The organism is Lactobacillus sp. B4015, from assembly GCF_026536055.1.
Taxonomy (GTDB): Bacteria; Bacillota; Bacilli; order Lactobacillales; family Lactobacillaceae; genus Lactobacillus; species Lactobacillus panisapium.
The window spans coordinates 1-57,671 of record NZ_JAFNOY010000004.1; the positions used below are offsets into that span (position 1 = coordinate 1).

Annotated in this window: 56 protein-coding genes, 1 tRNA gene and 1 riboswitch (1 of these 58 running past the window's edge); of the genes, 37 read left to right on the forward strand and 20 right to left on the reverse strand. The window is 35.9% G+C overall.

What is annotated here, in order from left to right; translation table 11 throughout:
• Positions 1-104 precede the first annotated feature (104 nt).
• The 4 genes from J3U71_RS04695 to J3U71_RS04710 all read right to left on the reverse strand — a co-directional run bounded on the left by J3U71_RS04695 (position 105) and on the right by J3U71_RS04710 (position 3,612).
• Positions 105-725, reverse strand: coding sequence for a TetR/AcrR family transcriptional regulator (locus tag J3U71_RS04695; protein ID WP_267393012.1), 621 nt, complete (start codon positions 723-725; stop codon positions 105-107).
• A gap of 19 nt (positions 726-744) precedes the next feature.
• Entirely contained in the window at positions 745-1,884 is a 1,140-nt protein-coding gene (locus J3U71_RS04700) for an ABC transporter permease (RefSeq protein WP_267393010.1), read from the reverse strand.
• On the reverse strand, positions 1,881-2,609 hold the full coding sequence (locus J3U71_RS04705; RefSeq protein ID WP_267393008.1) for an ABC transporter ATP-binding protein: 729 nt from the start codon (positions 2,607-2,609) through the stop codon (positions 1,881-1,883). Before J3U71_RS04705 ends, J3U71_RS04700 begins: the two co-directional genes overlap by 4 nt.
• A 262-nt stretch (positions 2,610-2,871) precedes the next feature.
• Complete coding sequence (locus J3U71_RS04710) at positions 2,872-3,612, reverse strand: CPBP family intramembrane glutamic endopeptidase (protein ID WP_267393006.1); 741 nt, start codon at positions 3,610-3,612, stop codon at positions 2,872-2,874.
• Between the two features lie 219 nt (positions 3,613-3,831).
• On the opposite strand from J3U71_RS04710, the gene J3U71_RS04715 reads away from it, so the two are divergent.
• Positions 3,832-4,680, forward strand: coding sequence for an aldo/keto reductase (locus tag J3U71_RS04715; RefSeq protein WP_267393025.1), 849 nt, complete (start codon positions 3,832-3,834; stop codon positions 4,678-4,680).
• Positions 4,681-4,735: 55 nt separating this feature from the next.
• On the opposite strand, the gene J3U71_RS04720 is transcribed toward J3U71_RS04715, so the two are convergent.
• Positions 4,736-5,395, reverse strand: a complete 660-nt coding sequence (locus J3U71_RS04720; protein ID WP_267393004.1) for a CPBP family intramembrane glutamic endopeptidase — start codon at positions 5,393-5,395, stop codon at positions 4,736-4,738.
• Positions 5,396-5,634: 239 nt separating this feature from the next.
• Here J3U71_RS04720 and J3U71_RS04725 point away from each other — a divergent pair, with 239 nt between their 5' ends.
• The 17 genes from J3U71_RS04725 (at position 5,635) to J3U71_RS04805 (ending at position 24,212) form a co-directional block, all read left to right on the forward strand.
• Entirely contained in the window at positions 5,635-6,777 is a 1,143-nt protein-coding gene (locus J3U71_RS04725; protein WP_267393002.1) for a CDP-glycerol glycerophosphotransferase family protein, read from the forward strand.
• A gap of 10 nt (positions 6,778-6,787) precedes the next feature.
• Positions 6,788-8,218, forward strand: a complete 1,431-nt coding sequence (locus J3U71_RS04730) for an oligosaccharide flippase family protein (protein ID WP_103752007.1) — start codon at positions 6,788-6,790, stop codon at positions 8,216-8,218.
• 2 nt (positions 8,219-8,220) lie between these two features.
• Positions 8,221-8,919: a glycosyltransferase family 32 protein gene (locus J3U71_RS04735; protein WP_267392996.1), complete on the forward strand. Its 699-nt coding sequence runs from the start codon at positions 8,221-8,223 to the stop codon at positions 8,917-8,919.
• Positions 8,919-9,377 (forward strand): SprT family protein, encoded by a 459-nt coding sequence (locus J3U71_RS04740; protein WP_267392994.1) that lies wholly within the window; start codon positions 8,919-8,921, stop codon positions 9,375-9,377. Before J3U71_RS04735 ends, J3U71_RS04740 begins: the two co-directional genes overlap by 1 nt.
• A 116-nt stretch (positions 9,378-9,493) precedes the next feature.
• Complete coding sequence (locus J3U71_RS04745; RefSeq protein WP_267392992.1) at positions 9,494-10,186, forward strand: MarR family winged helix-turn-helix transcriptional regulator; 693 nt, start codon at positions 9,494-9,496, stop codon at positions 10,184-10,186.
• A 75-nt stretch (positions 10,187-10,261) separates the two neighbouring features.
• Positions 10,262-12,013, forward strand: a complete 1,752-nt coding sequence (locus tag J3U71_RS04750; RefSeq protein WP_267392990.1) for an ABC transporter ATP-binding protein — start codon at positions 10,262-10,264, stop codon at positions 12,011-12,013.
• Between the two features lie 599 nt (positions 12,014-12,612).
• Positions 12,613-12,699, forward strand: a tRNA-Leu gene (locus tag J3U71_RS04755).
• Positions 12,700-12,860: 161 nt separating this feature from the next.
• Entirely contained in the window at positions 12,861-13,508 is a 648-nt protein-coding gene (locus J3U71_RS04760) for a glycoside hydrolase family 73 protein (protein ID WP_103752014.1), read from the forward strand.
• Between the two features lie 80 nt (positions 13,509-13,588).
• Positions 13,589-15,832, forward strand: coding sequence for a DNA helicase PcrA (gene pcrA / locus J3U71_RS04765; RefSeq protein WP_267392988.1), 2,244 nt, complete (start codon positions 13,589-13,591; stop codon positions 15,830-15,832).
• Between the two features lie 47 nt (positions 15,833-15,879).
• On the forward strand, positions 15,880-17,892 hold the full coding sequence (ligA, locus tag J3U71_RS04770; protein WP_267392986.1) for an NAD-dependent DNA ligase LigA: 2,013 nt from the start codon (positions 15,880-15,882) through the stop codon (positions 17,890-17,892).
• 14 nt (positions 17,893-17,906) lie between these two features.
• The gene (locus J3U71_RS04775) at positions 17,907-19,046 is read left to right on the forward strand and encodes a CamS family sex pheromone protein (RefSeq protein WP_267392984.1); all 1,140 of its coding nucleotides are present in this window, start codon (positions 17,907-17,909) and stop codon (positions 19,044-19,046) included.
• A 12-nt stretch (positions 19,047-19,058) separates the two neighbouring features.
• Entirely contained in the window at positions 19,059-19,361 is a 303-nt protein-coding gene (gene gatC / locus J3U71_RS04780) for an Asp-tRNA(Asn)/Glu-tRNA(Gln) amidotransferase subunit GatC (protein WP_103752018.1), read from the forward strand.
• The gene (gatA, locus tag J3U71_RS04785; protein WP_267392982.1) at positions 19,361-20,800 is read left to right on the forward strand and encodes an Asp-tRNA(Asn)/Glu-tRNA(Gln) amidotransferase subunit GatA; all 1,440 of its coding nucleotides are present in this window, start codon (positions 19,361-19,363) and stop codon (positions 20,798-20,800) included. Before gatC ends, gatA begins: the two co-directional genes overlap by 1 nt.
• A gap of 3 nt (positions 20,801-20,803) precedes the next feature.
• A complete protein-coding gene (gene gatB / locus J3U71_RS04790) occupies positions 20,804-22,234 on the forward strand; it encodes an Asp-tRNA(Asn)/Glu-tRNA(Gln) amidotransferase subunit GatB (protein ID WP_103752020.1) in 1,431 nt (476 codons plus the stop codon).
• 31 nt (positions 22,235-22,265) lie between these two features.
• On the forward strand, positions 22,266-23,186 hold the full coding sequence (locus J3U71_RS04795; RefSeq protein WP_267392980.1) for a diacylglycerol kinase family lipid kinase: 921 nt from the start codon (positions 22,266-22,268) through the stop codon (positions 23,184-23,186).
• A 283-nt stretch (positions 23,187-23,469) separates the two neighbouring features.
• Positions 23,470-23,850 (forward strand): YbgA family protein, encoded by a 381-nt coding sequence (locus tag J3U71_RS04800; protein ID WP_267392978.1) that lies wholly within the window; start codon positions 23,470-23,472, stop codon positions 23,848-23,850.
• A complete protein-coding gene (locus J3U71_RS04805; RefSeq protein ID WP_220235228.1) occupies positions 23,847-24,212 on the forward strand; it encodes a TIGR02328 family protein in 366 nt (121 codons plus the stop codon). Before J3U71_RS04800 ends, J3U71_RS04805 begins: the two co-directional genes overlap by 4 nt.
• Positions 24,213-24,417: 205 nt before the next feature.
• Here J3U71_RS04805 and J3U71_RS04810 read toward each other — a convergent pair whose 3' ends face one another.
• Entirely contained in the window at positions 24,418-25,416 is a 999-nt protein-coding gene (locus tag J3U71_RS04810; protein WP_220220881.1) for a choloylglycine hydrolase family protein, read from the reverse strand.
• Between the two features lie 263 nt (positions 25,417-25,679).
• A complete protein-coding gene (locus J3U71_RS04815) occupies positions 25,680-26,390 on the reverse strand; it encodes a Bax inhibitor-1 family protein (protein ID WP_220269300.1) in 711 nt (236 codons plus the stop codon).
• A 175-nt stretch (positions 26,391-26,565) separates the two neighbouring features.
• Between J3U71_RS04815 and rlmD the strand changes: the two genes are divergently transcribed.
• Complete coding sequence (gene rlmD, locus J3U71_RS04820; protein ID WP_267392973.1) at positions 26,566-27,918, forward strand: 23S rRNA (uracil(1939)-C(5))-methyltransferase RlmD; 1,353 nt, start codon at positions 26,566-26,568, stop codon at positions 27,916-27,918.
• Between the two features lie 113 nt (positions 27,919-28,031).
• On the opposite strand, the gene J3U71_RS04825 is transcribed toward rlmD, so the two are convergent.
• The 6 genes from J3U71_RS04825 to J3U71_RS04850 all read right to left on the reverse strand — a co-directional run bounded on the left by J3U71_RS04825 (position 28,032) and on the right by J3U71_RS04850 (position 31,496).
• A complete protein-coding gene (locus J3U71_RS04825; protein ID WP_267392971.1) occupies positions 28,032-28,649 on the reverse strand; it encodes a DDE-type integrase/transposase/recombinase in 618 nt (205 codons plus the stop codon).
• A 98-nt stretch (positions 28,650-28,747) separates the two neighbouring features.
• On the reverse strand, positions 28,748-29,026 hold the full coding sequence (locus J3U71_RS04830; RefSeq protein WP_220269303.1) for a type II toxin-antitoxin system RelE family toxin: 279 nt from the start codon (positions 29,024-29,026) through the stop codon (positions 28,748-28,750).
• A gap of 2 nt (positions 29,027-29,028) precedes the next feature.
• Entirely contained in the window at positions 29,029-29,256 is a 228-nt protein-coding gene (gene relB, locus J3U71_RS04835) for a type II toxin-antitoxin system RelB family antitoxin (RefSeq protein ID WP_220269304.1), read from the reverse strand.
• A gap of 602 nt (positions 29,257-29,858) precedes the next feature.
• Complete coding sequence (locus J3U71_RS04840) at positions 29,859-30,806, reverse strand: alpha/beta hydrolase (RefSeq protein WP_416381423.1); 948 nt, start codon at positions 30,804-30,806, stop codon at positions 29,859-29,861.
• A gap of 167 nt (positions 30,807-30,973) precedes the next feature.
• Positions 30,974-31,222 carry a hypothetical protein gene (locus tag J3U71_RS04845; RefSeq protein ID WP_267392965.1) on the reverse strand — a complete coding sequence of 83 codons (249 nt, stop codon included), beginning with the start codon at positions 31,220-31,222 and terminating at the stop codon, positions 30,974-30,976.
• 85 nt (positions 31,223-31,307) lie between these two features.
• A complete protein-coding gene (locus J3U71_RS04850) occupies positions 31,308-31,496 on the reverse strand; it encodes a hypothetical protein (RefSeq protein WP_267392963.1) in 189 nt (62 codons plus the stop codon).
• A 309-nt stretch (positions 31,497-31,805) separates the two neighbouring features.
• Between J3U71_RS04850 and J3U71_RS04855 the strand changes: the two genes are divergently transcribed.
• Both J3U71_RS04855 and J3U71_RS04860 read left to right on the forward strand, forming a co-directional pair.
• Positions 31,806-32,084, forward strand: a complete 279-nt coding sequence (locus J3U71_RS04855) for a type II toxin-antitoxin system Phd/YefM family antitoxin (protein WP_220220888.1) — start codon at positions 31,806-31,808, stop codon at positions 32,082-32,084.
• On the forward strand, positions 32,084-32,431 hold the full coding sequence (locus tag J3U71_RS04860) for a type II toxin-antitoxin system YafQ family toxin (protein WP_220220889.1): 348 nt from the start codon (positions 32,084-32,086) through the stop codon (positions 32,429-32,431). Before J3U71_RS04855 ends, J3U71_RS04860 begins: the two co-directional genes overlap by 1 nt.
• A gap of 41 nt (positions 32,432-32,472) precedes the next feature.
• Here the strand turns inward: J3U71_RS04860 and J3U71_RS11625 are convergent, their stop codons facing one another.
• From J3U71_RS11625 to J3U71_RS04885, 6 genes are all read right to left on the reverse strand, one after another.
• Positions 32,473-32,655, reverse strand: coding sequence for an IS3 family transposase (locus J3U71_RS11625; protein WP_416381418.1), 183 nt, complete (start codon positions 32,653-32,655; stop codon positions 32,473-32,475).
• A gap of 11 nt (positions 32,656-32,666) precedes the next feature.
• Positions 32,667-32,897 carry a DDE-type integrase/transposase/recombinase gene (locus J3U71_RS11630; RefSeq protein ID WP_416381419.1) on the reverse strand — a complete coding sequence of 77 codons (231 nt, stop codon included), beginning with the start codon at positions 32,895-32,897 and terminating at the stop codon, positions 32,667-32,669.
• Positions 32,898-33,136: 239 nt separating this feature from the next.
• Positions 33,137-33,538: a type II toxin-antitoxin system death-on-curing family toxin gene (locus tag J3U71_RS04870; protein ID WP_103752029.1), complete on the reverse strand. Its 402-nt coding sequence runs from the start codon at positions 33,536-33,538 to the stop codon at positions 33,137-33,139.
• On the reverse strand, positions 33,535-33,780 hold the full coding sequence (locus J3U71_RS04875) for a hypothetical protein (protein WP_267392958.1): 246 nt from the start codon (positions 33,778-33,780) through the stop codon (positions 33,535-33,537). Before J3U71_RS04875 ends, J3U71_RS04870 begins: the two co-directional genes overlap by 4 nt.
• A gap of 76 nt (positions 33,781-33,856) precedes the next feature.
• Positions 33,857-34,078 (reverse strand): hypothetical protein, encoded by a 222-nt coding sequence (locus tag J3U71_RS04880; protein WP_267392956.1) that lies wholly within the window; start codon positions 34,076-34,078, stop codon positions 33,857-33,859.
• A gap of 431 nt (positions 34,079-34,509) precedes the next feature.
• On the reverse strand, positions 34,510-34,800 hold the full coding sequence (locus J3U71_RS04885) for a LytTR family DNA-binding domain-containing protein (RefSeq protein ID WP_323848336.1): 291 nt from the start codon (positions 34,798-34,800) through the stop codon (positions 34,510-34,512).
• 489 nt (positions 34,801-35,289) lie between these two features.
• Between J3U71_RS04885 and J3U71_RS04890 the strand changes: the two genes are divergently transcribed.
• From J3U71_RS04890 to J3U71_RS04905, 5 genes are all read left to right on the forward strand, one after another.
• Entirely contained in the window at positions 35,290-38,064 is a 2,775-nt protein-coding gene (locus J3U71_RS04890) for a TrlF family AAA-like ATPase (RefSeq protein ID WP_267392954.1), read from the forward strand.
• Positions 38,065-38,434: 370 nt separating this feature from the next.
• Entirely contained in the window at positions 38,435-42,832 is a 4,398-nt protein-coding gene (locus J3U71_RS04895; protein ID WP_267392952.1) for an Eco57I restriction-modification methylase domain-containing protein, read from the forward strand.
• Entirely contained in the window at positions 42,832-43,542 is a 711-nt protein-coding gene (locus J3U71_RS04900; RefSeq protein WP_267392950.1) for an N-6 DNA methylase, read from the forward strand. The genes J3U71_RS04895 and J3U71_RS04900 overlap by 1 nt, the downstream gene beginning before the upstream one ends.
• Positions 43,543-43,868: 326 nt before the next feature.
• Positions 43,869-44,036: a hypothetical protein gene (locus tag J3U71_RS11635; RefSeq protein ID WP_416381420.1), complete on the forward strand. Its 168-nt coding sequence runs from the start codon at positions 43,869-43,871 to the stop codon at positions 44,034-44,036.
• Complete coding sequence (locus tag J3U71_RS04905; protein ID WP_416381421.1) at positions 44,033-44,719, forward strand: restriction endonuclease; 687 nt, start codon at positions 44,033-44,035, stop codon at positions 44,717-44,719. The genes J3U71_RS11635 and J3U71_RS04905 overlap by 4 nt, the downstream gene beginning before the upstream one ends.
• Before the next feature lie 109 nt (positions 44,720-44,828).
• On the opposite strand, the gene J3U71_RS04910 is transcribed toward J3U71_RS04905, so the two are convergent.
• On the reverse strand, positions 44,829-45,971 hold the full coding sequence (locus J3U71_RS04910; RefSeq protein WP_267392948.1) for an SLAP domain-containing protein: 1,143 nt from the start codon (positions 45,969-45,971) through the stop codon (positions 44,829-44,831).
• A 795-nt stretch (positions 45,972-46,766) separates the two neighbouring features.
• Here J3U71_RS04910 and J3U71_RS04915 point away from each other — a divergent pair.
• The 11 genes from J3U71_RS04915 to J3U71_RS04965 form a co-directional block, all read left to right on the forward strand.
• Positions 46,767-48,818, forward strand: a complete 2,052-nt coding sequence (locus J3U71_RS04915) for a BglG family transcription antiterminator (RefSeq protein ID WP_267392946.1) — start codon at positions 46,767-46,769, stop codon at positions 48,816-48,818.
• The gene (locus tag J3U71_RS04920; RefSeq protein ID WP_267392944.1) at positions 48,808-49,425 is read left to right on the forward strand and encodes a bifunctional 4-hydroxy-2-oxoglutarate aldolase/2-dehydro-3-deoxy-phosphogluconate aldolase; all 618 of its coding nucleotides are present in this window, start codon (positions 48,808-48,810) and stop codon (positions 49,423-49,425) included. Before J3U71_RS04915 ends, J3U71_RS04920 begins: the two co-directional genes overlap by 11 nt.
• 4 nt (positions 49,426-49,429) lie before the next feature.
• Positions 49,430-49,897, forward strand: a complete 468-nt coding sequence (locus J3U71_RS04925) for a PTS sugar transporter subunit IIA (RefSeq protein WP_267395704.1) — start codon at positions 49,430-49,432, stop codon at positions 49,895-49,897.
• A 1-nt stretch (position 49,898) separates the two neighbouring features.
• Complete coding sequence (locus J3U71_RS04930; RefSeq protein ID WP_220269320.1) at positions 49,899-50,198, forward strand: PTS lactose transporter subunit IIB; 300 nt, start codon at positions 49,899-49,901, stop codon at positions 50,196-50,198.
• A 20-nt stretch (positions 50,199-50,218) separates the two neighbouring features.
• The gene (locus J3U71_RS04935; RefSeq protein WP_267392940.1) at positions 50,219-51,493 is read left to right on the forward strand and encodes a PTS galactitol transporter subunit IIC; all 1,275 of its coding nucleotides are present in this window, start codon (positions 50,219-50,221) and stop codon (positions 51,491-51,493) included.
• Between the two features lie 15 nt (positions 51,494-51,508).
• On the forward strand, positions 51,509-52,654 hold the full coding sequence (dgoD, locus tag J3U71_RS04940) for a galactonate dehydratase (RefSeq protein ID WP_267392938.1): 1,146 nt from the start codon (positions 51,509-51,511) through the stop codon (positions 52,652-52,654).
• Between the two features lie 5 nt (positions 52,655-52,659).
• A complete protein-coding gene (locus tag J3U71_RS04945; RefSeq protein ID WP_267392936.1) occupies positions 52,660-53,565 on the forward strand; it encodes a phosphotriesterase family protein in 906 nt (301 codons plus the stop codon).
• 296 nt (positions 53,566-53,861) lie between these two features.
• Positions 53,862-55,070, forward strand: coding sequence for an MFS transporter (locus J3U71_RS04950; protein WP_267392935.1), 1,209 nt, complete (start codon positions 53,862-53,864; stop codon positions 55,068-55,070).
• The gene (locus J3U71_RS04955; RefSeq protein ID WP_267392933.1) at positions 55,063-55,557 is read left to right on the forward strand and encodes a prolyl-tRNA synthetase associated domain-containing protein; all 495 of its coding nucleotides are present in this window, start codon (positions 55,063-55,065) and stop codon (positions 55,555-55,557) included. Before J3U71_RS04950 ends, J3U71_RS04955 begins: the two co-directional genes overlap by 8 nt.
• A 475-nt stretch (positions 55,558-56,032) precedes the next feature.
• A riboswitch (purine riboswitch) is annotated at positions 56,033-56,131 on the forward strand.
• Between the two features lie 86 nt (positions 56,132-56,217).
• Positions 56,218-57,606, forward strand: a complete 1,389-nt coding sequence (locus J3U71_RS04960) for a glycoside hydrolase family 1 protein (RefSeq protein WP_267392931.1) — start codon at positions 56,218-56,220, stop codon at positions 57,604-57,606.
• 12 nt (positions 57,607-57,618) lie between these two features.
• A protein-coding gene (locus J3U71_RS04965) for a PTS sugar transporter subunit IIC (protein ID WP_267392929.1) crosses the window boundary here: on the forward strand, positions 57,619-57,671 show its start. The gene runs 1,243 nt beyond the window's last position; only the first 53 of its 1,296 coding nucleotides appear in the window; the start codon lies at positions 57,619-57,621; the stop codon falls past the right edge of the window.

Genomic DNA, 57,671 nt, shown 5'->3' on the forward strand with positions numbered 1-57,671 from the left:
GCTTCTAATTTTGTTTTTAGTATATATTTAGACATAAGAAAACCCCCGAATTGGAATCTTTGTCCAATTCCGGGGGTTAACTTCACTTGCCAGCGGTTTTTAAGTTACGCAGTTAATCCGAGATAAATTTGTTTTTTGATTAAAGCTAAGTCGGCAGTTGGGTCGCTAGGAACAATACCAAATACTTTGACTTGAACGACATACGTAAAAATGGGGCTAATAAAAATTCGTAAGAGTTGAGCAGACGTCAATTCTTGGTTAATTTCGTTAAAACGCTCTTTCAGGTCGTCAAAATGAGCAAAAACACCATTCTTACCCATAATTTTAGTTTTAATCAGGTCAACAATCTGATTGTTTATTAATAATTCTTGGATAAATAGCTTTAGAAAATCAAAATTAATTAGCCAGAATTGCATCCGATCCTCCACTAAAAATGAAATTAACTTTTTAAGATCATGATAATCATCCAGTTGTACAAAAAAATTATCTTTAATTTCGGTCAGCATGGGACTCAATAAGTTAGCCAGTAAATCGTCTTTAGATTTAAAGTATTTGTAAATCGTACCTTCGCTGACGCCAGCTTCGTGAGCTATTTCTGCCGTTGTAGTCGCATGGAAGCCTTTTTTTGAAAATAATTTTAATCCCGCTAATAATACTTTCTTTTTACCAGAAGGAATCTCTTGGTTTGCAATTTCTTCTTGATAACTTGCCAAAACTTTAACCATATCTTATCTCCAAAGTAAGTTATACTTTACGATATCTCTTTAAACCTACTACATTCAGGTATATCAATATTACCAGAAAAATGAGTAAAGCCAAAATATCACCAGTTGTGCTGCTTAAGCCTTTACCATAGAGCATGATTTTGGTTAGGGCATCGCCCGTGTAAGTTAATGGTAGAACTTTGCCGATATATTGAACCCAATACGCCATTGTATCTAACGGAATTAATCCGGAAAAGAAAACCTGCGGCACGATGACAATAGGAATCAGTTGCTGCATTTGAAATTCAGACTCTGCCAAAGTGGATAGTAAAAGACCGAAAGTCAAAGCCACAAGGGCAAGTAAAAAGCTGATTAAAATAACATTAAAAATATTGCCAACTACTTCAATATTTAAAAGCCAAATTGTTGCCAAAACAATGACGGTAGCTTGAGCTATCGAAATTATGCCGTAACCAAACATGTAACCAAAAACAATCTCGCTTCGTCTGACTGGAGTTGCCAGCAAGCGATCGAGTGTGCCACTGGTTCGCTCTTTTAATAAAGCCATTCCTGAAATGAGAAAAACAAATAGGAAAACGAAGAAGCCTAGTAAAATTGGGACCATTTTGGCAAAAAAGCCAGTATCCTTATTGCCGTATTGGTAATGATTGACAATTTTAACATTACTCGTCTTTTTGTTCTTAGGTGCTCGAGGCAATGTTTTGGCAAGTAAGGGATTAGCTTTAATAAGTTTCGCTTGCATTTTTTGAGTCTTTTTAAGTTTAGAAGTCAAAATTTGAAAACTATCCTTAGTCAATGCAGCGTTTAGTGCCTGTTTAGTCAGAACTGTTTTGCCAGAATCCGTATTTGCATGCGTAACGTCATATTTGTTGTCATGATAGTAGATAACGGCATCAACTTTATGACTTTTCAGTTCTTTAGCAGCAACTTTTTGATCTTGGTACTTAACCGTATCAATGCCATCAATTTTTCTTAATTTCCGTGTGATTGACTGGTTAACATCTACCGTGGCAATTGTCGCTTCGGATTTAGAGTTAGCTGAAAACATTACGTTCATCAGCCACATTACTAAAATTGGTGCAAGAAACATTAACGCCAATGATCTTTTGTCACGGAATAATTCTATTAGAACCTTTTTGGTAATTGCTAAAGTTCTCATTCTGCTGCTTCCTCACTTTCTGCCTTTAAGAAGACGTCTTCAATTGAGTCAACCTGATACTGTTCTTCTAATTTCTTTGGTTCCGCAAAAGCAATGATTTTACCATTTAAAAGTAGGGCTACGCGATCGGTCAACTCCGCTTCGTCCATTACGTGCGTCGTAATTAGCACGCTTCGACCTTGGTCACGGATTAACTTAAGTTCGTGCCAAATTTTGCGGCGCAACGATGGGTCAATTCCGACCGTCGGTTCATCAAGCACTAGTAATTCTGGTTGGCCTAAAAGGGCGATAGCGAGTGATAACCGCCGCTTCATACCGCCAGAATAATTGGCTACTCGTTTATTTAAATCAGCGGTTAATTCAACCACATCTGCTGTATAGGCAATTTCTTGTTCCAATTCAGTCCCCGACACGCCTTTCATCTTGCCAAAAAATTGAAGGTTTTCTTTAGCGCTTAGAGTTTCGTACAGGGCATCAGATTGTGCCATATAGCCAATTTGACTTAAAATCTGGCGGTTAGGCATTTGTGTACCTAACACAAGCGTTTCACCACTGTCGACTTTTTCCATCCCAAGCATGGTCTTAATCGTAGTTGACTTTCCCGCTCCAGAAGGGCCGATTAGACCAACGATTTCTTTCGGCATGACATTGAGGTTAATATCATGTAAAACGGTTTGCTTACCATAGGATTTTTGTAAATGAGTTAAATTAATAAGATAAGCCATAATTTCCTCCTTTAATAAGTGAGTGTTCACTCACCGATAGATAGTATTGTAGTGAGTACTTACTCACTTGTCAACTAAAAGTGTTAATTTTGTTCTTTATTTAGTAAGATTGAATAAAATATAAGTAGGGAAATGACTAACTAAACCTTACTGACTACTTGTCGTATACTATGAATTGCTTTATTAAGCCAAAATAAATGCTTCTCTTGATCAATCAGGAGAAGCATTTTTGCACGTTAATGTTTAATAATAAAAGAATGCCCTACTTAGTTGCCAATAACAGAACTAAAAAGGCAAGCGTATCGAATAAGAAGTGAACCAGAAAACTAACCCACATATTGTGCGTTTTGATAAAGGCTAGGTTTAACACGATGCGGGTAAAAGCCAGCCCTAAAATGACGTAGCCCAGATTATAGTCGTATGTAGACAAATGAAGTAGGGCAAATACAAGTGCTGAGCCAATGTTACCCCACCAGATAGGGGCAGGTAAATGCAGACCAGTTGCCAGTTGCGTAAGAGCTAGCAAGGGCATGATTGCTAAAAATTCTTCGCCCATAATTTGGATAGCACTGCTAAAGCGCTGGTAAAAGAAGATTGTCCAAACATGCGGAGACTTTAGGGTTAATCCGGCAGCAGCGTTTCCTGAAACGGAACCAAAAATATTCTGTGAGATTATTCCAGTTACTACTGAAGTTACGTAAGCAACAATAAAGAAAGCAGCAATCAATAACCATTCTTTAGCGTGAGGAAAATGAAATAGTTGCCGCCACCTGTTGTTGGTAGCGATTTGAGCACCAATAATTTGGATAGCAAGAAAAACAGTAACGACAATTAGTTGGAAAATAGCTGCCACGATACTAGGGTGGTTTTCATCAAAGGCTAAAAAGTCTGGTATTTGAATCCCGGGCATGATTAAACAACAATATGCAAACAAGTTGGAAAAGATAATAATTAACCATTGTTTACCTGATAATTTAAATGAATTTGTAAATGATTCTTCCATTAAAGTAGCCCTCCTATATTGTTTATTGTAGAGTGGTGCCAACCAAATAACAATTTTGGGGCTCACTGGGGCAATGATTTTGCTATTACAGTTTTTATCATATTATTGGCAAGATTATAAACTGCTGTTGTGCTAAATTGCCCTTTTAGCTAATGATATAGTATGCTTAAGTTAGCCAGATAATATTGAAAATATATTCTAATAGAAAGGAACTTAATGATGAAAACAGTGACGATTAATCAGCAAAAATTGCCGGCCTTAGGTATTGGTACATGGGAAATGGGTAATTCGGCTGCGGTAGAAAAAGAAGAGATTAAGGCAATTCAAGCTGGTCTTGATGCTGGTTTACGCGTGATTGACACGGCAGAAATGTATGGCAATGGCCGCTCGGAAAGTTTAGTTGGACAGGCTATCAAGCCATATCAAAGATCAGATTTATTTTTAATTTCTAAAGTTTTACCTCAAAATGCCTCTGCTGCTAAAATGCAACAAAGTGTTGAGAATAGTTTAAAGCGTCTGCAAACAGATTACCTTGACTTATATTTATATCATTGGCGAGGAATGGTTCCACTTGAAGAAACGGTTGCTACACTCCAAAGCTTGCAAGAAAAAGGCTATTTTCGGGCTTGGGGCGTTTCCAATTTTGATATCGCTGATATGGAAGAATTATGGCAATTGCCTAGTGGAAAAAATGTGGCTGCCAATGAGGATCTATATAACCTAGAGACACGTGGAATTGAATACAGTCTCTTGCCTTGGCAAAGAAAGCATCATCTTCCTTTAATTGCCTATAGTCCACTGGGAAGAGGACCAAAAATGGGCAGTACGATGACCCAAGATCCAGCTGTGATGGCCGTTGCTCAAAATCATGGTGCTACTCCTTTTCAAATTCTACTAGCTTGGGTAATGCAACAACCTGATGTTCTTGCTATTCCAAAAAGCAGCAGATCCAAGCATTTACTCTCGAATTTAAAGGCATTAGAAATCGACCTGACTCCCGATGACTTAGCAATTTTGGCAAAAGCATACCCGAAACCAACTAAAAAAGAACCATTAGCAATTTATTAACTAATGGTTCATAACTGATTTGATGTGATTAATTTTAAGAGTGGGAATTAAGTGATTAAAGCAAGAAAACGGTTAAGATTAAATCCCAGAACATATGAAAGATGATGGGCACAAAAATATTTTTGCTTTTGATAAATAGTAGACCAAACAAAATTCCCAGAATGATTACCGTAAATTCAGCTCCAGAAGCGAAGTTGCTTAAAAAAGTTCCGGTTCGATACCAGATTGGAAAATGAATAACCAAAAATAAAATACTATCGATTAACAGAGCAACCCATGTTTTAAATTTGGGTAATAGTGTATTTAAAATCCAGCCACGAAAAACTAGTTCTTCAGTAATGCCAACAATTAAAAAGCTGCCAATTAAATCTGTTGGGTGCCAACTAGGATTTATCCGGATTGTTCCACTAGTAAAATAAACGGTAGCAAACAGGTAAATAAGCATAAGGATAAATAATCCTAGGTATGGCCAGAAGCGAAAATGATTTTTAAACATAGTGGAATACCCAATTGCCAGCCGATCAGAATATTTTTTGATTAAGAAATAGGCCGGTATACTCCAAGTGGCAAATTTTACTAAAGCACTGATTGATTCTTGCAAAAGCGGGATACTAGAATATTGCCAGTTGCATATTTCTTCTACCGCCCACCATAAATAAAAAATAAATAGGTAAGTGATCAGAAGTTTGTTAGAAACAGTTTGCTTATTTGCCATTATTTTTCCTCAAGTATTCTACAATTTTAATCATAAATGAACTAAATTTAGTCTAGCAAGAAGCCAATTTCTGTGCAAGCTGGCAATTATCAACAACTTTAGAATGCAATTGCGCAAGCGCTGTCTACTGGCAAAAGCGGTGTAAATAGTTAAAAAACTAAAAAATAAAGCAAAAAAGCTTGAGTTTGCTCAAGCTTTTTCTGTACCCTTATACTAAGTAAGAAATGGGAAGTTAAAGAATGAAAAATTGGTTATTTCGAATTTACATGTGCCTGATGAAGATTGGTGCACGATTTACGAAAATTAGGGAAAACAAAATAGTAGTTTTAAATGGGGCCGGCAGATCGGGATCAAACGGTTATCTTTTTGCTAAATATATGAGGAAAAATCATCCTGAATATGAAATCACTATGGTTGAGCCGTGGCCCTCGTCACACTTGCCGCTAGCGACTTGGCGCGAAATTGGAGCTGCCAAGTTTATTTTAACCACGCATCAACCATTTAAAATTCACGCTAAGCAGGTTAACATTCAATTTTGGCATGGCATTCCACTTAAGCGAATGGGAATTATGGCTAATAATACTAAGCGCAAAACCGACATGCGCAATGCTAAACTTTGGCAAAAAAATGCGGATGTAGTGTGTTCGAGCTCAGATTTGTATGAAACACTTATGAGTGCTTGCTGCGCCATTGAGACTACCAAATACCAAAAAGTGGGCTTTCCGCGCTTGGATGCATTAAAGCATCCTGCATTGTCAAAGGCGCAGCTATTGACCGCTTTATTTAAGGTTCAAGATGAGCAAGCTCAAATTGCGATCTATATGCCGACATTTCGCTATGAAATGGAAGACGAACAAATCATGGCCCAGATTAAGGCCGGCAACTTTTTTGCCTTGCCGGATTTTGATGCTGAATCGTTAAATGAGGCTTTAAAAGCAAAACACCAGTACTTAATTGTTAAACTGCACCCATACGAAATGCAGCTTTTAGGAACGCAGACCAGTCACTATTCTAATATTGCTTACCTTAATAATGACTATTTATTTGCACATGATTATGATTTATATGAGCTCTTGGGTAATACCGATATGCTTATTACTGACTATTCATCAATTTATTTTGATTACTTAACTTTAGACAAGCCAATTATTTTTGTAACTAATTACCTAAGGCAGTATGAGCAAAAACGGGGGCTTTTGCTTGGTCCTTATGAAGAAGTAGTTCCTGGTATTTGCGTTAAAACACAAGCAGAATTGCTTGCTGGGCTTAGTGCACCTGACCGAAAACAACAGAAACGGCAATATTGGCTGCACCTAACTAATCAATTGCAACATGAATCAGCGTGTGCGGCGATTTATACCTTAATGGCAAATCAGTATTAGAGGAAAAATTGTGAAGAAAACATTTTTAAATATTTTATATAATGCGGTTTATCAAATTTTTCTCGTTTTGGTACCGTTAATTACGGTACCGTATCTGTCCCGCATCTTGGGACCAAAAACTTACGGTATCTATAGTAATGTCAACAATATTGTGCAATTCCTGATGATTTTTTGTACTTTGTCAGTTTCTTACATTGGGATGAGAACCATTTCGCAAACGCGTGCTTTCGGTAATCAGCAAGAATTAACGGATGCTTTTTGGGGATTATGGTATTTTCAAGCGTTAGCTGGTCTGGTTACGATTATTTTGGTGGTTGCTGTCACCAGTTTTTGTCATCTTAAATACGGCAATTATCTATTATTGATGGTGCCATACTTAATCTCGGCACAAGTTGATATTTCCTGGTTTTTCCAAGGGTTGGCAGCCTTTGGCCGAGTGGTTTTAAAAAATACGGCAGTAAAGCTTGTTTCAGTTGTGCTAATTTTATTATGGGTTAAACAGCCAGGGGATTTATGGAAATACATGTTAATCATGTCAGTTTCCACAATGCTAGGTTCATTTGTTTTTTGGTTTGATATTCACCGCTATGTCGGTGGACCAGTTAAGCACTTTTATAAGTACCAAACAACAATTAAAGCAATCATCACACTGCTTATTCCCCAAATTGCGACCCAAATCTATACGTCGCTTGATAAGCCAATTTTAGGGCTTTTTCAAAATTCCACTCAGGTGGCCTATTACGATAATTCACAGCGAATTTCGAATATGGTGCTGGGAATTGTGACTAGTATTTCACTTGTAATTATGCCCAAAATGGCTGGTGAGGGTAAAAAGGAACAACGAGTTATTTTAAAAAAATCACTTGAAGCAACGGTGATGCTGGGAACGATGTTTGCCGTGATTATCATGGCAAATACGAAAGAATTTGTCCCGTTTTTCTTTGGTCATAAATTTATTCCAATGACACCATTGATGTTCTTTTTTGCACTAACAATTGTCATGATTCCAACCGGTGGCGTTTTTGCCAACCAATTTGCCTTAGCCAATCACCGCGACCGTGATTATGCATTACCAGTAATTATTGGTGCCTTTCTTGAAGTGATCTTGAGTTACTTTCTTGACCGCCTTTATGGTGCAACCGGGGCGATGGTAGCAATCTTAATAACCGAATTTATTGTTTTGCTTTTGCGCTTGTGGATTGTGCGTGACGGCTATGACTTTAAGTATTCCTTTAAAGAAATTCCCAAGTACCTGCTTATTTCCGTTATTGTCCTGGCAGTGGGGATGATTTTGCCACCAATAGTTTCATCAGCCTTTTTCAATATGGTAATAAAGTCAATAATTATGTTCCTTCTATATGTAGGATTAATGTTTTTGATGAAACTTGATTTTAACCAAGATATTATTATGTTACTAAAACGATTTTTTACACGAGGATAGAAATGATTCCTAAAATTATTCATTATGTTTGGGTCGGGGGTAATCCTAAACCTAAAAATATTAAGCGGTGCATGAAAACATGGCAAAAGCACTTGCAGGACTACCAGATTATCGAATGGAACGAAGATAATTTTGATATTCATGAAAATAAGTACGTTGAACAGGCCTATAAGGCTAAAAAATGGGCGTTTGTTTCGGATTACATTCGTGCCAAAGCTGTGTACGAAATAGGCGGAATCTATTTGGATACGGATGTCTTGGTGTTAGATAACCTTGAATCCCTTCTTAATAATCGTGCCTTTGTTGGTTTTGAAAATCCGGCTAACCCGTTTACCGCCGTTTTTGGTGCTGAGAAGCATCATCCACTGCTGAAGGATATGCTGGCCTATTATGATGACCGTAACTTTTCATTTGATCATAATGATCAATTGGCGGGAGTTAATACGGTCTCAGTTTCCGATATTTTAAAAACCAAGTATCAAGCGCAGCCGAATAATAAGGAGCAAGTGTTGAGTAGTGGAATTCATGTTTATCCCGACGGTATTTTATGCAATCCATCGCCAAAGTCAAAAACCATTCACGTTTTTACCGGCACTTGGATGGAAGGCGCTAAACCACTAAAACGCAAATTAGTAACTGCTCTAAAGGTGCGCATTAAGACCCAAAAAGAAGCTGCACTTTACGCTAAGATTTTTCGCTAATGACGCAAGAAGAACTGCAAAAGCTGGTGGAAGAGATTTCGCTGAAGTATTTTGGTAAGCCTTTTTGTCATGATGTCAAAATTAATTCCCGTATGACAACAACAGGGGGACGCTACCACTTAGCCGATCATCACCTCGAAATTAACGCTCATTTTTTAGCACCGCAGTACCGAGACGCCTTAATTGGCATCATAAAACACGAATTGGTGCATTATCATTTGCATCTTGCTAGCAAAGGTTATCGGCACCGTGATGCTGACTTTAAAGTATTATTAGCAAAGGTGGGCGGCAGTCGTTATGCCCCTGATATCGGGTTAAAACGCAGCCGCAGAGTTAACTACATTTACCGCTGTCAAAGATGCGGTCAAACCTACCACCGCGTGAGCCGGATTAACGCTCGCCGGTATGCTTGCGGCAAGTGTGGTGGAAAGCTGCGACTTGATGGGACGACGCGCTAATAACATAAAAATTAATCAATTTTGTTTGACAATTGATTAGGTACCAAATTATAATTTAAGTATAAATATTAGGTGCCTAACTAAAATCAGAAAATAAATATTAAGGAGATTTAATCATGAGTCAAACAAGTGATAATTTAATGAAGCAATTACATTTCATTATGCGTGCAAGCCGTTATTTCATGTTTGAAAATAAACTGCCGATTTCGGGTCAAAAACGGGTTTTGGCGGTACTTAAGCTTGAAGATGGTCTAACACAAAACTATTTAGCAGAAATTTTAGCCTTAAAGCCTGGTTCACTAGCAGAATTGTTAAAAAAGATGGAAGCTAAGGGGATCATTAGACGTGAAACTGATGAAAAAGATAAACGAGTAAAACGGGTCTACTTGACTGAAGAAGGTCGAAAAGAGGCTAATAAGCTAGACGCACTGAAAAAGAAGCAAGACACCACTGCCTTTTTTGCCGGATTAAGTGAAGATGAACAGACCAATTTTAGTCATTACTTGGAGAAGATCGCTGACGGCTGGAATGATGACTTTAAACACGAAGCACAAAAGTTTGTTGATCCCGCTTTTCGGATGCAGGCATACTCAAAATGGCACAAGTATGCTGAAAGCCACGACTTTTCTAAAGAAGAAATGCGCCAAATGTGTCACCGGATGCATAATCGGAACCATTACCATGATGAATACTGCCGCGATTTCAAACGACCAGATTTTAAGCATAAATATTGTGATTTTGATAAAAAATGGGAGTATGACCGCGACTTTTGGCGAAAATTTTGGCATAATGAAGATGAAGAAATATAATTAGAATAAAGTAAAAAAGTTTTTCAGTTAATGAAAAACTTTTTGTTTAGACAAATTTAGAAAGCCGGTATTTTAATGGCGTTCAAGTCACGTAAAGGTAAGACTAAGCAAATTAAGCTAAGCGATTTCTTTCATTTATTAAATCAATTGGACTTAAAGAAATCTTTGTTTGTTATGGGCTTAACTTTTAGTCTAGTTACTAGCGCGGCTAATCTAGTTTTACCACTATTAACTCGTGATCTAGTTGATACAAGTAAATGGGACAAGTTTAACTATCATAGTATGGTAATTATTATTGTTATTTTCGTTGTTCAACTGGTGTTAGGAACTCTGGGCGGCTACATTTTACGCTACTTCGGTGAAAGTGTGGTTAAGAGTTTGAGAGAGAAGTTATGGAACCACTTATTATCATTGCCAATTTCTTATTTTGACGAAAATAAAGCCGGTGAAAGCAGTTCGCGGCTGGTTAATGATACGGGAGTCATTAAAGACTTAATTGCTTCGCAATTTCCCAACTTTATTACTGGGGCGATCCAACTCTTCTTTTCGCTGATTATCCTGTTTGTGATGGATTGGCAGATGGCTTTATTAATGTTCACGATTGTCCCAATTGTGGTACTCGTCTTATTACCTGTTGGTCGAATCATGGCCAGACTGGGACGAAAATTGCAGAGCGCCACAGCAGAATTTAACGGTGACGTTAGTGAAAAGCTGTCTGAAGTGCGGCTAATTAAGGCCAGCAATGGTGAAAAGTTTGAACAAAAGCACGGGCAGCGAATGATTCAAAAAATATTTAAGATTGGTGTAGTGGATGCCCGCGTGGAAGCTATTTTGCAACCAATCATGACTACTTTAATGATGGCCGCCTTTGCCGGCATCTTAGCTTTTGGCTTAATTCGTGTTGGCCAAGGCAGTTTATCTAGTGGTTCCCTAGTTGCTTTTCTACTTTATTTATTTAATGTAATTGCTCCAGTGGCCAATTTTGCAACTTTCTTTTCTCAAATTCAAAAAGCGCTGGGATCGACTGAACGGATTCAAGCGATTTTAGCAATCAAACCAGAGAAGGACAAAACTAGTCCGAAGACGGATTTAGCTAATAAGACGTTAACGGCTGAAAATTTAAGTTTCAGTTATGAACCAGGGGAGCCAGTTTTGGAATCGGTTTCATTCACCTCCAAACCTAATTCGGTAATCGCCTTTGCTGGCCCAAGTGGTGGCGGGAAATCAACCATTTTTGCCCTAATTGAACGTTTTTACCAACCTGATAGCGGCAAAATTATGATCGATGAGCAAAATATTGCTGAGATTGATTTGGAAAATTGGCGCTCGCAGATCGGCTATGTTTCGCAAAATAGTGCCATTTTTTCTGGTACGATTCGTGACAATCTGACTTACGGCTTGACTGGCAGTTTATCTGATACTGAACTGTGGCGCGGATTGGCGCTTGCTTATGCGGACAAATTTGTCAAAGATTTTCCTAAACAAATGGACACTGAGATTGGTGAACGCGGAATTAAGCTTTCTGGCGGACAAAAGCAGCGCCTGGCAATTGCACGTGCCTTTTTACGCGATCCTAAAATTTTGATGCTTGATGAAGCGACGGCTAGTTTAGATTCTGAATCTGAAAGCAAAGTACAACAAGCATTAGATAAGTTAATGGTGAACCGAACCACTTTGGTCATTGCTCACCGACTCGCCACGATTGTTAACGCTGACCAAATTTACTTTATTGAGCATGGTCAAGTAACTGGTCACGGTACACATCACGAATTAATGAAAACCCATCCGCTGTATGCACGTTATGTTAATGAACAGATGGTAGACTAACATTATTAGCAGATAGTGGCAGTTTTGATTTAAAAATTTAACAGTACAGTTTATAATCATCCATTATTGATCTATTGGTCAAAATTGGATGATTTTTTACTAAAGAGTAGATCTAGCTTAATAGAAAAAGTAATAAGTGTAGCTATTATATAAGCTTATTATAAAGAAAAAGACAATGAAATTTAATTACGAACAAGAAACGAATTTAATTACAGCAGGTATTGGCAATATTAGTTAATATCGACAATTGGTTTGTACGGAAAGAAGATATAGGAAGGGTTACTTTGGATAGGGATTTTGCTTAGGGCACTAAAAGACAGATGAAGTTAACAGGTCAGCTGTAATAAATTTTATTTTTCAATCAGTTACTGAAAGGGTGGAATTTACGGATCGGCCACCAATTCCGACCATAACAGGCATAGTCCATCTCTGTATTTGGGAAAAGGCATTAAGATTATTATAAAATAAGATAACTAATTGCAAATTTTCATTTTATGACAGCATCTTTGCTTTTTTGTCGTAAAGAGCTAGCTAAAGCAATTTATTTTTAAAAAGCTCTTGTACTAGAATTAATTTTGGGTTATAGTATTGTATGTGTTGCGGGCATGGCGGAATTGGCAGACGCGCAAGACTAAGGATCTTGTGATCGCTTTTAGATCGTGGAAGTTCGAGTCTTCTTACCCGCATTAAATAAGAATGGAGCTTTGGCTCCATTTTTTGTATAGTTTAATTAAGGCACCACTAACTTTAAGGTGCTTTTTTATTTTAAAAATTAATTACATTGCATGACTTGAGCTAAGAAGAGTTTATACTTATAGATAATGATTAAAAAGTAAGGGTAAATTTCATGGCGAAAAGACGTAAGGGAAAAAAGCAGTCTAATTTTGTAATTATACTTCGCACGTTTATTATTCTGTTTGTGTTGATAATTGCATTTGTGGCATTTAGATATTATCGCCGGCAAGCAATTCAGTCAGAACAAATCAGGCAGGAACAGCTAGCACGTGAAGAGGCAAGACAAAAAATTATTCGGCAGCATAAGGCTTTTATTAAGGAAATTGGTCCGATTGCTAAAGAAGTTGACCGCGAGTTTGAGCTTCTCCCGAGTATTACAATTGCGCAAGCTTGTCTTGAAAGTGACTACGGTCAAAGCAGTTTGTCGCAAAAATATAATAATTTGTTTGGTGTAAAAGGCACTAATCCTAATACTTCAGCAGTTTTAACTACGAAAGAGTACGTTAAGGGCAAATGGATTGTGGTCAAGGCGCGCTTTCAAATTTATGATTCTTACGAGGCATCAATTAGGGCACATGCTAGGCTTTTTCAAAAGGGAACCACTTGGAATAAGCAACAATATAAACACGTTTTAACCGCCAAAGATTACCGCAAGCAGGCTCACGCACTTGTTCAAGATGGGTACGCCACTGATCCGAATTATGCTGATAAATTGATTAAACTAATTGAACAATATCATCTTGATCGGTTTGATAAATAAAAGGCAATCTATCCTAAAAGATGCCTTCTTTTTTGGTACAATAATATAGTTACAAAATTTGGTTTGTGAAGGGAATTAGCATGAGCGAAGAAGCAATTTTAACAGGATTAAACGAGCAACAGCAAAAAGCTGTCCAGATTACTGAGGGGCCATTATTGGTTGTTGCCGGTGCGGGATCAGGCAAGACCTCTGTTTTAACCAGGCGAATCGCCTATCTCGTCGAAGAAAAGCAGGTTCTGCCGTGGAATATTTTGGCAATTACTTTTACTAATAAGGCTGCTACTGAAATGCGCGAACGGGAACAAAAATTGCTTGGGCCGCAAGCAAATGACATTTGGATGTCAACTTTTCACGCTCTTTGTGTTCGGATTTTACGGCGTGATGCTGACAAAATCGGTTATGGCAGTAATTTCTCAATTGCTGATTCATCTGAACAATTAACACTAATTAAGCACATTGAAAAAGAGCAGAATCTCAATCCTAAGGTGTATGAACCACGGCGCGTATTATCCGCTATTTCTAATGCTAAAAATGATTTATTAACTCCTGATGCCTTTGCCGCTAGTAGCTCGATCCCATTTGACAAGGTTGCTGCACAAGTATATCGAGAATACCAAAGGCGGTTAAAGCATGACCAGATTATGGACTTTGATGATTTGATTATGCAGACTTTAGTTTTATTTAAAACGGATCAGGCAGTTTTACACTATTATCAAAATAAATTTCGCTATTTGCTTGTGGATGAGTATCAGGATACTAACCAGGCGCAGTATGAACTCTGTCATGAATTAGCTGCCCAGTATAAAAATATTTGCGTTGTCGGTGATGCCGATCAGTCCATTTATGGCTGGCGCGGAGCAAATATGGAAAACATCATGAACTTCGAAAATGACTACAAGGATGCTGGTGTCCAAACAGTTAAGCTAGAGCAAAATTACCGCTCAACTGGTCATATTCTTTCAGCCGCTAATGCCGTGATTGAGAACAATCATAACCGAAAAGCCAAGAAATTATGGACAGACCAAGGAGACGGGGATAAGGTTACCTATTACCGTGCTCAAAGTGGTGACGATGAGGCGCATTTCATCATTTCAAAGATTCAAGAAGAGGTTAATGATCATAATCGCTCTTACCACGATTTTGCTGTTTTGTACCGGACAAATGCTCAATCGCGAACAGTCGAAGAAGCCTTTGTTAAGTCTAATGTTCCTTACCAAATTGTCGGCGGCCATAAATTCTACGATCGCAAAGAAATTATGGATATTATGGCATATCTTAAATTAGTGGCTAATCCGAGTGATTCGATGAGTTTTAACCGGATTATTAATACGCCAAAAAGGGGCATCGGCAATGTCAGTGTGGAAAAGTTTACGACTTTTGCTCGTGACAATAATTTGTCACTACTTGATGCATTTAGCCACTTGACAATGACTGGTTTAACCGCCAGAGCAGCCAATAAATTAAGTGATTTTGGTGCAAAACTGCGTGATGCCATTGAGTATGCTAAAGATCACAGTGTGACCGGCTTAACGGAAAAGATTTTGCAGGATTTTGGTTATACCGATGCGCTAAAGGCTGAAAAAACGATTGAAGCCGAAACAAGACTTGAAAACTTGGATGAATTTCTTTCTGTAACTAAGCGTTTTGATGATCAATATGAGCCGGAAGATGATGAGTCAAACGCACTGAGTGATTTTTTGGCTGAAGTTTCGCTGTTAAGTGATCAGGATGACCTGGCTAACAATGATGATCAAGTGGCATTAATGACACTTCATGCGGCTAAGGGACTGGAATTTCCTGTTGTATTCTTGGTAGGAATGGAAGATGGACTGTTCCCACTTTCACGTGCACTTTTAGAAGATGATCAGCTAGAAGAAGAACGTAGACTGGCTTATGTCGGCATTACCCGTGCTAAGCGGAAATTATATCTAACTAATGCCTACTCTAGAATGATGTATGGCAGAATGCAGAATAATCCACCATCAAGATTTTTAGACGAAATCGACCTAGCTGATTTAGAAACTGAAAATGCGGCTGCTCCAAGTATGACTGATAGCAATTTTCAAGTTCAAACGGCTCCGTTTGCAAATGTTGATGAGCGTGCCCGTGCGCAAGTTTATACCCCAAAGGTTAAGCCTGCAGGTGCTGTGGGGGCTGAGAAAAAAGGTTGGAATGTTGGCGATCAAGTTGAACATAAGGCTTGGGGACGCGGAGTCGTTGCCAAGGTTAATGGTACTGGTGAAGACATGGAGCTTGATATTGCATTTCCAAATATTGGAATCAAGCGCCTTCTAGCAGCATTTGCCCCAATTAAAAAGGTATAATGAAATCGGTAAGATCAAAATAATATTTTTTAATCAGGAGGAACAAAATGGCAGATTTAACTCTTGATGAAGCCAGAAAAGAAGTCGCTTCGCTTAGAGATAAGCTCGATCAGTGGGCTGATGCATACTATTCAAAAGATGCGCCAGAAGTTGAAGATAATGTTTATGACCAAAACTATCAGCGGTTAGTTGAATTGGAACAACAATTTCCACAACTGGTTACGCAAGATTCAATTACGCAACGTGTTGGTGGTCAACTTGACAGTGAATTAACGAAGGTTACCCACCAGGTGCCAATGCTTTCAATGGGGGATGTATTTTCCAAAGAGGAGCTGCGTGCCTTTGATGAGCGGGTGCAAAAGCAAATCGGTCATGAAGTTGCCTATAACGTCGAACTAAAAATTGACGGCTTATCAATTAATTTGGAATATACGGGTGGCAAGCTTACACGGGCGTCAACGCGTGGAAATGGTTTAGTCGGTGAAGACGTAACGCCGAATGCCCGCTTTATTTCAGATATTCCACAAACCTTGCCGGAAAAATTGACCATGGAGGTACGTGGCGAGTGTTATATGGGTAAGGAAGCTTTTGCCAAGTTAAACAGTGAACGTGATGAAAATGGTGAGACCGTTTTTGCTAATCCGCGAAATGCTGCTGCCGGATCATTGCGCCAGCTAGATGCTAGTATTACCAAGCACCGTAATTTAAGTACTTTTATTTATACTTGGGTTAATCCTCCTGAGGAAATCAAGAGTCAGCATCAAGCAATTGAGAAGATGACGAGTTTAGGTTTCCACACTAATCAAACAGGTAAACGACTGGCTAAGATGGATGAAATCTTTGCGTTTATTGATGAATACACCGCTAAACGTGATTCACTGCAATACGGCATTGATGGTATTGTACTTAAGGTCGATGACTTGAATTTGCAAAACGAACTGGGCAATACGGTTAAAATTCCGCGGTGGGAAATTGCCTATAAGTTTCCACCAGAAGAGCAAGCAACAGTTGTTCACGAGATTAAATGGACGGTTGGCCGTACCGGTGTTGTAACGCCAACCGCAATCATGGATCCGGTACAGCTGGCTGGGACAACCGTTTCTCACGCTGTTTTGCATAACGCCGATTTGCTCAAGCAAAAAGATGTCCGGATTGGTGATACCGTGATGCTGCATAAAGCTGGCGATATTATTCCAGAAATTTCAGAAGTGGTCATGTCCAAACGCCCTAAGGATAGTGAACCTTATCCGATTCCAACAGAATGTCCTTCATGTGGTGAAAAATTAATTCACTTAAAAGATGAAGTTGCATTGCGGTGTGTTAATCCTTCATGTCCTGCTCAGATTGAAGAGGGCATTACCCACTTTGCTTCGCGGCCAGCAATGAATATTGATGGTTTAGGACCGAAAATTGTTCGACAATTAATTGCAAACGATTTAGTTCACAACGTAGCTGACTTATACCATATACAAGCCAGCGATTTAGCTAAGCTTGATCATTTTAAGGATAAGTCAATTAATAATTTATTGACTGCAATCAACAATTCGAAGAAAAATTCGGTTGAATTACTGTTAACCGGTCTTGGAATTGATCATGTTGGTGCTAAAGCTGCGCGTTTAATTTCCCAAAAGTTTAAAAATATGACAAAGATTATGGAAGCGGACGTGCAAGAAGTAGCTGCAATCGATACAATAGGCATGACAATTGCAGAAGCATTGACGACTTATTTTGCGCAAGATGAAGTGGTCGAACTAGTCAAAAAACTGCAGGCTAGTGGTCTTAACATGGATTACTTGGGTGAAACCGAGGAACAAGTAGAAGAAATTCCTGATAATTATTTCAAAAATAAGACGGTAGTTTTAACCGGAACGCTTTCCCACTTTACTCGTAGTGAATTTACCAAAAAGTTGCAAGCACTGGGCGCTAAGGTAACCGGGTCTGTTTCTGGTAAAACTGACTATGTCATTTATGGTAAAGATGCTGGTTCAAAATACACTAAGGCGCAAAAGCTTGGTGTGCCGTTATTGACTGAGGAAGAAGCAATTGCTCAGGTTAAATAAAGGAAACAAGTAAAGTGAAAAAATATCTGCAGATAATCGCAATTTTAGGAGCAGCAGTTAGTTTAACAGCTTGTGGTAATTTAAAAAATTCCAATCTGGCTAATAATGCTAAAACGTCATCTAGTTCAAGTACTAAAACTTATCAGACTACAGAAACCGGTAATAACGGTTATACGGTTTTATTAAAAAATGGTCACTATGTTACTAGTCCAATCGCTGGTTTAACAGCAACCGATAATGATAATTCGGTTGACACGCGTGAACTTGAACGTGGGCTTATTCAAATTTCTAAAGAGGCATTTTCAACTAACTCATTTGTTTTTCAAGAAGGGCAATACATTACATCAACGGTTGCCAATGACTGGTTAGGTCGAAAATCAAAATCTAATCCTTTAGGACTTAATCCCGAATTAGGAACGAAGAAGAAGTACAATCCGTATTATTTGGAAGAAATCATGGAGCAGGACTTTTTAACTGGCTCGGGGTCAAATTATCGCATAGGCGGGATGAGTATTGGCTTAGCCATTAATTCGATTGATTATTATCAAAAGAAAAAGGGTGGGCCAGAATATCAAATGACAATTCCGCGTTTAGCCCAAAAAAAATATGGTCAGCAGACTGCTGAACAAATAGTGGCGCGATTACGGAAGAAAAAAGCGTTAAAGAATATTCCGATTACGGTTGGCCTTTTTGCTAAAGAAAGTAAAGATTCGTTAGTTAGCGGAACTTACTTTTTGAGCGGGACAGCGGCTGCTAATAGTAGTAAAATAACTAAATGGAAAACTATTAACACCCAAACAGAGGTATTGCCAACTATTGGTAATAAAAAAGCAATCAACAGTAGTAACGCTTCAAGCTTCAACAGTTTTAAGGAATCAATTCAAAATTATTTCCCTAATATTAGTGGCGTTACTGCTACGCTGCGCTATGAAAATGGCAAACTAGCACAAGAAAATATCTCGATTACAACACAGTTTTACGGCTATGAGCAAATTCAAAGCTTTACTAGGCTTGTTTTGTCAACTGCGAAGAAATATTTGGCTAGTGATGTGCCGATTGAAATAAAAATTGGTTCGGTAAACGATATTCAAGCGTTGGTTGCTAAGGAAACAGGAGATAGTAGTTATCAAGTCCATATTTATGGCGGTGAATAAGGAGGTATATGCGTGGAAATCACAGAAGAAACAATTAAGCACGTTGCGACTTTGTCGCGGCTTGAGATTAATGATAAAGATATTGAAAAAGTGACTGAGCAAATGAGCTCAATCATCAATATGGCTGATCAGTTATCAGAAGTTGACACTGATGGTGTTGACGAAACGGTACAAGTAGTTGACCGTGATACTGTATTTAGAGAAGACAAACCTGAACACTGGCAAGACCGTGATGAATTAATGAAAAATGTTCCTGAACAAGCTAATGGCTTTATCAAGGTTCCTGTAATTATTAATAAGGATGAGGACGAGTAATGAATTATTTAAATGAAGATATTGACTCATTAAATGAAAAGCTTGCCCAAGGAACATTGTCCGCAGACAAATTGGCGCAAGATACAGTTGCAAACATTAAAAAGACGGATGACAAGCTAAACGCGTGGATTACGGTTCAAGAAGATGCCAAGCCAGCAGAAAACTTGGATTTTGCTAAGAATAAATTAGCTGGTATCCCAATTGCTATAAAAGACAACATCATCATTAAAGATGTTAAGACAACAGCCGCTAGCCATATTTTGGACAATTACATTCCAGTTTATGATGCAACGGTAATTGAGCGCTTAAAGAAGGCGCAAGCAACTTTTGTCGGTAAAACTAATATGGATGAATTTGCGATGGGGTCATCAACTGAGCATTCATACTTTGGCGCAACCCATAATCCGTGGAATTTGGATAAGGTACCTGGAGGTTCATCTGGTGGTTCTGCTGCAGCTGTTGCCTCTGGTCAAGTAGTTGCCGCTTTGGGTTCCGACACCGGTGGTTCAATTCGTCAACCGTCTGCTTTTAACGGTATTTTTGGTATTAAACCAACTTATGGTCGTGTATCTCGTTGGGGCTTAATTGCTTTTGCTTCCTCACTTGATGAAATCGGGGTAATGAGTAAGCGTGCTAAAACTTCGGCACAAGTGCTTAACGTGATTGCCGGTGCTGATGACCATGATTCTACTCTTTCAACTAGAGAAGTGCCTGATTTCACTAAGTACATCGGTAAAGATGTCAAGGGAATGCGGGTAGCAGTTGTTAAGGAATACATGGTTGCCGTTGATGGCGAAGTGCATGATATCATTCAACAACAAATTGATACTTTAAAGGATGCTGGCGCAATTATTAATGAAGTATCGCTTCCATTAACTAAGTATGCCGTTCCTGATTACTATATCATCGCATCAAGTGAAGCATCATCTAACTTACAAAGATTTGATGGTATTCGTTATGGCTACCGCTCAAAAGATGCTAAAAACTTACTTGATGTCTACGTTAAATCACGTTCAGAAGGCTTTGGTGAAGAAGTACAGCGTCGAATCTTGCTTGGTTCATTTGCTTTGTCTGCCGGTTCATATGATCGTTTCTTTAGACAAGCTTCCAAAGTAAGAACCTTAATTTGCCAAGATTTTGACCAAATTTTTGCTAAAAATGATGTTATCATTGGACCGACAACAACAACACCAGCATTTGGAATTGGCAGTGAAATTTCTGATCCAATTAAAATGTACAATAACGATATTTTAACGATTTCTGCTAATTTGGCTGGAATTCCTTCTGCTAGTGTACCTGCTGGCTTGGTTGAGGGAATGCCAGTTGGCTTCCAAATTATGGCCAAGCGTTTTGACGAAGGCAGTATTTTCCAAGTTGCCGACTTTATTGAACGTAGTAATCATTTTTATGAAAAAACACCAGCTGGAATGGAGGATTAATTGATGAATTTTAAATCAACGATTGGGTTCGAGGTTCACTTCGAACTAAAAACTAAGAGTAAGATTTTCTCACCTTCACCAGTTAGCTATGGTGCAAAGCCGAACACAGAAACAAATGTCATTGACTGGGGAATGCCTGGTGTCTTACCTTACGTTAACAAGGACGTTTACCGCTTGGGAATTATGGTTGCGCTAGCAACACACTCACATATTTTGCCAACCACCCACTTTGACCGGAAGAACTACTACTACCCAGATAGTCCTAAGGCTTATCAGATTACGCAATTCTTCCAACCGCTTGCTCGTGATGGTTATGTTGAAATTGAATCTCATGGTAAAAAGAAGCGAATTGGTATCCATGAAATGCATATCGAAGAAGATGCCGGTAAGAACACGCACGGAACTAACGGCTTTTCTTACGTTGACTTGAACCGTCAAGGTGTTCCATTACTTGAAGTTGTTTCTGAACCAGAAATTGCCGATCCAGATGAAGGTTATGCATACCTTGAAAAACTACGGAAGATTGTTCAATTTACCGGTGCTTCCGATGTTAAGATGGAAGAGGGTTCAATGCGTGTTGATACTAACATTTCAATTCGTCCTGCAGGCCAAAAAGAACTTGGCACTAAGGTTGAAATGAAGAACTTGAACTCGTTTGAACATGTTCGTAAGTCATTAGCTTATGAAGAAAAGCGGCAAGCACAAGTTTTGCTTTCAGGTGGCCGGGTTCAGCTGTCAACTCGTCGTTTTGATGAAGCAACAGGTAAGACAGTTCTTGAACGGGTTAAGGAAGGCGATGCTGATTATCGTTACTTCCCAGAACCTGACATTGCGCCAGATCACATTAGCCAAAAATGGATTGATGAAATTGAATCCACCTTGCCGCGTTCAGCTGAAGAGCGGTACAATCAATATGTAGGCGAGTTTGGCTTAAAAGATTATGATGCACAAGTTCTTTTGCAAACGAAAGAAAGTTCAGACTTCTTTGATAAGACAGTGGCAGCTGGTGCCGATCCACAGCTTGCAGCTAACTGGATGAATACACAAGTTAATGGTTACTTAAATGATAACCGGGTTGAACTAACAGATATTAAGTTGACACCTGAACATTTAGCTGCAATGATTAAGCTAATTAAAGACGGAACAATTTCTTCTAAGATTGCCAAGAAAGTTTTTGCTGAAACAATTGCCAACGGCACTGATCCGAAGAAATACGTTGAAGATAAGGGCATGGTGCAATTATCTGATACTAGTGTATTAGAGCCAATGGTTAAAGAAGTGGTTGACAATAACCCACAATCGGTTGAAGACTTTAAGAATGGTAAAGACCGTGCGATTGGATACTTAGTTGGTCAAATCATGAAACAAACTCGTGGTAAGGCTAACCCGAAGGTAATCAACCAACTTCTAAACCAAGAATTACAAAAGCGGTAAAAGTAAATTTTAAGTAATAAGGTAGTTAACTATGACTAAAAAAGCAAGATTGATTTATAATCCTGTATCTGGTCACGAACAGATGCCTAAGAATGTCGCAGACATTTTAGACGTCTTAGAGCAAGCTGGTTATGAAGCCAGTGCTTTTAGGACTACGCCAGAAAAGCAGAGTGCGCAAAAAGAGGCTACTCGTGCTGCCAACGATGGTTTTGATCTCATTGTCGCAGCTGGTGGCGATGGCACAATCAATGAAGTAGTCAATGGAATAGCATTTTTAGAGCAAAGACCAAAGATGGCGATTATTCCAGCGGGAACGACTAATGATTATGCCCGTGCTCTGCATATCCCCCGTGATAGTATTAAGGCAGCCAGTAAGGTGATTCTTAATAATAAGACCCGCAAGATGGATATTGGCCAAGCAACCTTTGCCAAGGATACGCAATACTTTGTTAATATTGCGGCTTGTGGCTCTTTAACGGAGTTAACCTATGGCGTTCCTTCAGAAGTAAAATCTGCGTTAGGTTATGCTGCTTATCTCATTAAGGGTGCAGAAATGTTGCCGCACTTGACTGAAAATGAGATGCGCTTAACCTATGATGCAGGCGTTTACGAGGGAAAGCTATCGATGCTTCTACTGGGAATGACTAACTCGATTGGTGGCTTTGAACAGATTATGCCTGATGCCCAACTTAGCGATGGCTTATTCCAATTAATTATCGTTAAACCGGCGGATCCAGTTAAGTTATTGAAGCTGATGGCTTTGGCCCTAAATGGTAAGCATGTGGATGACCCAGACATTATTTACACTAAGACTCATAGTTTAAAGATTGAACTGATGGGAAAGAGTGTTGGCCGCAAATTACCAGTTAATCTTGATGGGGAAATCGGTGATTACTGCCCTGTTACTTTTAAAAACTTACAGCAACGCATTGAATTTTTTGTTGGTGAATAATAAAATCATAAAAAGGAGCAATTACTTTTACGAGTAATTACTCCTTTTTTGTTAGTCGCTATTATAATTAATTTTTTCGACCGGTTGTCTCCAGCAAGTATACTCATTAGACTTATTGCAACAATGTTTTGGGAAGCAAGATTCTGGATTTTTGGGTCAATTTTTTTCTGGCCAAAGTTGGCTATGTAAGGGTAAATTATTTGTTTGAAGATGGCACTTAGTAATAAAATGCAATTAAAGTTAGTTTCTTACTAAAAAAATATCAAAAGCCGAGGCAAGAAAAATGGATAAATGGCAAGAGAAATGGGCTTATAACAAGTACTGGGTAATGGCTCATTCGCAAGCATATTACGAGCGGATTAGGCTGCTAGCTAAAAATAACGATTGGTCAGATGCAAAAAATGCTGAGTTTGAAGACTTACTGGCAAAAGCGTCCAGCGAGCCACCAACAGTTAAAACGTTGACTAACGCTTACCAGCATGTTTGGGGTTACTTTAAGAAAATTGCGACGACTGAAGAAAAAAAAACTTATTTACAATTATTGCAAGAATTATCACCGCAAACTGATAAATTAGGACCGTTTTTAAGCCGTTTAACTGAAAAGTATCAAGTTGCTTATTTACTAAACTCGCGTTTAATGCAGGAGTGGAATGAGAAATCATGAGATTATGGCACCAAGATTTAATTTGGCAATTGCCGCGGCAACAATTATTAGGACAGCATCGCGAAATTGCCGCTTTACGTGGACGCGGCTGGGGCAAACCTCATGCCACCGTTAATTATGTTTTTCAATATTCGCCGTATAAATTGTATCAATTTCATTTACTGGTGCTAGCCGAAATGGAGCGCCGCCATTATCACCCAAATAATAACTGGTTTGACCCATACTACCGTGGGCAATATTGTCCCAAATATGAAAACTTGCCGGCTGTACCTTGGACTGATCCAATTTATCCTGAACACGATGATGCCTATTTACAGAGTTGCTTGGAAAATTTAGCCCATAAGGGAATTGAATTAAATTAAGGTAGGGTTTATTAAAATGCGGATATAGTTGTGCGGCCTTATGGGTAGGTTTTAAAATAAATAGCCAAACAAAAAAGATGAGCACTTAAAAATAAATGCTCATCTTTTTATTTATCAATAAATTCAGTCTTTACGTTTGGTGGCAAAAGCAACTACCCGATAGCTGAACATGATGGTAATTAGCTATACCTTTATGCAGCTCAAATTAGTTTAGTCGTTCAATATCTTCTTTAGGATTTACCTTAAATTCACGGTAATCAGTTTCAGCTTCGAGTTCTGGGGTTAATTGAACACACCTAATCCGTTGGTTGCCGTAAGTAGAATAATAATAGGTCTTTGATTCTGCACAAATATAAGCGGCATAGCAGGTAAAATCAAATGTTTGGTCAGGAGTTACTACAATGCCGCGTGGGATGCTGACAGATTCGAGGATGTGATGAGCTAAAGTCACTGCACCAATTTCATCTTTTGGCTGCTCAACATTATTTTTCATAAAAGCTGTCCTAACAAAACGCGAAGTTGGTGTAAAGTCGCCAGGGAGGCCAAATGTACCTGAGCCTTGGCTAAACGGCTTCAAGGTTTTGCCCAAGAACGCAACGTCATCATGTTGCTTAGGTGTGACTGCTAAATAGTTGCGCAAATTAGTCTCATGCCAGTGATAGTCAGGACTGTTAGTCATAACGCCAATTGAGTCTTCAATAAGGTGAATGCCATCTTGTTGGGGTTCCACAATTAGGCTTGCACCTGAAGTGTCGGAGAAAATGTAGTGAAGAGGGGGAACAACTTTTAAAGTTGGATTCCCCTCGTCAACAATGGTAATTTGCTTTTTAAATAGGTCTTTAACTTCTGCCAAAGAAGCTGCTTGCGCTAAAATTACCGAAATGATTTTGTCAGGAGAAACTGCCCAGGTACCAGGAGCCGCTTGTTCTTGATATGAAGCATATCCGGGGAAATAAAGGACGGCGCCAGTAACACCAGCATCATTAACCCCGTCACAAGTAATCGGACCATCATCAAGGCTGCCCATACCGATAAAAGCGTGTTTACTAGTAATCTCTTGTCTAGCTTCGTAAGAAACAGCGAAAGTCTTTTGTTTGGGCACAAAAACCACTTGTTCTGCCATTTCCATCATAAAATCCATTGTTCGCGATAAAAAGTGCTTCTTATCCTTAGTTTCCATTGTGAAACTGCTGCAGCCAATCATATTGCTACCTCCATATGTATAATAATGTCATTAATTTTTTTGATATGAAGAAAAGTATAAGAGTAATAGTAATATAATTCAAGCTATTTCTAATAAAAATATTAAAGAATAGCTACTAGTTAAAATGGATTTATAGTTAACCACAATTGTTGCAGCCCGAGTGCTATAGAGCCCTTTATTTAAGCAAAGAAAACCCCTCTCCAGAAAAGAACAATACATTCTAATCCGGAGGGGGTAACTTCATTATAACTAACTGCAGCTAATTAGTTATTATTGCTGCCTGTTCCGCCAAAGATTTCAAGTAAAAACATGAAAATATTGACAAAGTCGAGGTACAACTGCAGGGCACCAAGGACAGCTAAGCCAGTTTCTGCGACCTGATCACCATAATTGTTATAAATGATTTTCATTTTATTAGCGTCACTAGCGGTTAGACCGGTAAAAATAATAACGCCAATGAATGAAAAGATATAAGTAATGGCTGGATTATGCAAAAACATGTTGACAATCCAAGCTACTAAAAAGCCAATGAGTGCAGCACTTAGATAAGAATTCCAGTTAGATAAATCTTTTTTGGTAATAGTGCCAAACACGGCCATTGCAATAAAAACCGCTGCTGATGAAATAAAGGCAGTGGTAATTTGCGTACCGGTGTAAAAACCAGCAATTAGTGCAAACTCGAAACCATAAATTACTGCTAAAACGCCTAGCATTACCAGACTAGCTACAGGGTTGCGGTCGGCCTTAAAGCTGATTCCCATTGACAGAGCAAAAGGAACCAGTAGGATTAGCCACATAATTGATACTGGCATGTTCATGAAAGCAGTTCGAAAAACGGTCATGGTTAAGTAAGCAGCTAAGGCGGAAATTAACACAGCCCCAGCCATAAAACCATACATTTTGGTTAAAAAGCCGTTCGTCTCGCTTATAGTGTGGATTTGGCGCCGATCTGAATTTGTTTCAAAATTATTCATAAAAACGTCCTTTCTAGTTGAAATGATTAGTAATAAAACTAACACATTTTTAGATGTGAGTGAAGAGCTATTAGCCAAATTAAATCAAAGTTAAGAATGACCTAGATTGTTACTTTTTCCGCTTTTTCTAGTAAAATAGAGAAGTTAACTAATTGTTTGTAAAAAAGGACAAAAAATGGAAAAAAATCAAATTATTGAATTAGAAATTACTGACTTGTCATACGAGGCCATGGGCGTGGCGCACTACGAAGGGATGACCGTTTTTGTCACCAACGCTTTACCAGGTGAAACGGTCAGTGCCAAAATCTTAAAGGTCAAGAAGAACTTTGCCTTTGCTAAAATCGAAAAAATTATCAAGGAAAGTCCCGACCGTGTAAACATTAAGCTTAATCAGTGGGTACAAACTGGTTTAGCTTCCCTTGCTCATATCAACTATGACAAGCAGCTTGAATTCAAACGGAATCAAGTTGTCAATTTATTGCAAAAAGCGCACTTAGACAATGTGGAAGTCGGCCAAACGCTGCCGAGCCCTGAAGAAACAGGTTACCGTAATAAGGCGCAAGTACCTGTGCGTGAAGTTGGCGGTCAACTTGAAATTGGCTTTTTCCGGCGCCATTCACACGATCTGGTGCCACTAACCAATTTCTTTACAACTGATCCCGAAATTGACCGCGTCTTAGTTGCTGTTCGTGATGTTTTACGCCAATACCGCGTTCCGGCATATGATGAAATTCATAATGAAGGCGAAGTCAGATACCTCGATGTCCGTCGCAGTAAAGCAACTGGCGAGATTATGGTTATCTTGGTTTGTTTACATAAGGATTTTCCGCAACTGCCAAAAGTTGCTGAAGCGATTGAGGCAATCGAAGGCGTGACCAGCCTTGTGTTAAATTACAATCCGAAGAAAACTAATGTTATTTTGGGCAAAGTCGACTACTTGATTTTTGGTAAGCCGCAAATTACTGATCAAATCGGCGATGTGAAGTTCAGAATTTCACCGGAAAGTTTCTTTCAAATCAACTCACTGCAAACGCCGCGATTGTATGACTTGGCAATTAAAAAGGCTGAGCTTACGCCAGATGATGTTGTCGTTGATGCCTATTCAGGTATTGGGACAATTGGGTTGACGGTCGCCAAGCATGTTAAATCCGTTCGCGGGATCGAAAGCGTGCGTGATGCGGTCAAGGATGCCAATAACAATGCTGAAATCAACAATCTGCATAATGCCAAATATGTGACCGGTAAAGCCGAAGAGGTAATGCCAAAGTGGGCAGCTAAAGGGATGAAGACTGACGTTATTTTTGTTGATCCACCAAGAAAGGGCTTGACGCCGGAATTTATCGATGCGGCTGTTAAAACTGGTCCCAAGAAGATTGTTTATATTTCATGTAATCCAGCTACCATGGTCCGCGACTTACAAGAATTTCAAAAACTGGGTTATGATTTTAACCGCATTGACCCAGTTGATATGTTCCCACAAACGCCGCATGTGGAGGCGGTAACGGTACTGGAACGGATTAAGAAATAGGCGATAAATCGCGGACTGGTTGCATTTATCGGTGATTAAAAGTGTACTTTTTCCTCTCTGCACGATTGGGATTAGTGCACTTTTTGCTTTTGACAGCTGAGTATGCAATTGGTCTAGTTTTTGAAAAAGATCGCTCTGTATTGCTCAACCTTCATGATGTGAAAGAGACTCCCACAGACCCTATTGTCGTGGCAGGTCGCCCGCCGCGACATGCTTTGAAAAACGTGGTGCTGCTTTAGGGTCTGGCAATATGCTCTGGACTGGTATTGGATACCCTGGTCGCTGTGAATCGTCATGCGGTAAGGTAGTTTAGGCCGGATGGCCAAAACCTGCTTGAGTCCTTCCAGAACATACTTGATTTGCGGCCGCTGACTAATGATGTAGCTGATGATTTCACCACTGTAAAGATCTTTAAAAGGTGAAAAGTATAGCCGTTCGCTCATGCTCTTTTTGCCATAGCGAAACTCGCTGATATCAGTGACTAGCTCTTGATAGGTCTTGTCATGTTCTTTTCTCCAGTTTAAGACTTGGAGCTTGAATTGAGCACGATAATTTTGCAGTGTGTGCCGAATTTCTAAGCCCTGCACCCCAAAATACCGGTATTGCGGATCCCAAGTATCAATTGTTTGATGTGATCCAGCGCCAATTATTTGCTCCAGGGAGCAGCTGCTGCAAACTTCTTTGAGCAAATTAAGAGCTTGTAATTTTTGTTCAGCGGTAAATTTAACCATAGTAAAACCCTCCAGATGGATTTTGGTCCAATCTAGAGGGTTAATTCCCAAGCCTATGCTCTTCTTGAATAAGGCCTATAGGGCGGATAAAAGTTAGCTTACCTTTTTCGTTTGTAGACGTCATTTCTTTTACCTGCCTTTACGACAACAACGGTAAAAACTTCGTCTTGAATATCAGCAATGATGCGATAACTACCAACCCGGTAACGCCATAAAGTACCAAGTTCACCTTCTAGGGGCTTACCCCAAATGCGTGGATTATCTGACCCTTCGATGTGTTTGTCGAGCCAATTAATAATTCGCCGCTGAACAGGCTTATCAAGACTTTTCTTGAAATCTTTCAGCGCTTTTTGATTGAACGACCACGTGTATCGCATAATCAAAGACCTAATTGCTTCTTAACATCATCACGAGATACAGTTTGGCCGTGGGATTCGCGGATGTTTTTGACTGCATCTTGGTAGTCAAGACTATCCGCGAGCTTTTCTAGAACGGCATTACGCATGAATTCAGTAGAAGTTTGACCATCAAGATTTGCTTGTCTATGAATCAGGTTTAAAACGTCTTCATCAAAACGAATGGTAGTAGATTTAGTAGCATTTGCCATGTTTAGACCTCCTCAGATATGTTAATGATATTATACCATAATAGAATGCAGATGCGTTCTACTATGCTTTTTAAAGCATCAATATTCCTCGACCGTCATAAATGATGTACTTGCCATTTATTCCTAAAACGGGGCAATATTTGAAATTGTGAAATCAAGTTAACAAATACAATGCTTTATATTGAGCAAAAGTAATTGTCCAACTTAGCTAGTGGTACGTGGAGGCGGAAACGGTGCTGGAACGGACTGAAAAATAGGTGATAAGTTGCGGTCTGGCTGCATTTAAAAATGATTAAAAGTGTATCTTTTCCGATTTTGATGATGGGAAAAGGTACATTTTTGGCATTTTATAACTTGAAAGTTGTGCTTTGTGGAAAGCTGAAATTGATCCTTAAGCATCTTTATATATTTACTTGATATGAGTAGACTATATGGACATCACAGATTTCTTAAGCTGTTTTCTCATATATAATTATACTTATTTATTAGAATTAAAAAATAAGCTAAGTTTATTAGAATTAAAAAATAAGCTAAGGCATATTGACTTTTCTATCATGCTCATTAAAAGACTAATCGAAACGTCTGCAAAGACATAGCCTAATCTATTTGATATATTTGGCTAAAAACGAAGCAACACGTTTTTTATATTCTTTAGGATGAACTGAAAAGGATTTAGCATGTTTAGCTTTTGGAGCAACCCATATTTCCTTTGGTCCTCTGGTAGCCTGATAATTAGAGTAGATCATTTTGGTTGGGACAAAATGATCTTCACTACCATGAATAAACAACATTGGTCTATAATTTTTATTTAATTGCTTAACACTAGAGGCATCGCCCATAAAATAACCGACTTTCAACTTGTTGATGCCACTTAAAATTTCAACGAGAGGAAAACGGGGAAATGCTGGCATATTATAAAGCGCTCCAGCTTCATATTCTATTTCGTCTTTAACACTAGTATAACCACAATCTTCAATAAATGCCTTAACTTGATGAGGTAGTTTAAGACCACTGGTCATCATGGCAGTTGCACCACCCATGCTTATGCCATAAATTACAATTTGTTGCTGCTTCCCTTTTTTTCGCAGTAAATAGGAAACCCACTTTTTGGTATCGTCCTTATCTGGCCAACCATAACCAATATATTTTCCTTCGCTCTCTCCTTGTGCACGAGGTTCAGGTGTTAAAGTATTGTAGCCTAGCTCGTAGAATAAGGCATCAAATATACCTGCATCTTCCTTGGTGTCCGTATAACCGGGCAAAACAATAACTGTTTTACTAGAATTTTTATATGGAATGTAGTTAGCGTCTAATTTATATTTGCCATCGGCAGAAAGCATATACCACTTTTCTTTTGGAGTTTTCTTGAACCAGATCTTTTCGTGGTAAAGTGGATCGGATTTCTTGATCACATTGCTAGAAGAACTTAAAAAGCTTTTTTCACCTGGAACACATGCTACTGTGAAAAAATAATAGCCAGCTCCAACAAATGATAAACACACTAGTAAGATAATCACAATTAAGGAAAACCACAGTTTTTTATGTTTCAACTTTTTCAATTGATAATCCTCCCTTCCTGTGAGGAGTAGTTAATTTGCGTAGCCCCAGCAATACTTGAAAAAATGGCCGAAGTCAGCGGGCCAGCAATTGCTAAAATGGCATTTAAAAGACCCATTGACAAGGCTAGAATCTTTCGATCGACTGCGTTAACGAGCCACTACATTAATTTAGGGCTGGCAATCCTGATGAAGAAACCAAGAATGGTAAATGAAATTAAACAAGCAATCATGTTTCGATTAAGCATGGAGATCATAACGATAGCAATGCTACATAAATCAAATAGAGCAATCTGAAATAAAGTCGCGTTTTTTAATAAACTTGATCCTAATGCACTGCCCTTAGCTATCCCAATGGAAATAATCGCTCTTGCAAGGGCAATATTTAAGCTAAAATTACCAATAATCATCGCTTTGTTGTCAGCAATAATGATTGAAATTAACGGTTCAATCGCGGTAAGTATACCATTAAATATCGCAATACTACAACAACGGTTAAAAGACCATTAGCTTTCTTGATTTGCTTAACTCGGTAATATCATTTTCGTAAAAACCGGTTAATAAAACATCTAGATTACTTGCTTTTAGATAGGTTATCAAAAGGGCTAATTTATCCTTATTCCAATCATCGCTGATTTTGTTAAGTAAATTGTTAGGCGCTTTCTTAATCCGTATTAAAGGCAAACACACTCGGGCTCCTAGATTCCTCTATCTTGAAGAATTTTTAATCGTTGCTGATCACCAACTACGCGTCCAGCTTGTTAGTTATAAATAATGGGGTCAACTTAGCCGAATTCTTCTATCGAGCGTTTTAACTTTTTGTAATAGTAATCGTCCGGCTTTATGTATTTGTATGGGTTATAATCTGCAGGGGTGAGATACGCAATTTTCTTTTTTACACATTTCATTGGAAATTTTCTTTCCGAATTAGGTTTAATTTATTGAAAAAGTGACAAAATCAAGTACAATATTAAGTACAAGGGGGTGCTTTCCATGACTTTAGTATTAACACAAAGTGATTTTAGAGCTCACATAAAAAAGTATTTAGATCAGATAAATGATGATGATGAGGTGGTCTATGTTGCTCGATCAAATAGCCGTTCAGTAGCAGTACTTTCCCAAGAAAAACTATATTGGATGGAAAAAACTTTGCAAGCCAAGGAAGATTCTCTTGACTATGCAATTGCTCGAGATCAGCTAATTCAACGGAATGTTTTGCCAGATGACCCAATTGTTGAATCGAACAATGACTATTGGGGTCAGTTTAAATAATGGCAAGACTACAATTTAGACCACGTGCTACCTTCAATGCCGATTTGAAACGATTAGGACGGCTCGATCCAACTATCATTGATGATGTTCGTTCAGCAATTGACGAATTATTAGAGAATGGGACCCTATCAGATGAATATGGCGACCATTCACTAAAGCGAAGATTATCCGGATATAGAGAGTTCCATGTTCGTGACACTCCTCACGGAAAACAACCAAATGATATCAACGACGTATTGGTAATCTGGTATGTTGAGCGTAATGAGTTAGTTGCAGTAGGGGTCCGAGTTGGATCACATAGTCGGTTGTTTCCTAATCAAAATGGTTCAAAAAAGTATCATAAATAAAAAATGATGTGAACCCCAAAATTAGGACAGTTTAATAAATTTTAACTAAGGACTAATTTCCGATATTCAAGCGGACTTAGTCCTTTTAGTTTTACTTTGATTCCTTGCTTGTTGTAGTAACTGATATATTTATGAATTGCTTCTTCCAGCTCTTTTAGTTTCTTAAATTGGCCTTCAAAGCCATAGAATATTTCCTGTTTGAGTATGCCAAAGAACCCTTCCATCAATTCATCATCTAAGGAGTTGCCTTGCCCTTACGCGACATGGACTGATCAATCCCATGGTCTTTTAGCCATGCTTGGAATTGGGGATACTGGTACTGCCAGCCTTGATCTGTATGAAAAATTCGGCCATTTAATGCTGGATGTTTGCGCCAAGCCTGTTTTTTGAACTCAAGTGAATATTCAGTATACGGCTGGTCTAAAATAGCTAGGTCGTGATGCTTAATGAGGGCAGGTAAACACATAATGTTAGCAGGATTAATGCCATAACGTCAACCCAATTCTTTAGTCCCAAGGTGATAATTCCGCCCAAGATTAAAGATTTCAATTTTATCTTGCTTAGATAATTTAGCCATAATAAAAACCTCGAAGTTGTCCTAACTTCGGGGTTCATATCAGAGACTATGCATTTTTTGTTTGGATACTTATACTTCTCGTAAAACTCAAGTGCAAAATAAAAACACCAAATTTATAAAATGTGGTGCTAATTATTAGTTTTAATACTGTGCAATTTAAGGACCTTAGATATTTTCATCATTTCGTCTTCAGAATCATTAGCAAGCGTAACTTGTATTATTAGTGCTTCGCCTTCGTCAGCTGTTAAATGTGTTTCATAACCGTTCTTTTTGAGAAATAATAGTGTTGCCAAAAAAGCCGTTCGTTTATTGCCGTCAACAAAAATATGTTTTTTAGTAATTTTTTGCATAATATAAGCTGCCTTTAACCAAATAGTTGGGTAAAGTGTATGCCCAAAAACAACCATTTGCGGTTGTTCAATGACTAAAGAAAGGCCTTCAGGGTATTGGATGCCTTGGTAACTTTGACCAACTCCTTCAAGAACATATTTATTAATAGCAATAATTTCCGCTGTGGTTAAGTAAATCATTCTTCTTTCAGGCGCTCCATTAATTCTTTATTTTCATTAAATAATTGTTTAATCATATTCTGAGTGTCGGAGCTTACTGTTTGTTTCTTACGGAAGGTAATTGTCTGTCCGTCTGGTGAAATTGTTTTTTCAAATTCATCACCAAGCTTAGCCTGAAGAATTTCTTGATCACTTTTTGTTAACCTAAGACCAAATGAATTGCCTGCTTTAAAAAATTTAGAGTTTCCTGTTAGTTTTAACATCATATCACCTCGTAACTACATATTAGCATATAGTGATTACGACAACTACTAATGATTCTTAATTTAAAAAATTTGATCAGTCGGCTGGTGCAATTATCTGCTTTTTCTTATAAATTTTTAGCATAAGAGCCAAGGTAACGGCGAAGGCCGTTAAAATTACATATAAGGAATGGTTAACCTGCGTGGCGTCAACAATACTTAAAAAAAAGCCGAAGTCGGGCGGGCCGTCAATTACTAAAATGGTATGTAAAAGATCCATTGATGAGACTAAAACATTTCGGACGACTGCTAAAATCAAGTTTCAGCTACTATTGTCGGTAACAAGCAGCAAAAAGGCTATCATGTAAAGGACAAAGATCAAGACCAAAATTATCTGATCAAAGTGAAAGCAGGTGTGCAGAATTTCTACTTGCTTGGGATGCCCGAATATGGCAAAGGGGGGTAGAAAAAGAGCTGGAAAAATATCAATGACTTACAGTCGGCACTTGCTGAGTTTGAGCAAATAACAGAAAATTGAACATCCAACGAAGGAAGTTCAACTTTTTTGTTTTATAAGGGGGTTGATTTTATTAATCCAATTAGCAAAGTTGCTTAGGTTAACGTTTGCTTCAGTTTTACCATCTCCAGCTGTTTGTGAATCAGATTAAGTATATCCTTATTGAAACGAATCGTAATAGATTTAGTAGGTACCTTAATGTAAGTTTCTTAAACTTATTAAAACTGTTTTTTTCATATGCCAAGCCTCTCTTTCAGGTTTCTGATATTACGTCTGGAAATTTGAATCCGATAGTTATTAGTTAAAACGACATCAATTAGCCAGTTGTCAAGGAGTTCGAGATGATCAATATAATTGAAGTTAAAAATTGCACTCCTTGAAGCCTCAATAAAGTAATTGGGTAAGTTGGCCTTCATGTTAGACAAACGATCGTGATAGGAAAACTGCTGGTTTTCTGTATAAATGTTAGTTTCTCTACTGGCCACCTCTAATGAATAAATATCCTGATATTTGACCGGAATAATTTGAGCTTGATGATGGCATCATAGAACGTCATCGCTCTAGGACATTACTTGTAAAAAGTCATTGATCTTGGGTGTCATTTCTTTGATCCAAAGTTCACCGTGCTCCTCATCCAAATTAGGGTCGATGTGACAATTAATTTTCATCTCTTTACCTCTTTTGAATTTCAGTATAAATAATAAATCGGAATTTTTCTGTTTGTTCATGAAATATAAAGAAATTTTCATCAATGATTACAAAAAAGAAAAATTATGTGTAGAAAAATGTTCCGTCTTAGCAATCATGTTACTTAACTTTTTCAGTTAACTATGTAAATGTTATGCTTACAGTCAATGCAAATTGTATTGGTTTTTATCATAGTAGCGACTTACTTATTTAAATTTGAAAATCAAATATTTATTTTTAGAGCTATCGTTGCTGCACAAATGGTTTTATCAATATTATAATATTGTGTATATGAGATAAACTTATACAGAAGGTTGGTAGTAGATATGTTTAACTATACTAATGGTAATGAGTGGTTAAAATGGGATTTACATTTACACGATCCAAACACTATTTTTAATAATCAGTATAAAGGTAAAGACAGAGAAGAAGTTTGGGAAAAATTTATTTCTTCAATTGAGAATTCTAATATTGATGTTTTGGGTATAACTAATTATTATTCAATATCTGGTTTTAAAAAAATAATGGAATATAAAAGGAAGGGTAGATTAAAAAATGTAAAAGCAATTTTTCCCAATGTTGAGGTTAGATTAACAACTGGCGGTGAAAATAATAGATTTATAAATTATCACATTATTTTTGATCCAGAAATAGCTGATAAGATAGAAACTTTGTTTTTAAATAAGCTTACTTTTAAGTGTGGAGAAGAAATATTTAATTGTAATCGAGAAGAACTTATTAAATTGGGAAAAATATTCATTTTTGAAGAGGGAAAAAAAGATTATAATGAAGAAAATTTGTATGAAAAAGGATTAGAAGAATTCAAAGCGAATATCGATGAAATTAATGAAGTATTAGAAAGTAGCAAAGAATTTAAAGGCAAGTACTTTAGAGTTGTAGCTGGAAATGATGATGATGGCATAAATAGTCTGTTAAAAGATAATCAAGGTTGGGGAGTAAGACATAATATTTTGGTAAAATCTGATGCTTTATTTACAACAAATAAGAGAGCAATTGAAATCTTTAGAGGTCATGGAAAAGATGATGAAAACGAATTTTTGTATAAATATTATGGTGGCCCAAAACCATGTTTTGAAGGATCTGATGCTCATAAACCAAATGCTGAGTTTGATAAAAAATGGACATGGATAAAAGCTGAACCCACTTTTAACGGTTTGCTGCAAACAAAGTTTGAACCAGAAAGAAGAGTAAAAGAATCTAGATACTTTTCAAAATCTCCACTTACAATAAGTGGAAACGAGTGGATTAAGTCAATAAGATTAAATAATTCAAATGAAAAAGATTTTCAAGAAAATATCAATTTTAATCCTGGGTTAAATGCAATAATTGGTGGTAAATCTTCTGGCAAGTCAATTCTTTTGTACGAGATAGCTAAGGCAGCAGGACAAAGTAATTTTGAAAAAATTAAAAAAGAAAATGATTATAAATTCACTGATTATGACAGTATCGAAATTGAACCAAATATAACTTTAGGAGATCAGACTGAATTAAAAGACGAAATTCGTGTAAACTATTTTCCACAATTGTTTATTAACAGTATAAGTGAGGATTTTAAAAATTCAGAGTTACAGAATATCATAAAGTCCAGCTTAGAAAAAAATAATAAAATATATAATAATATTAGTGAATTTGAAGTTTTAAAGAATAAAACAGAAGAGTGTTTAGCCTTAGAATTAAAAGAATGTACAAATATAATAGCTTCAATTGATGAAAGTAAGCACAAAGTATCTAAGATTGGAAAACTAGGTTATTTAGAAACCAATTTAAAAAATAAAGAAGAAGAATGTCAATCTTTGAAATCCAAACTTAATTTGACTGAAGAAGAAAAAACAAAATTTGAAAATTATCAATCAGAGAGTAGGAGTTTAGGAAAATATAAACAGAATTGCGAACAAGATAAAGATAATTATGAAACAAATTACAAGTTACTAAGTGAACTAATAAAATCAATTAAAGAAGTATATAAGAATTCTAAAATAAGTACCGATTTAAGAAAAAATTTGGAATCACCATATAATGACTTTAAAAAAGCTTTAAACAGCGAATTGGATAAAATTCAAGGTGAAATAGACAAAGAAGAACATAGTTTAAACGAGTATAAAGATAAATTAGACAATTTATCTAAAGACATAAAGCCTATAATGGATAAGCAGGATAGGTCAAAAGAAATAAATCAGTGTGAAGAGGAAGTTAAAAGTATTGAGGAAAATATCTCAGTAATTAAAAAAGAAGAGGAAAATATCAAAGAATATAAAGCTGAGATGAAACAAAAGCTATCATTAATTGAAAATAGAATAAATTATTTTGAGGAAAAGTCAAAGGAAATAGTAGAGAATTTGACTGGAGTAGAAATTACTAATGGGTTGAAATTAAAAACAGAATTAATGTTTAATCAAAAGTTATATGAAACTGAGATCATTGATAAATTTGATGGGCGTTCATTAAGTAATGCGAAAATTGATGGGTTACTAGAAAAGCCAGAAGTAGAGGCTTTTTCGGAATACTGGATAGATCTCATAAAGAATACAGTTAATAATAAATTTGGATCAGAATTAAAGAAAAATTCTGATTATATAGATTTGTTAAAATCATTATCCAATTTACCAATAGATATGCCAATTAACTTAAAAAAAGATAACGATGATTTAAAAATGATGTCTCCTGGTAAAAGAGCAATTGTTGTTTTGGAACTATTATTAGAGGGTGACCCGGAAGACAAATCGCCTATATTAATTGATCAACCAGAAGACAATTTAGATAACAGGACAATTTCAGAGGAATTAGTGGGTTTATTAAGAAAAGTTAGCCTTTATAGGCAAGTCTTTATCGTAACGCATAATGCTAATTTGGTAGTATTAGCAGATGCCGACGAAGTAATAGTAGCTAATCAAGATCCTGAAATTGAAGAAAATGAAAAATTCAAATTTGAATATATTACTGGCTCGTTGGAAAATTCAACGGGATTTGACGATGATTCTAGAAAGTTAGCTTCTAAAGGTATTAGGAACGACATTACTGATATCTTAGAGGGAGGAGTAGAAGCCTTTAGGACACGAGAAAAAAAGTATCTTTTGAACTAGATAAACTGCTTTCTTTTTAATTAACATTTTAGGTAGGTACTTTCATGTATTTAAACTCAAATTTTAAATGCATAGCTTTTCATAAGCTTGATTACTTGTTTAATAATTATTTTCCACTTTATAAGTGTTTTTTCTAGTAACTTTAGCTCGTAAATTCGTTAGTGACGGTCACTTTTCATAGCTTAGAAATATAATAATATGGAAATTAACAAAAGGAAAAATGCAAAATTTATTATAGCAAAAGTTTGAAGTAAACTAGTTTCAATATTATAAAATCAAAATTTAATTTTGATAAGGATATATAAAAATTATTCAGTTTTGTATAATTAAATATAGATAAAACTGAATTTTTTTAATGGGTAGAAATTATATGAAAAGCAATTTTGAATTTTTAAATAAAGATATGGATTCTCAAGTCCTATTTGAAGAGGCCAGAAATGCAGAAGACCTATATACTATAGGCAAATTCAGCAATGAATTTGAATCAATCAGAAAGATTATCGAAGCAGTAGCTTCAATGGTTTTAGATTACAATTATGTAGATGTCAATTATTACAGTACACTTAATGATAAATTACACATATTAAAACAACGAAATTTGGTTGATAATAAGATATTGGACGCACTTTACCAGTTAAAGTCTGTTGGCAATAGCGCAGCGCACACTTTAAATAAATATAGTAAAACTCAGGCTCTAGAAGGATTAAAGAAACTATATGAAATTTTGGTGTGGTTTGCTAATAGTTATTTTGATGGTCAAGAAAACATTGTTAATTTCTTTGAACCGAAGCAAAATAGTTTATATCAAACAGCCGAACGAAAATTAATTTATGTTGAATCTGGTGATAATACAAATGGTAAGTGGCCAGCTTATGAAGGGTTAGAAAAAGTCGGCGATACCTCGATCGACGACTATGAAATGGATAATAAACCTAATAGTGCTGATCTGAGAAAAGTAGCTGAGCGCAGAATTAAACAATATATGGGAACGGCTGGAGTTCCTTATAAGTTAGGCTGGGCCGAATTAGCTTATCGTAAGTCTGATAATAGCTGGTTTCGGGACTATGATGTGCACGAAGTTTTGGAACGTTCTGGTATTAAGAAAAAAGAAATGGGAACGGCCCAAGAGTGGTTTGAGACGGATCTTGAAACTGTAAAACGAGCTATTACTGCAGTAAAAGAGGGACGAAAGTCAATTGATGCTCCTGCCAAAAATAATGCGATGATCAAATTGATTTTGCGTCCTGAGCAATCAGATGCTATCAAAAAAACAGAGAAGGCTTTTAAAAGACATGATCGAATGCTTTGGAACGCAAAAATGCGTTTCGGGAAGACACTTTCTGCTTTGCAGCTTGTGAAGGAGGAACGATATCAGCATGTCTTAATTATGACTCATCGCCCCGTTGTAGACGAAGGTTGGTTTAGTGATTTTCAAAAATTAGGAATGTCAGAGGCAGGATACTTATATGGCTCTAAAAAAGAAGGAGAGAATTTCGAATATCTTTTAAATAGTAATAAACCGTTTATTTATTTTGCAAGTTTACAGGACTTACGAGGATCAAAAGTGGCCGGCGGGACTGCTGGTGATAAGAATCGTGAGTTATTTGCAACTGACTGGGATTTAGTAATAATTGATGAAGCTCATGAAGGTACACAAACTGATTTAGCCAAAAGCGTGACCAATTTGGTCGTTAAAAAGGGGCAGACAAAGCTATTAGAGTTATCAGGTACACCCTTTAATATTTTGGATCAATATGATGAAGATACAACTTACACTTGGGACTATGTTATGGAACAACAAGCGAAATATTCTTGGAATGAACAACATCCTAATGAGCCAAATCCTTATGAGGAATTGCCTAAAGTCTCGATGTACACTTTTGAAATGAATAAGAAATTAAAGGAAGAGCGCTTTCTAGATGAAACACATTCATTCAATTTTAAAGAGTTTTTCCGAGTAAATGACGATGGAAAGTTTGTATATGAAGAAAAAGTCAGTCATTTTCTCGATAATATTACTCAGCCTGATATGAAAACTAACTATCCATTTTCAACCAAAGAGTTTCGTGATAGATTACGTCATACGCTCTGGATTTTACCGGGGGTAAAGGAAGCTAATGCATTAGAAAAATTACTAAAAAAGCATTCAGTATTTGGCATGGACTATAAAATTGTTAACGTGGTACGTAACGGAGACGATAATGGTATTACTTCTGAAAGTGATATTAAGCAAGTCAATGATGCTATTGGCAAGGATCCAGCGGCCACTAAAACAATTACGCTAACAGTTAGAAAGTTAACAACAGGTGTAACAATCAAACCTTGGACAGGGGTAGTCTTTTTGTCCAATACTAATAGCGCAATGCAATACCTACAAGCTGCCTTTAGAGCCCAAACGCCATATTCTTCACCGACATTTGGTGTAAAAACTAATTGCTATATTTTTGACTTTGCGCCAGATCGAGCTTTAAAAATAATGGCTGCTTCAACAAAGCTGAATACTGGTGTCGGGAAATTGACATCCAGTGTTCAAAAGGCCAAGATGGGAGAGCTGTTAAACTTCTTACCAATAGTTGGTGAATCCGGACATGGCATGAGGCCATATAAGGTAGATTCCTTGCTGGCTAAAATTAAGCGTGTATATGCTGAAAAAGCTGTACGTACCGGTTTTGATGATGACTCTTTGTATAGTGATAAACTATTAATGCTAAAAGAAGCAGATTTAGAGGATTTTAACAACTTAAAAGCGTCTCTAGGTACAACTAAAGCTGAAAAGAGGCCTGAGAAAATTGATGTTAATAAACAAGGTCTTGACCAAGAAGAATATGACAGAGCAATAAAAGGAGAGAAAAAGCCTAAGAGACAACGTACAGCTGAGGAACAGGCTGCTATCGACAAAATAAACGAACTAAAAAAGCAACGCAAAACGATGATTTCTGTTTTACGCTCAATTTCGATTCGGATACCGATGATGATTTATGGTATGAATGTTAAGCTAGATGAAGATATTAATATTAACAAATTGGTAAGTCAAGTAGATGATAAATCGTGGCATGAATTTATGCCTAAAGGGGTAACTAAGGAATTATTTCTTAAGTTTAGCAAATACTATGATCAAGATGTTTTCATTGAAGCAGGAAAAATTATTCGTCAGAAAGTTAAAAGATTAGATAGAGAAGATCCTATTAATCGTGTTGAACATTTGGCTGAGATTTTTGGTACGTTTCATAATCCTGATAAAGAAACCGTTCTAACTCCGTGGCGAGTAGTAAACATGCAATTAGGCATGACATTAGGTGGCTATTCCTTCTATGATGACAAGTATAAATACACAACTACTAAAGGTAAGAGTGCTAATCATTGGATACATACTGAATATACAGATAAGATTTTTTCTAACACTAGCCATATTTTGGAAATCAATGCTAAAACAGGGCTTTACCCATTATATGCTGCTATGTCAATTTATTGGAGAGAATACCAAAAATTAAATAATGATACCGCTGGTAAGTTTACTTTCGAAGATGAGTTAATGATTTGGCAGCGTGTGCTACGTGAAAATATATTTGTTATTGCTAAAACTCCGATGGCTGCAGCTATTGCCAGAAGAACTTTGGTTGGCTATCATGATATGGATGTGAACATAGAATTTGTCGACAATATTGTTGAGGACTCAAGAAAAGATGTGAATTTAGAGGCTAAAAAGATAGGTAGGTTATTTAATAATATGAAATTTGATGTTGTAATTGGGAATCCACCATATGATGAAAAAGATAACGATGCTGGGAAAGGGAGTGCTAAACCAATTTATGATAAGTTTATCGAACTCGCTATAAATTTAAATCCATTTTGTATATGCTTGATCACTCCTAGCGTTTGGTTTGTAGGTGGAAAAGGATTAGATAAGTTTCGAAAAGAGATGTTGAATGATAAGAGATTTAAATCATTTGTTAACTTCGAAACAGCTAAAGACATTTTTCCAAATGTTAATTTACGAGGAGGAGTAAATTTCTTTTTATGGCAAAATGGATATGACAATAAAAACAAAATTTATTCTAAGACAATTGCGAATAAAAAAGTAATTTCAGAGGGAATCAGGCCTTATAAATTAAATAACTTAGATTTGTTTATTTCTGAAAATACGTCTTTAAAAATAATAAAACATTTATTTGATTGTAAATATATAGATACAGATTTTGAGACAAGCTCAAAAATGCTCTATAAATTTGTTTCAGAACGTAATCCTTTTGGATTTACGACAAAAGAAAACAAATTTCCCACAAAAAGTTTTAAAAATTCGATTACTATGTATGCAAGTAAAGGAAAAAGGTACTTTTTGAATTCCGAAAATATTGTTAAACGTAGAAACTGGATAAAAAAATACAAAGTATTTACAGCTTTTGCAAATAATATTTCCACGGACCTTCCTGATGATAACTTAAATACTATTATCGGTATTCCAGGTACTATAGCAAATGAATCTTACTTGACAATTGGTGCGGATTTAAACTTAAATTACACTAGTGCGGTGAATCTCTCTAAGTACTTAAAAACAAAAATAGTGAGATTTTTGATAGGACTAGCAAAAGCGAATCAAAACGGTACACAAAAAACTTATCGTTTTGTCCCTCTTCAAGATTTTACTTTTGATTCTGATATAGATTGGTCAAAATCAATATCAGAAATTGATCAGTATTTTTATAGAAAATATAACTTATCTGAAGATGAAATTAACTTCATCGAAATGAGAGTGCAGGCTATGAAGTAATGGAAAAAGGTTTGATTAAATCGGTTGTACGTGTTAAAGATTTTGGAGAAGTTTTTACGCCAAAGAGGACTGTTAATTTAATGTTGAATCAACCTGAAATTAAAGAAAAGATACAGGATCTTACTGCAACTTTTTTGGAGCCTTCAGCTGGTGAGGGAGCTTTTTTAGTTGAACTTTTAAAAAGAAAAATGCATGTGGCCGAAAAACAGAGTCATACAGAAAAAGAATATGAAGAGAACTGTTTAATTGCACTGTCAACTTTATATGGCATTGAAATCATGGAAGATAATGTCGAAATGTTAGTTATGAATATGATAATGACTTTTACTGAGCTTTATAGTGGTGCGGTCATTTCTAAATTTTCAGCAAAAAAACCAAACACTCACGTATTAAAAAGCGCTCAAACTATTATTAAAGCTAATATTGCTCAGGGTGATACTTTAAAGGCATTAGCGGCTGATGGTACACCGATTATTTTTTCAGAATGGAAGTTGGTTAAGGGTAGAACTAAAAAGGTTGAGCGTTTGGAATATACCTTTGAGTCCATTCTCAATAGTGGCAAGCAGGATACTGTGAAAAGAAAAAAATATGAAGAAATTAGTTTATTTATCGATAATTCTGAGTGTAGGCAAGAAGAACAAGTAGAACATTCGGAAAAGAAGTATGCTATTGTCAAATGGACAGATATTTATAAAGAAGAGTTAGAGTAAGCGCAAGGACAAAAAAATATAATTTTTTGATTATTTCTGAAAATGATAATATGAAATTTATGATAGGTTCTCATGGATTATTTTTATTTAGCAGAGTAATTTTGACCTTCGAGAGTAAATAAAAATAGTATTGAAACATAAACAATGTCACATACTTGCAAACAAAATAGGTATGTGTCATTTTTAATATTGCAAGTAGTTGTTCAGTTCATGGGAAATTGTATGAATATCATCATAGATTTATAATAAAAGATAGTAGTATAATTGAGATAGTTAAAGGAACAATTTAAATGGCTAATTGACAAATTAATAGTGAAAATTTGGCAATGAAAGAAGTTTTAATTGCGATGCATAAACTTGGCGGTCAAGTGACCAGAAAAGATATACGTAATGAAATTCGTGACAGCTCTGAAGTCATTTCCGAAGCCGAAGTTGATAAAACACGAGTATCTAAAAAACTGGTGAAAGATATCACCCTTTTGATTACACAATGAACTTTGCCGTTAAATGTTTAATTTTAGTTGGTTTTATTAATACGGATGATAATCGAATACTTGAACTGTCAGAAAGGGAGCGCAAGATTGACCTTAACATTTTTGATGCAGAAAAAGATGTTCGGCCATTTTTAGAAGACAACAATTCAACTGAATTAAAGGCCAAAAATTTAGATGAAGTTGCTGCAAGTAGTATCTCAACTGATGAAGAAACAGAAGAGGACCAGTGGAGAGAAGATTTGCTCGATGCCTTAATGAAAATGAATCCAAAAAAGTTTGAACTATTTTGTCGCGGTCTTTTAACCAAAATGGGTATTGATGTTGATGATCAAATTGGGGTTAGTTATGTTGCTGATGGTGGGTTAGACGGCTTTGGCTATGTTCGGTCTGATGACTACCGCACGACCAGAGTAGCTTTGCAGGCCAAGCGCTGGCATAGTAAAGTTTCTTCACCAGAAATTGATAAATTTCGAGGAGCCATGGATAAATATAATGCGGAATTTGGAATATTTATTACTAATTCCGATTTTACCAGGGATGCTGTGAAGACCGCTCGTCAGGGCACACGGATTATTACCCTGATCAATGGTGATGAAATCTGTGATTTAGTTGCCAAGTATAATTATTATGTTGAACCGGTAACTACTTACCGCTTGAAGGACTTTTATACGGATAAAGATTGATTGAATAAAACTTATTATTAAAGTTATTAAAGGATTAACCATACTAAAGAATCTATCAAAAAAACTGACTTAATTTTTCTTATCTAAGGAAACATTAAGTCAGTTTTTGTTAATTTGCGTTATAGTAATTTGTCCACTCAGTGCTTGTACCAGCAATTTCAATAAATACTAATCCAACCGTTGAATAAGTACCGTCCCAGTTATAATTTAATCCTAATGAGGCAAATGCTTTCTTATCAAATAAACCTACAATTTTACTTTCATAAAATGGATCATTTTTTAAGCTGTTAAAGATTTCCGTAGCAACATGTTCAGTATTACGATCATATAAATTAAAGTTGGCCGGTGCTCCAATATAATTACCATAATACTTATAATGGTCAACTGCTTGAACCGCGTTCATACCCTTACCAGCTAAGGTTGGTAAATATTTTGCAACTTCTTGATTATTTATATCTTCTGAATACAAAAACATATTGTTTGAGCTTGAAGAAACTTTTTTAATAAAAGCATCTAATTCTGGATTAGATTTGTATTTTTCATAACCATTTTCCACTCTATAATTCTGAATTTTTTCCCACAAATAATTTTTTATCTGTGCTAATTCCTTGTCAGAAAAATAAACATATCCTTTTTCTTTTAATAAATAATCTATTTCCTTTTGAGTAGGCTTGTCGTTCTTGGATTCGTTTTGATTACTATTAGCGTTATTTTGTATAGATTGAGTAGGGACATTAGAAATACTAGTTGGTTTATCATCAATTACTTTAGCTTCGTTCACTTTAATAAAACGATTATTTTTTAAAGCATAATATTCTTGGCCTTTAATTTTAGCTTTACCTTTAGCGACTGTAACTAAACCTTTCTTAAAAGTAATTCCTAATGAGTGGCCCTTACTATTAAATACTGGTGCTGAATTAAGCAGTTTTATTGTTAAATCATACTTGTTTTTACTATTAGACTTTTTTCCTACTACATTAGAGGCTTTAATAAATCGACCCTTAGACAAAATATAATATTTTTTGCCCTTAATTGTTTTAAGACCATAAGTTACAAAACGGTGTCCTTTTTTCAAGCTCTTTTTACTCTTGCGAATGCCACTTTTGTTATATACATAGGCATTATGTTTCAAACTTATACTATGAGAAGTTTTTGTAGCTTGTGCTGTTTGTGCACTATTAAGTGCTCCCAACGTACCAACACTGAATAATGTAGTAATTATTACTCTAAATAACCGTTTTTGTTTTCCCATTTTTATTTTTCCTTTTTACTGTGTTTTTGGTATATAAAAATAACGATAAATTTCATAATTATTAATTTCAAGTAATTTTCTAGTATCCTGTGCCATTTGGCATCGTCCAGCTCCATATATGAATATCTATCAACTTAAAAGTGAATTTTAGTAAATTTATGAATCCTTTGAAACTCTCTATAGGCTTGGTCAGAAAGTTTTTATATGTGCTTACTCATTGTCATTAAAATCATTTTTCTCAATGACTTTATCTTTTTCAATAGTATTTACTTAACTATCATCCATATTAACATGATTTAGTCTACAACTTTATCTTAAGCACAAGTATGATCCAAAGCAGTCTTTAATCTAAAACCTGCACTCTTAAAAGAGAGTTACCTGAATACTTGGTTAAATTTTAGTTGTGATCGGGCTATAGCTCACATATTTTTGCTAGCAGTTAGATTACCTTCGCTTTTAATTATAACAACATTTTTAAGTTTTCACTTAACTCTGTGGTCTCAATATCAGTATTATTACCTAAGTCACACAAAAATGGATATTGAAGATAAATTAAAAGTCACATGTTTTAGCTCTTAAAATTCATCATTCAGTTTGAAGTAAAAGATTAAAGGGATACGGCTTCAAATATACTTGAGCCAATTAAAGAAAAGACAAAAATTAAGTCATGTTTTTTATTTGCTTTATACAATAATTGTCTAACCTACAATATTAGCTTATACAAGTTTCATTACGAAAGCGCATACATAAATTGCTTTTTTAATATTATAATTGAAAGTGAAAGGGGGAGTGAATATGAATAAACGTATCCAGAATTTAATTTCCCTTTTGTTAAAAGAACCTAATATTAAAATATCGGAGATGATGCAAAAATTATCGTTAAGTAGAAGGCAAATAAATTATGCGATTGAACTAATTAATGATCAATTAAGATCCATGCATATTCCAGAAATAATCAGGTATAGAAATGGTTCATTTGGATATGATCATTCGATTGAGCTGTTACTCCAGAGTAATGAAAAAGAATATCCCGAAGAGTATTCTGATAACGATCGGATCACTTTGATTTTAGCCTATTTAACTTTAAACACGAATTATGTTTCACTTAATCATTTAACTTCGTTTCTTGGTTATTCTAAAACGACTGTAGCTAATGACGTTAAAAAAGCTCAAATATTGGCAAAGAAAAGTAATGTGGAACTGAAATATAATCGTACAGAAGGCTATTTTCTCAATGGTAGTAAAGATGATATTTATCGTCTAGCTACACTCTTGTTTTCTAATAATGCCAAGCTATTTACTGATGACATAATTTTAGAAATTACACAAAATAAAACAATCGCTAAAAAAGCGACTGTTCTCATAATGGATATTGAGGATAAATTTAAGGTTATTTTTTCTGATACTTATTTTATGGCCTTAAAATTTATCATTCAAGTTATATTATTGAGAAGTCAAAAGTCTAAAAAGCAAGTCTCAAACCATGATGATTCTTTTATCTCTCAAACAAATGAATACAAGTTTTTAAAAAACTATCCTGCACTAAAAAATTTGGATAATTATGATTTGAAGTGGATCTCATTAGAAATTTTAACTTCTAATGTTTATGATAAATCAAATTTACTATTTGGCACAGATGAAAAGAAAATTTTTAGGTTTACTCATCAAATAGTCGAGGGTTTTAAGCAAAAGACTTTAGTACAAATAGATAATCAAACTATTTTTGAGAAAAGATTGATGAATCATTTGAGGCCAGCTTGTTATCGGGTAAAATATCATCTACCTAATATTGGAATGATGGATGTAGAAACTGATCAGAATCATCAAATACTTTTAAAAATAGTTAAGGAGTTAGTTGAACCATTAGAAAAATGGATCGGCACTTCTTTTCCTATAAATGAGATTCAAATCCTAACTTATTATTTCGGTTATCAACTAGTAAATGAATCGAGCTCAATTAGTAAGAAAAAGACCAAATATAAGGCAGTTGTTGTTTGTTCAAATGGCATTATTATGTCCAATATTCTAATTAGAGTTTTGGAAAAACTATTTCCAGAAATTATTTTTTTATTTTCCATGTCAATGCGTGAATTTGAAAATTCTGAAATTAGTTACGACGTTGTCTTTTCAACCATTCCACTGAAGACGAACAAACTTGAATACATTGTAAAACCTGATATGAATTATTCTGAAAAAATAGCTTTACGTTACAGAGTTTTAAAACAATTAGGCATAGAAAAAAATGATGATCAAGTAAATGAGCTACTAAAACTAATTTCTAAATACGCAAAAATTAATAATAGTCAAAAACTAAAAAACGAAATTGAAAAAGTACTTTTAATTAATAATTGGAATGTTACCAATTATAGGGGCTTCCCTAATTTACTATACTACATTAATCCTAATTATATTGTTATAAATCAAGAGAAAAATATAGATTGGAAAAAAGCGCTACATTTGGCTTTGGCTCCTTTATTAAAAGATAAAAAAATAGAATTAAGATATGAGAAAGAATTACAACGTCAAATTAATTCACCTAATAACTATAGCTTTTTAGGAACAAATATCTCAATTCCTCATTCTTTACCAAAAACAGGAATTTTGGGAAATGGAATAAGCCTTTTCATATCTAAGTGGCCAATTAAACTACCATATAACAGAAGAGTTTTTGTCATAGCGCCAGTAGCATTATATAGTCATCCAAATTATTCAAGAGCTGTTAAGCAATTTGCCCGCTTAGCGATGAATCAAAAAATAATAAGTCAGATAACGAATTGTCAGACATCATTAGATGTTTATCAAATGATCTCTAAGTTTATAGAAATAGAGGATAAACATGAAAACTAAAAAATATCCAAAATATACCATTGTTTTGCGAGGATATTCTTTTGAACAAGCACATACAATTTTAGAAGCAATGAGTGGCTTGGAAAATAACTTTGCTGTTGAAATAACGATGAATACTCAGCACGCAGTAGAAGATATTACCAAGCTGAGTAGTGAATTTGGAGACAAAATAACAATCGGAGCTGGTACGGTTTTAACTTTTAAAGATGAAATTAATGCAATTGATGCAGGTGCAAAATTTATTTTAAGTGCCTGTGCATTTAACAAACATATGATTGAATATGCTAAAAGAAAAAAGGTAATTACAGTACCGGGAGTTCTAACACCAAATGAAATTTTTAAAATGCTAAATTATGGGGCAGATATTATTAAAGTTTTTCCAGCGTCTACTGTGGGACCTAAATACTTTGAAGCTATCCAAGCGCCTTTAGGAAAGATTCCTTTAATGGCAGTTGGTGGAATTTCTAAAGATAATGTTCATGACTTTTTCGAAAATGGTGCTCAATTTGCTGGGATCGGCTCAAGTGCTTTTAGAAAAGAAGATGTCTTTAAGCAAGATGTAAATAAGTTACACAAAGCATTAATTGATTTAGTCAAAAAGGCATAGGACGGTGATAGATGTGGAAAGTGAATTGCTTTCTAAAGGTGACATTTTCTTAAATCAAACTTTCGAGAATCCTTCATCTTATTATAAAAGAATCTGTGAGCATCTTTTTGATGAGCAAAAAATAGATTCTGAATATTTGGAAAGTGTTGAAAAACGGGAAAAACAGTTTCCAACCGGGTTAAAAACAGGAAGAATTTGTGTAGCGATTCCACATACAGATTATCAACATAGTAAAACCACTCAACTAGTTATAACAACTTTGAAAGACCCTGTATATTTCAGACGCATGGATGACCCTTCAAAAGAATGTGCTGTAAATATTATTATTCAGATTTTATTTGATAATCCGAAAAAGCAATTACTTTTATTACAAGAATTAATGAAAATTATTCAAAATCAAAATTTTTTAAGAAAAGTAATTAAAGCAAAAGATAAAGATGAAATTGTTAATTTGTTTAAGGAAGGTAAATAGAATGAATAAAAAAACTGTCATTGTATGTTGTGCATCCTCAATGATTACATCAACTTTAGCTTCAGAAAAAGTAAGAAGTATTGCAAGTGAGAATGGTTTGCCTGAGCCTAATATTATTCAATGTAAGTTTTCGGAAGTTCAGGGCAACCTAGCTACTAATAAAGTTGATTTCATTGTTCCAACAGGAAAGCTGGATAAAAATGTTACTGAAAATACACCGGTGATTTTGGGTACACCATTCGTAACTGGAGTTGGTGAGGATAAACCTACAGAAGAAATACTTGCTGCTCTAAAAAAATGATATAGGAGGAAGTGAATTTTATGAATTGGGTTATTAATGCATTAAATTGGATCAGTGGGTTAGGTCCAATGGTTATGATGCCAATTGTTATCTTTGTTTTAGGTCTTATTTTTAGAGTTAAGTTGGGAACGTTAGTTAAGTCATCGCTAACGATTGGAGTTGGCTTTGCTGGTGTAAATATTGTTATTAACTGGTTTCTTCAACAAGTAGGTCCTTCTGTACAAGCAATGGTAAAGCATTGGGGAATTCAGACCAGTATTATGGATGTGGGCTGGCCAGCAAGAGCAGCAGCTACTTGGGCTTTTCCACTAGCAGCTGTTGTTGTCTTTGTTGTTTTAGCCCTTAATATCTTAATGATTATTACTAAGACCACCAACACGGTCATGGTAGATTTTTGGTCATATAACCACTATATTTTTACTGGTGCTTTAGTTTGGTATATAACCAAAAGTGCTATTGCTTCTTTAGCAGCTGCTGCAATAGATGCGGCTATTAGTTTTAAATTAGCTGATTGGACGGCTCCATTAGCACAAAAATATTTTGGATTAGAAGGAATTTCATTTCCTACTGCCAACTCTGTTGGTTGGGCTCCAATTGCTTGGTTGTTGAACAAGCTATGGAGTATAATTCCAGGAATTAAAAAAATTGATGGTAGACCAGAAAAGATTCAAAAAAAATTTGGCTTTGTTGGTGAACCATTATTCATGGGATTTGTCATTGGTGTTTTAATCGGAGTGCTAGCAGAAGAAGATTTTGGCAAAATTCTTATTGTTGGAATGAGTACTTCAGCTACAATGGTTTTGACTCCGAAAATGATGCAAATTTTAATGCAAGGATTAATTCCCTTCGCAAATTCAATTAAAGAATTACTTAATAAGAAATTTCCTGGGAATAAATTTACTATAGGTGTTGATGCAGCATTAACTGTTGCTAATTCTTCTGCTATTGCTTGTGGCATTATTATGGTTCCAATAACATTGCTTCTGGCAGCTATTTTACCGGGCAATCATTTGCTCCCAATTTCAGATATTGCTTATCAAGCAATGTGGCTATCAGCTTGGCCAGTAGCTTTTAGCAAGGGAAATGTGTTTAGAGGAATTTTATCTACTATTGTAATAACATGTTGTGTTCTTTGGATTGGTACTGCTTTGGCTCCAATTCACACTCAACTTGCTATTGCTGGTGGTTTTCACTTGGCAAAAGGTGTCCAATATATTTCAACAGAAGATGCCGGAACACATATTGTTGGCTTTATTATTTATAAAATTGCTGAGCTATTAAAGATGATTTTTTAATCTGTTGAGGGAAAAATGAAAATATCAAATTTTGTTGTTTATAAAGTAAAACCACGCTGGATTTTTATCAAAATTATGACTGATGAGGGAATATCTGGCTGGGGAGAATTAGTTTCAGGTACTAAGACTGAGACAGTTGTCGCTTGTGTCAAAGAGATGGCAAGTAAATTAATTGGCAAAGATCCTTTTCAAATTGAGAAGATATGGCAAAGACTACATAGATCTTTTTTTAGGGGCGGTCCAATCAATGGAACGGCAATTTCGGGAATAGAAATGGCATTGTGGGATATTAAAGGTAAGGCTTTTAATGTTCCAGTTTACGAGTTGCTTGGAGGGGCTGTTCGTGATCGACTTCAGGTATATTCTTGGATAGGCGGAGATCGCCCATCAGATGTTGTGGAGATGGCACAACAACGCTGGAATAAAGGCTTTAGAGCGGTAAAAATGAATGCAACATCGGAGATGCACTATATTGATTCTTATGAAAAAGTTGATGCTGCAGTTGAGCGTGTTGCATCTATTAGAGATAAGTTTGGCAATAGGATGGCGATTGGAATTGATTTTCATGGTCGAGTTCACAAGCCTATGGCCAAAGTTTTAGCTAAAGCACTTGAACCTTATCATCCAATGTTTATTGAAGAACCCGTTTTGCCAGAGAATTGGGAAAGCTTTCAAAATATCGCAAATGAAGTATCTACTCCTATTGCAACGGGAGAAAGATTATATACTCGTTGGGATTTTAAACGGCTTTTTCAGCAGGGAGCGGTTGACATTGTTCAACCAGATATTTCTCTTTGTGGTGGCTTAATGGAAGAAAGAAAAATTGCCGCTATGGCGGAAGCTTTTGACATGGCTGTTGCTCCCCATGCTCCTTATGGGCCAGTAGCACTTGCAGCAACTTTCCAAGTGGATGCATGTACGCCTAATGTTTTTATTCAAGAACAGAGTTTGGGTATTCATTATAATCAGGGATTTGATTTGCTTGATTTTGTTAAAAATAAGGAAATTTTTCAGTATCAGAATAGTTTTGTGAACATCCCTAAAAAGCCGGGCTTAGGGATTGAGATGGACGAAGATAAAATTAAAGAAGTTGCTCAACAAGGCTTAGTGTGGAATAACCCTTCTTGGATTAACTATGATGGCACTATCGCTGAATGGTGATGATAATGATAAACACAGTTAATGGACCTGTTTCGTCAGAAGAGTTGGGTATCACTTATATTCATGATCATTTGTTTGTGATTCCAAATGCATTACCTCAATATTATGATTATACTTTCGACGATGTTGATAAAAGTGTAGAAGAAGCAGTTGATTTTAAAAATTATGGTGGTAAGACTATCGTTGATTTAACTCCGATTAATTATGGTAGAAATCCAATTGCTTTAGAAAGCATAGCAAAAAAAGCTAGAATAAATGTTTGCTTTGTAACGGGATTTCATAAAGAAAAGTTTATGCCCAAATGGATTGATGAGCTATCTGACCAACAAATTTATGATTTTTTAGTTGGCGAAATAACAAATGGCGTTAGTTCACATCATTTATTACCAGCTGCTATGAAAGCTGGTACAAGTTATAAAAAAATTACTCAAAGAGAAAAAAGAATTTTGCAAATTGAAGGAATTGTGCAGCATGACACTCATATTCCAATGATCACACATTGTGATAAGGGAACAATGGCCCTTGAGCAGTTGAAAATTTTGAAAGCTCAAGGAGCAGATTTAAGTCACATTTGTTTAAGTCATGTCGATATTATGAAAGACATCACCTACATTGAAAAAATATGTGATACAGGAGCCAGTGTTAGCTTTGACCATGTGGGCCGTGAACTTAGTAGTCATGATCAAAAACGAGTCCAAATGTTAAGTGAGTTAGTTAGGGATGGATATGAAAATTATATTTGCTTAGCAGGAGATATGGGTAGAAAAAAATATTTTTTATCTTATAATGGGCAACCCGGATTAAGATATATTATTACTACCTTAAAAGACACTTTAAAATCAGAGCTTGGAGAAGAAGTATTTAATAAAATGATAGTTGATAATCCAAAAAGAATTTTGTCAACAGACTAAATAGATTGCATAAAGCATGATGTGTTAAAAAGCTTTATTTTCAAACCAGTTTTGATAAATAAAAAATAAAATCTTTACTAATTTCTTAAAATCTAGTTGACGCATAAAGCTAATTAGTTTTACTAGACTTCGCCTTGGTAATTGTGTTGAGGCGAGGTCTTTTAGTTATAAACTAATACCCATTTTACAAAGCCCTTAAATCATGTTAATCTAATTTTAACAAAAATCCCAAGTTTAGCCTTTACGGAAATGTTATCCGTTAAATAATTTCAACATCATACCACCGGACTTAAAAAATGACCAATACAATTAAATACTACCTTTATACAGCCTTTAAAAATACACGCTTTTCCCGCATAATCAGCGTGTTATTTGTTGTTCAAATTTTAAAGCTAAATTTAGTACAATTTTCACTGTTAGAATCAATTTATATGTTTGCCCAGTTTTTTGCAGAAATTCCTAGTGGTGTTTTGAGCGATATGTTTCAAAATAAGAAAGTAGTGCTTGCAGGTCTATTGGTCTCAGTGCTAACGCCACTAATAACAATTTCTGCGCTTTTTCTACCTAAAAACCTAGTTTTCCCAGTTTTAGTACTTTCTTTTGGGCTGGAAGGAATAGCCAATGCCTTAACCAGTGGTGCTGATGATGCTTTATTTTATGAGGGCATCCGCAATGATGGTGCAGAAAACAGTTACGGCAAAATCCGCGGGAATATGCAATTGATTAGCTCAATTATTCTCGGGCTAGCGACGGCTGTTGGTGGGTATTTATTTACCCTTAATGTCAAAATGCCGTACCTTTTTCAGTCATTGTTTTTACTCGGAGCAATTTCCATTATCGCTGTCACAAAAGAACAGAAAAAGATTGCGACATCTGAAAATGAAGCAAAAGAATCATATTCGAGCATGTTAAAAAGTATTTTGTCAGTTTTCAAAGATATGGTTTATTCGCCAAACATTCTTTTTTTGTTTATTTTTATGATTATCATCACAGCCGTTGTCAATGCGATTTTCATGTTGTTACCCAATTATCTTTCCCAGTTGGGTTTCGATGCGTCCGCAAACGGCAGCGTCTTTATGTTGTTTAGCTTTGCGGGTGGTCTAGTAGCCACACAGGCATATCGCTTAATTAAATTAAAGTTTTCAACGCTAACAATTTTAATCGCTAGTATATTATTAGTTTCAACCGGGCTGCAATTGCAGAGCAACAAGTATTTCTTTTTGCTAGGTGCCGGTTTACTGTATATTACGTTAGATATTTTAGATCCGGTGGTCATGCAAATGCTAAACTTGTGGGTTGGCGATCAGTCTCGTGCAACTTTTATTTCTGGCTTGTCCTTTGCCACTAGTTTAGTCACGATGATCATCAATCCAATTATTGGAGCAATTGTCCAAAGTTACGGGACAATTATTATGCTAACTTCAACTACGGTCGTTACAGTTGTGCTGATTGGCATTGCATATGTCTTAATTTTACGAACAAAGGGGGATTCCAGTCATGAATAAATTAGAAACTTTACGTTACCTTGATCAGCATCAGATTAATTATGAAAAAATTGATCATCCAGCTGTTTTCAATATGGCCGATTTAGCTAATTTACATTTGCCTCATCCTGAAGCCGATGCGAAAAACTTATTTATTCGCGACGACCAAAAAAAGCATTACTATTTACTGACGGTTAATGGCAATAAAAAAGTTAACCTGCAGCAATTTCGCCAAAAATTCGGCACGCGGCGGTTAACTTTTGCTTCACCAGAAGATTTAAAAAAGTTTTTGCAAGTCACGCCTGGCTCTGTCACGCCCTTATCGTTACTAAATAATGCAGATGTGCAGATTCCACTATACTTGGATGCTTATTTTTTGCAACAGCCTCTTATTGGAATGCATCCCAATGACAATACAGCAACTATCTGGCTTAATAGTGGTGACTTGATCAAATTGATTAAAGAACATGGTAATCCGGTTTACGTTACCAAAATTATGTCGGATTAACTTTAGCCTTTATGACTCGACTGTCAGCTTTTGTTTTTAAATTCATTTCCATGTATTAAAGTTATTACAATTGCATATGTGTGGCTTGACGTACTATGAACCTTACACTGGTTTTTGCCAACGGCCGTTTGTAATAAGATTTTAAACTGCTGTTAAGCTGATTTATTATTATTTACAATAATAATATTAATAGATTTCATTTTTGATCACCAATGTATTATTTTGACCAAAAATGGGAATTGCTTTTACGAACAATTAAATTTGAAGAATTTTAGGTTGGAACTCGCTTACATTTACTTAACTGTTTATTTTTTAAATTAAAACGATTGAATTAGAAAGTTCGAGAAATCATATCTGATAAATTAAACATATTGTAGCTATTTTAAAGAAAAAAGTTTCTTTTACAATCTAATTATGATTAGAGAGTAGTGTTTTAAAAGGTATTGAACAATAAAGTTTGCTTTGCTAGAATGAAATTATTAGCTAATGCGTTATCTGTATATCGTCGTAATAAGGTCGGCCGTTTCTACTTTGGAACCCTAAATTCCGAACTATAGGTAATTGGAGATAAACTAGGCCTAGTTGCCATTTTGATAATCTATATTACTGTAATTTTGACAAAATTACACTTTATTCAAAAATTATTTTTAGGAGTTTGAAATGAAAAAAGACTTTTTATGGGGTGGAGCCACAGCCTCATATCAATGTGAAGGAGCTTGGAACGTTGACAATAAGGCTGAATCAATGTGGGATCATTATTTGCATGAGAATCATTTAGAAAATGGTGATGTCGCAAGTGATCATTATCATCATTTTGAGGAAGATATTAGAATGATGAAGGAGGGTGGACAAAATGCCTACCGTTTTTCTTTATCTTGGCCTCGAATTATCAAAAATCGTGAAGGCGAAATTAATGAGAAAGGAATAGCTTTTTACAATAAAATAATTAACTGTTGCATAAAAGAAGGAATTACTCCTTTTGTTACGCTATATCATTGGGATTTACCGCAATACTGGCAAGAAGTCGGCGGATGGTTAAATGAGGATATCTGTAATGCTTTTGCCCATTACGCGCAAGTTTGTTTTAAAGCATTTGGTGATCGAGTTTATTATTGGTCAACCTTTAATGAACCGAAGTGGTTTACAGTTAATGGTTATTTAATTGGAAATTATCCTCCCGGTGAAAAAAATCTACAACATACCGTTGAATGTGGCTTTAATGTTATGTACTCCAGTGCTTTAGCTATTCGTAAATTCCGAGCAGATCATTATCATGGCAAAATAGGGATTGTGCATAGTTATTCTCCAGTAGATGGTATAGATGAAACGATTGAGACACAAATTGCTATGCGTAATGCTGACAATTATGCCAATAATTGGGTATTGGATACTGCTGCCTTAGGCAAAATCCCAATTGATTTAATTTCTAAACTCGCTGAATCTTGTGATATATCTTTCATAAAACCTGCTTGTCTTACAACGATTCAAAAAAATACAGTTGACTTTTTAGGACTTAATTACTACGCGAGAACTCTTGTAAAACCATATACAAATGGTGGGACCAAGATGGTATTTAATAATTCAGGGAAAAAAGGCTCTACCCAAATGCGCATTAAAAATTGGTTTGAACAAGTAATGGATCCAAATAGCGAATATACTGAATGGGACACTGAAATTTACCCTAAAGGGCTCGAAGAGGGCTTAATACGAGCATACAATAAATATAAGTTACCCATATTTATTACTGAAAATGGTGTTGGTTTTCGGGAGAACATTGATGTATCACAAGTCAAAGATGACTATCGTATTTCGTACATGAATGATCACATTAATGCAATAATGAATGCCCAGGATACTGGTGTTGATGTTCGTGGATACTTTACTTGGTCACCTTTTGACTTATATTCCTGGATGAATGGTGTTGAAAAACGTTATGGTTTGGTTGCAGTTGATTTTTCAACGTTAAAAAGGAAACCCAAAGCTTCCTACTATTGGTATAAAAAGATAATTGCCTCAAACGGTGATTTAATTAATCGAAAGAAATTATAGGGGGCAATCAAAATGGATCTTAATAGTATAACTTCTTGGATGGATAAATATATTACTCCTTTTGC

Coding starts and splice junctions, on each gene's coding strand:
- J3U71_RS04805 (WP_220235228.1), top strand. CDS start 23,847: ATGAGATTATGGCACCAAGATTTAATTTGGCAATTGCCGCGGCAACAA.
- J3U71_RS04920 (WP_267392944.1), top strand. CDS start 48,808: ATGAAAACTAAAAAATATCCAAAATATACCATTGTTTTGCGAGGATAT.
- J3U71_RS04750 (WP_267392990.1), top strand. CDS start 10,262: ATGGCGTTCAAGTCACGTAAAGGTAAGACTAAGCAAATTAAGCTAAGC.
- pcrA (WP_267392988.1), top strand. CDS start 13,589: ATGAGCGAAGAAGCAATTTTAACAGGATTAAACGAGCAACAGCAAAAA.
- relB (WP_220269304.1), bottom strand. CDS start 29,256: ATGGCAAATGCTACTAAATCTACTACCATTCGTTTTGATGAAGACGTT.
- J3U71_RS04935 (WP_267392940.1), top strand. CDS start 50,219: ATGAATTGGGTTATTAATGCATTAAATTGGATCAGTGGGTTAGGTCCA.
- J3U71_RS04700 (WP_267393010.1), bottom strand. CDS start 1,884: ATGAGAACTTTAGCAATTACCAAAAAGGTTCTAATAGAATTATTCCGT.
- J3U71_RS04860 (WP_220220889.1), top strand. CDS start 32,084: ATGGCAAGACTACAATTTAGACCACGTGCTACCTTCAATGCCGATTTG.
- J3U71_RS04900 (WP_267392950.1), top strand. CDS start 42,832: ATGGAAAAAGGTTTGATTAAATCGGTTGTACGTGTTAAAGATTTTGGA.
- J3U71_RS04895 (WP_267392952.1), top strand. CDS start 38,435: ATGAAAAGCAATTTTGAATTTTTAAATAAAGATATGGATTCTCAAGTC.
- J3U71_RS04745 (WP_267392992.1), top strand. CDS start 9,494: ATGAGTCAAACAAGTGATAATTTAATGAAGCAATTACATTTCATTATG.
- J3U71_RS04740 (WP_267392994.1), top strand. CDS start 8,919: ATGACGCAAGAAGAACTGCAAAAGCTGGTGGAAGAGATTTCGCTGAAG.
- J3U71_RS04950 (WP_267392935.1), top strand. CDS start 53,862: ATGACCAATACAATTAAATACTACCTTTATACAGCCTTTAAAAATACA.
- ligA (WP_267392986.1), top strand. CDS start 15,880: ATGGCAGATTTAACTCTTGATGAAGCCAGAAAAGAAGTCGCTTCGCTT.
- J3U71_RS04710 (WP_267393006.1), bottom strand. CDS start 3,612: ATGGAAGAATCATTTACAAATTCATTTAAATTATCAGGTAAACAATGG.
- gatB (WP_103752020.1), top strand. CDS start 20,804: ATGAATTTTAAATCAACGATTGGGTTCGAGGTTCACTTCGAACTAAAA.
- J3U71_RS04720 (WP_267393004.1), bottom strand. CDS start 5,395: ATGGCAAATAAGCAAACTGTTTCTAACAAACTTCTGATCACTTACCTA.
- J3U71_RS04815 (WP_220269300.1), bottom strand. CDS start 26,390: ATGAATAATTTTGAAACAAATTCAGATCGGCGCCAAATCCACACTATA.
- J3U71_RS04905 (WP_416381421.1), top strand. CDS start 44,033: ATGAACTTTGCCGTTAAATGTTTAATTTTAGTTGGTTTTATTAATACG.
- J3U71_RS04930 (WP_220269320.1), top strand. CDS start 49,899: ATGAATAAAAAAACTGTCATTGTATGTTGTGCATCCTCAATGATTACA.
- J3U71_RS04960 (WP_267392931.1), top strand. CDS start 56,218: ATGAAAAAAGACTTTTTATGGGGTGGAGCCACAGCCTCATATCAATGT.
- dgoD (WP_267392938.1), top strand. CDS start 51,509: ATGAAAATATCAAATTTTGTTGTTTATAAAGTAAAACCACGCTGGATT.
- J3U71_RS04725 (WP_267393002.1), top strand. CDS start 5,635: ATGAAAAATTGGTTATTTCGAATTTACATGTGCCTGATGAAGATTGGT.
- J3U71_RS04955 (WP_267392933.1), top strand. CDS start 55,063: ATGAATAAATTAGAAACTTTACGTTACCTTGATCAGCATCAGATTAAT.
- J3U71_RS04695 (WP_267393012.1), bottom strand. CDS start 725: ATGGTTAAAGTTTTGGCAAGTTATCAAGAAGAAATTGCAAACCAAGAG.
- J3U71_RS04945 (WP_267392936.1), top strand. CDS start 52,660: ATGATAAACACAGTTAATGGACCTGTTTCGTCAGAAGAGTTGGGTATC.
- J3U71_RS04795 (WP_267392980.1), top strand. CDS start 22,266: ATGACTAAAAAAGCAAGATTGATTTATAATCCTGTATCTGGTCACGAA.
- J3U71_RS04705 (WP_267393008.1), bottom strand. CDS start 2,609: ATGGCTTATCTTATTAATTTAACTCATTTACAAAAATCCTATGGTAAG.
- J3U71_RS04845 (WP_267392965.1), bottom strand. CDS start 31,222: ATGATTATTGGTAATTTTAGCTTAAATATTGCCCTTGCAAGAGCGATT.
- J3U71_RS04810 (WP_220220881.1), bottom strand. CDS start 25,416: ATGATTGGCTGCAGCAGTTTCACAATGGAAACTAAGGATAAGAAGCAC.
- J3U71_RS04760 (WP_103752014.1), top strand. CDS start 12,861: ATGGCGAAAAGACGTAAGGGAAAAAAGCAGTCTAATTTTGTAATTATA.
- J3U71_RS04855 (WP_220220888.1), top strand. CDS start 31,806: ATGACTTTAGTATTAACACAAAGTGATTTTAGAGCTCACATAAAAAAG.
- J3U71_RS04910 (WP_267392948.1), bottom strand. CDS start 45,971: ATGGGAAAACAAAAACGGTTATTTAGAGTAATAATTACTACATTATTC.
- J3U71_RS11630 (WP_416381419.1), bottom strand. CDS start 32,897: ATGTGTTTACCTGCCCTCATTAAGCATCACGACCTAGCTATTTTAGAC.
- J3U71_RS04890 (WP_267392954.1), top strand. CDS start 35,290: ATGTTTAACTATACTAATGGTAATGAGTGGTTAAAATGGGATTTACAT.
- J3U71_RS04800 (WP_267392978.1), top strand. CDS start 23,470: ATGGATAAATGGCAAGAGAAATGGGCTTATAACAAGTACTGGGTAATG.
- J3U71_RS04915 (WP_267392946.1), top strand. CDS start 46,767: ATGAATAAACGTATCCAGAATTTAATTTCCCTTTTGTTAAAAGAACCT.
- gatA (WP_267392982.1), top strand. CDS start 19,361: ATGAATTATTTAAATGAAGATATTGACTCATTAAATGAAAAGCTTGCC.
- J3U71_RS04735 (WP_267392996.1), top strand. CDS start 8,221: ATGATTCCTAAAATTATTCATTATGTTTGGGTCGGGGGTAATCCTAAA.
- J3U71_RS11625 (WP_416381418.1), bottom strand. CDS start 32,655: ATGGAAGGGTTCTTTGGCATACTCAAACAGGAAATATTCTATGGCTTT.
- J3U71_RS04870 (WP_103752029.1), bottom strand. CDS start 33,538: ATGATTTACTTAACCACAGCGGAAATTATTGCTATTAATAAATATGTT.
- J3U71_RS04830 (WP_220269303.1), bottom strand. CDS start 29,026: ATGCGATACACGTGGTCGTTCAATCAAAAAGCGCTGAAAGATTTCAAG.
- J3U71_RS04875 (WP_267392958.1), bottom strand. CDS start 33,780: ATGTTAAAACTAACAGGAAACTCTAAATTTTTTAAAGCAGGCAATTCA.
- J3U71_RS04715 (WP_267393025.1), top strand. CDS start 3,832: ATGAAAACAGTGACGATTAATCAGCAAAAATTGCCGGCCTTAGGTATT.
- J3U71_RS04825 (WP_267392971.1), bottom strand. CDS start 28,649: ATGGTTAAATTTACCGCTGAACAAAAATTACAAGCTCTTAATTTGCTC.
- rlmD (WP_267392973.1), top strand. CDS start 26,566: ATGGAAAAAAATCAAATTATTGAATTAGAAATTACTGACTTGTCATAC.
- J3U71_RS11635 (WP_416381420.1), top strand. CDS start 43,869: ATGAAAGAAGTTTTAATTGCGATGCATAAACTTGGCGGTCAAGTGACC.